This is a genomic window from Buttiauxella agrestis (assembly GCF_900446255.1).
GTDB lineage: Bacteria > Pseudomonadota > Gammaproteobacteria > Enterobacterales > Enterobacteriaceae > Buttiauxella > Buttiauxella agrestis.
Genome location: NZ_UIGI01000001.1, coordinates 3,445,345 through 3,503,015 on the forward strand (window position 1 = coordinate 3,445,345; position 57,671 = coordinate 3,503,015).

At 51.4% G+C, this 57,671-nt stretch carries 51 protein-coding genes and 1 riboswitch (2 of these 52 only partly in view); of the genes, 24 read left to right on the forward strand and 27 right to left on the reverse strand.

Translation table 11 applies throughout. The annotated features are described in order from the left end of the window. A protein-coding gene (clsB, locus tag DY231_RS16360) for a cardiolipin synthase ClsB (RefSeq protein WP_115629994.1) crosses the window boundary here: on the forward strand, window positions 1-1,261 show its 3' portion. Its footprint begins 26 nt before the window's first position; 1,261 of the gene's 1,287 nt are visible here — the last part of the coding sequence; the start codon falls outside the window, past its left edge; the stop codon is at window positions 1,259-1,261. Continuing rightward, window positions 1,261-2,229: a lysylphosphatidylglycerol synthase domain-containing protein gene (locus DY231_RS16365; RefSeq protein WP_115629996.1), complete on the forward strand. Its 969-nt coding sequence runs from the start codon at window positions 1,261-1,263 to the stop codon at window positions 2,227-2,229. Before clsB ends, DY231_RS16365 begins: the two co-directional genes overlap by 1 nt. 33 nt (window positions 2,230-2,262) lie before the next feature. On the opposite strand, the gene DY231_RS16370 is transcribed toward DY231_RS16365, so the two are convergent. The 6 genes from DY231_RS16370 to moaA form a co-directional block, all read right to left on the reverse strand. Beyond that, complete coding sequence (locus DY231_RS16370) at window positions 2,263-2,973, reverse strand: Bax inhibitor-1/YccA family protein (protein WP_115629998.1); 711 nt, start codon at window positions 2,971-2,973, stop codon at window positions 2,263-2,265. An 87-nt stretch (window positions 2,974-3,060) separates the two neighbouring features. After that, the gene (moaE, locus tag DY231_RS16375) at window positions 3,061-3,513 is read right to left on the reverse strand and encodes a molybdopterin synthase catalytic subunit MoaE (protein ID WP_034494155.1); all 453 of its coding nucleotides are present in this window, start codon (window positions 3,511-3,513) and stop codon (window positions 3,061-3,063) included. A gap of 1 nt (window position 3,514) precedes the next feature. Further along, window positions 3,515-3,760: a molybdopterin synthase sulfur carrier subunit gene (gene moaD, locus DY231_RS16380; protein WP_034494153.1), complete on the reverse strand. Its 246-nt coding sequence runs from the start codon at window positions 3,758-3,760 to the stop codon at window positions 3,515-3,517. After that, window positions 3,753-4,262 carry a cyclic pyranopterin monophosphate synthase MoaC gene (moaC, locus tag DY231_RS16385; RefSeq protein WP_115630002.1) on the reverse strand — a complete coding sequence of 170 codons (510 nt, stop codon included), beginning with the start codon at window positions 4,260-4,262 and terminating at the stop codon, window positions 3,753-3,755. Before moaC ends, moaD begins: the two co-directional genes overlap by 8 nt. A 3-nt stretch (window positions 4,263-4,265) precedes the next feature. Further along, window positions 4,266-4,778 carry a molybdenum cofactor biosynthesis protein B gene (moaB, locus tag DY231_RS16390; RefSeq protein ID WP_034494150.1) on the reverse strand — a complete coding sequence of 171 codons (513 nt, stop codon included), beginning with the start codon at window positions 4,776-4,778 and terminating at the stop codon, window positions 4,266-4,268. A gap of 33 nt (window positions 4,779-4,811) precedes the next feature. Continuing rightward, entirely contained in the window at window positions 4,812-5,801 is a 990-nt protein-coding gene (gene moaA, locus DY231_RS16395) for a GTP 3',8-cyclase MoaA (protein ID WP_034494147.1), read from the reverse strand. Continuing rightward, window positions 5,789-5,920, reverse strand: a riboswitch (molybdenum cofactor riboswitch). (Overlaps the previous gene by 13 nt.) Before the next feature lie 325 nt (window positions 5,921-6,245). On the opposite strand from moaA, the gene yvcK reads away from it, so the two are divergent. Then, on the forward strand, window positions 6,246-7,154 hold the full coding sequence (gene yvcK / locus DY231_RS16400) for a uridine diphosphate-N-acetylglucosamine-binding protein YvcK (RefSeq protein ID WP_115630004.1): 909 nt from the start codon (window positions 6,246-6,248) through the stop codon (window positions 7,152-7,154). A gap of 30 nt (window positions 7,155-7,184) precedes the next feature. Here the strand turns inward: yvcK and uvrB are convergent, their stop codons facing one another. Then, window positions 7,185-9,200, reverse strand: a complete 2,016-nt coding sequence (gene uvrB / locus DY231_RS16405) for an excinuclease ABC subunit UvrB (RefSeq protein ID WP_115630006.1) — start codon at window positions 9,198-9,200, stop codon at window positions 7,185-7,187. Window positions 9,201-10,015: 815 nt separating this feature from the next. On the opposite strand from uvrB, the gene DY231_RS16415 reads away from it, so the two are divergent. Beyond that, a complete protein-coding gene (locus tag DY231_RS16415; RefSeq protein ID WP_115630010.1) occupies window positions 10,016-10,726 on the forward strand; it encodes an ABC transporter ATP-binding protein in 711 nt (236 codons plus the stop codon). A 43-nt stretch (window positions 10,727-10,769) separates the two neighbouring features. Here the strand turns inward: DY231_RS16415 and DY231_RS16420 are convergent, their stop codons facing one another. The 6 genes from DY231_RS16420 to bioB form a co-directional block, all read right to left on the reverse strand. Further along, on the reverse strand, window positions 10,770-11,288 hold the full coding sequence (locus DY231_RS16420; RefSeq protein ID WP_115630012.1) for a helix-turn-helix transcriptional regulator: 519 nt from the start codon (window positions 11,286-11,288) through the stop codon (window positions 10,770-10,772). 17 nt (window positions 11,289-11,305) lie between these two features. Beyond that, window positions 11,306-11,569 (reverse strand): hypothetical protein, encoded by a 264-nt coding sequence (locus tag DY231_RS16425; RefSeq protein WP_115630014.1) that lies wholly within the window; start codon window positions 11,567-11,569, stop codon window positions 11,306-11,308. Window positions 11,570-11,740: 171 nt separating this feature from the next. Then, complete coding sequence (gene bioD, locus DY231_RS16430; protein WP_115630016.1) at window positions 11,741-12,424, reverse strand: dethiobiotin synthase; 684 nt, start codon at window positions 12,422-12,424, stop codon at window positions 11,741-11,743. Continuing rightward, window positions 12,417-13,175, reverse strand: a complete 759-nt coding sequence (gene bioC / locus DY231_RS16435; protein ID WP_115630018.1) for a malonyl-ACP O-methyltransferase BioC — start codon at window positions 13,173-13,175, stop codon at window positions 12,417-12,419. The genes bioD and bioC overlap by 8 nt, the downstream gene beginning before the upstream one ends. Further along, window positions 13,159-14,310, reverse strand: coding sequence for an 8-amino-7-oxononanoate synthase (gene bioF, locus DY231_RS16440; protein ID WP_115630020.1), 1,152 nt, complete (start codon window positions 14,308-14,310; stop codon window positions 13,159-13,161). The genes bioC and bioF overlap by 17 nt, the downstream gene beginning before the upstream one ends. Next, window positions 14,307-15,347, reverse strand: coding sequence for a biotin synthase BioB (gene bioB / locus DY231_RS16445; RefSeq protein WP_115630022.1), 1,041 nt, complete (start codon window positions 15,345-15,347; stop codon window positions 14,307-14,309). The genes bioF and bioB overlap by 4 nt, the downstream gene beginning before the upstream one ends. Before the next feature lie 89 nt (window positions 15,348-15,436). Here bioB and bioA point away from each other — a divergent pair, with 89 nt between their 5' ends. The 4 genes from bioA to DY231_RS16465 all read left to right on the forward strand — a co-directional run bounded on the left by bioA (window position 15,437) and on the right by DY231_RS16465 (window position 19,400). Next, window positions 15,437-16,726: an adenosylmethionine--8-amino-7-oxononanoate transaminase gene (gene bioA, locus DY231_RS16450; protein ID WP_115630024.1), complete on the forward strand. Its 1,290-nt coding sequence runs from the start codon at window positions 15,437-15,439 to the stop codon at window positions 16,724-16,726. A 70-nt stretch (window positions 16,727-16,796) separates the two neighbouring features. Next, window positions 16,797-17,477, forward strand: a complete 681-nt coding sequence (locus tag DY231_RS16455; RefSeq protein WP_115630026.1) for a type 1 glutamine amidotransferase domain-containing protein — start codon at window positions 16,797-16,799, stop codon at window positions 17,475-17,477. 15 nt (window positions 17,478-17,492) lie between these two features. Further along, complete coding sequence (locus DY231_RS16460) at window positions 17,493-17,969, forward strand: kinase inhibitor (protein ID WP_115630028.1); 477 nt, start codon at window positions 17,493-17,495, stop codon at window positions 17,967-17,969. A gap of 126 nt (window positions 17,970-18,095) precedes the next feature. Further along, window positions 18,096-19,400, forward strand: coding sequence for a putative acyl-CoA thioester hydrolase (locus DY231_RS16465; RefSeq protein ID WP_115630030.1), 1,305 nt, complete (start codon window positions 18,096-18,098; stop codon window positions 19,398-19,400). Between the two features lie 56 nt (window positions 19,401-19,456). Here DY231_RS16465 and pgl read toward each other — a convergent pair whose 3' ends face one another. Beyond that, window positions 19,457-20,455: a 6-phosphogluconolactonase gene (gene pgl / locus DY231_RS16470; RefSeq protein WP_115630032.1), complete on the reverse strand. Its 999-nt coding sequence runs from the start codon at window positions 20,453-20,455 to the stop codon at window positions 19,457-19,459. Between the two features lie 142 nt (window positions 20,456-20,597). Between pgl and DY231_RS16475 the strand changes: the two genes are divergently transcribed. Next, window positions 20,598-21,416: a pyridoxal phosphatase gene (locus DY231_RS16475; RefSeq protein ID WP_115630034.1), complete on the forward strand. Its 819-nt coding sequence runs from the start codon at window positions 20,598-20,600 to the stop codon at window positions 21,414-21,416. A 50-nt stretch (window positions 21,417-21,466) separates the two neighbouring features. Here the strand turns inward: DY231_RS16475 and modC are convergent, their stop codons facing one another. The 7 genes from modC to ada form a co-directional block, all read right to left on the reverse strand. Next, a complete protein-coding gene (modC, locus tag DY231_RS16480; RefSeq protein WP_115630036.1) occupies window positions 21,467-22,525 on the reverse strand; it encodes a molybdenum ABC transporter ATP-binding protein ModC in 1,059 nt (352 codons plus the stop codon). Next, complete coding sequence (gene modB / locus DY231_RS16485) at window positions 22,525-23,217, reverse strand: molybdate ABC transporter permease subunit (protein ID WP_115630038.1); 693 nt, start codon at window positions 23,215-23,217, stop codon at window positions 22,525-22,527. The genes modC and modB overlap by 1 nt, the downstream gene beginning before the upstream one ends. Beyond that, window positions 23,214-23,990, reverse strand: a complete 777-nt coding sequence (gene modA, locus DY231_RS16490) for a molybdate ABC transporter substrate-binding protein (protein WP_115630040.1) — start codon at window positions 23,988-23,990, stop codon at window positions 23,214-23,216. The genes modB and modA overlap by 4 nt, the downstream gene beginning before the upstream one ends. Before the next feature lie 122 nt (window positions 23,991-24,112). Next, the gene (mgtE, locus tag DY231_RS16495) at window positions 24,113-25,540 is read right to left on the reverse strand and encodes a magnesium transporter (protein WP_115630042.1); all 1,428 of its coding nucleotides are present in this window, start codon (window positions 25,538-25,540) and stop codon (window positions 24,113-24,115) included. A 97-nt stretch (window positions 25,541-25,637) separates the two neighbouring features. Further along, on the reverse strand, window positions 25,638-27,284 hold the full coding sequence (locus tag DY231_RS16500) for a multidrug ABC transporter permease/ATP-binding protein (protein ID WP_115630045.1): 1,647 nt from the start codon (window positions 27,282-27,284) through the stop codon (window positions 25,638-25,640). An 84-nt stretch (window positions 27,285-27,368) separates the two neighbouring features. Next, the gene (alkB, locus tag DY231_RS16505) at window positions 27,369-28,010 is read right to left on the reverse strand and encodes a DNA oxidative demethylase AlkB (protein WP_115630047.1); all 642 of its coding nucleotides are present in this window, start codon (window positions 28,008-28,010) and stop codon (window positions 27,369-27,371) included. Beyond that, window positions 28,010-29,080, reverse strand: coding sequence for a bifunctional DNA-binding transcriptional regulator/O6-methylguanine-DNA methyltransferase Ada (gene ada, locus DY231_RS16510; RefSeq protein WP_115630049.1), 1,071 nt, complete (start codon window positions 29,078-29,080; stop codon window positions 28,010-28,012). The genes alkB and ada overlap by 1 nt, the downstream gene beginning before the upstream one ends. 212 nt (window positions 29,081-29,292) lie before the next feature. Here ada and DY231_RS16515 point away from each other — a divergent pair, with 212 nt between their 5' ends. From DY231_RS16515 to DY231_RS16545, 7 genes are read left to right on the forward strand one after another with little or no spacing between them, the layout of a single operon-like run. Then, the gene (locus DY231_RS16515) at window positions 29,293-30,300 is read left to right on the forward strand and encodes a 3-oxoacyl-[acyl-carrier-protein] synthase III C-terminal domain-containing protein (RefSeq protein ID WP_115630051.1); all 1,008 of its coding nucleotides are present in this window, start codon (window positions 29,293-29,295) and stop codon (window positions 30,298-30,300) included. Further along, a complete protein-coding gene (locus DY231_RS16520) occupies window positions 30,297-31,313 on the forward strand; it encodes an NAD-dependent epimerase/dehydratase family protein (protein WP_115630053.1) in 1,017 nt (338 codons plus the stop codon). The genes DY231_RS16515 and DY231_RS16520 overlap by 4 nt, the downstream gene beginning before the upstream one ends. Then, window positions 31,306-32,112, forward strand: a complete 807-nt coding sequence (locus tag DY231_RS16525; protein WP_115630055.1) for an MBL fold metallo-hydrolase — start codon at window positions 31,306-31,308, stop codon at window positions 32,110-32,112. The genes DY231_RS16520 and DY231_RS16525 overlap by 8 nt, the downstream gene beginning before the upstream one ends. Continuing rightward, window positions 32,109-33,392 (forward strand): F390 synthetase-related protein, encoded by a 1,284-nt coding sequence (locus DY231_RS16530; RefSeq protein ID WP_115630057.1) that lies wholly within the window; start codon window positions 32,109-32,111, stop codon window positions 33,390-33,392. The genes DY231_RS16525 and DY231_RS16530 overlap by 4 nt, the downstream gene beginning before the upstream one ends. After that, window positions 33,389-33,994 (forward strand): phosphatase PAP2 family protein, encoded by a 606-nt coding sequence (locus DY231_RS16535; RefSeq protein ID WP_115630059.1) that lies wholly within the window; start codon window positions 33,389-33,391, stop codon window positions 33,992-33,994. The genes DY231_RS16530 and DY231_RS16535 overlap by 4 nt, the downstream gene beginning before the upstream one ends. After that, the gene (locus DY231_RS16540; RefSeq protein WP_115630061.1) at window positions 33,987-35,093 is read left to right on the forward strand and encodes a sterol desaturase family protein; all 1,107 of its coding nucleotides are present in this window, start codon (window positions 33,987-33,989) and stop codon (window positions 35,091-35,093) included. Before DY231_RS16535 ends, DY231_RS16540 begins: the two co-directional genes overlap by 8 nt. Next, window positions 35,090-36,208 (forward strand): fatty acid desaturase family protein, encoded by a 1,119-nt coding sequence (locus DY231_RS16545; protein WP_115630063.1) that lies wholly within the window; start codon window positions 35,090-35,092, stop codon window positions 36,206-36,208. The genes DY231_RS16540 and DY231_RS16545 overlap by 4 nt, the downstream gene beginning before the upstream one ends. Before the next feature lie 39 nt (window positions 36,209-36,247). Here DY231_RS16545 and apbE read toward each other — a convergent pair whose 3' ends face one another. Together apbE and DY231_RS16555 are read right to left on the reverse strand one after the other, a co-directional pair. Beyond that, window positions 36,248-37,288 (reverse strand): FAD:protein FMN transferase ApbE, encoded by a 1,041-nt coding sequence (apbE, locus tag DY231_RS16550; protein ID WP_115630065.1) that lies wholly within the window; start codon window positions 37,286-37,288, stop codon window positions 36,248-36,250. Window positions 37,289-37,427: 139 nt separating this feature from the next. Then, complete coding sequence (locus DY231_RS16555; RefSeq protein WP_115630067.1) at window positions 37,428-38,537, reverse strand: porin OmpC; 1,110 nt, start codon at window positions 38,535-38,537, stop codon at window positions 37,428-37,430. Between the two features lie 862 nt (window positions 38,538-39,399). Between DY231_RS16555 and rcsD the strand changes: the two genes are divergently transcribed. Both rcsD and rcsB read left to right on the forward strand, forming a co-directional pair. Next, a complete protein-coding gene (gene rcsD, locus DY231_RS16560) occupies window positions 39,400-42,057 on the forward strand; it encodes a phosphotransferase RcsD (RefSeq protein ID WP_115630069.1) in 2,658 nt (885 codons plus the stop codon). Between the two features lie 16 nt (window positions 42,058-42,073). Beyond that, on the forward strand, window positions 42,074-42,724 hold the full coding sequence (gene rcsB / locus DY231_RS16565; protein ID WP_034494092.1) for a response regulator transcription factor RcsB: 651 nt from the start codon (window positions 42,074-42,076) through the stop codon (window positions 42,722-42,724). 151 nt (window positions 42,725-42,875) lie between these two features. Here the strand turns inward: rcsB and rcsC are convergent, their stop codons facing one another. From rcsC to gyrA, 3 genes are all read right to left on the reverse strand, one after another. After that, window positions 42,876-45,728 (reverse strand): two-component system sensor histidine kinase RcsC, encoded by a 2,853-nt coding sequence (rcsC, locus tag DY231_RS16570; RefSeq protein WP_115631871.1) that lies wholly within the window; start codon window positions 45,726-45,728, stop codon window positions 42,876-42,878. A 112-nt stretch (window positions 45,729-45,840) separates the two neighbouring features. Continuing rightward, window positions 45,841-46,227: an ASCH domain-containing protein gene (locus DY231_RS16575; protein ID WP_034494089.1), complete on the reverse strand. Its 387-nt coding sequence runs from the start codon at window positions 46,225-46,227 to the stop codon at window positions 45,841-45,843. A 121-nt stretch (window positions 46,228-46,348) separates the two neighbouring features. After that, the gene (gyrA, locus tag DY231_RS16580; protein WP_115630071.1) at window positions 46,349-48,997 is read right to left on the reverse strand and encodes a DNA topoisomerase (ATP-hydrolyzing) subunit A; all 2,649 of its coding nucleotides are present in this window, start codon (window positions 48,995-48,997) and stop codon (window positions 46,349-46,351) included. A 149-nt stretch (window positions 48,998-49,146) separates the two neighbouring features. Between gyrA and ubiG the strand changes: the two genes are divergently transcribed. The 4 genes from ubiG to yfaE all read left to right on the forward strand — a co-directional run bounded on the left by ubiG (window position 49,147) and on the right by yfaE (window position 53,954). Beyond that, the gene (gene ubiG, locus DY231_RS16585) at window positions 49,147-49,866 is read left to right on the forward strand and encodes a bifunctional 2-polyprenyl-6-hydroxyphenol methylase/3-demethylubiquinol 3-O-methyltransferase UbiG (RefSeq protein WP_115630073.1); all 720 of its coding nucleotides are present in this window, start codon (window positions 49,147-49,149) and stop codon (window positions 49,864-49,866) included. A 354-nt stretch (window positions 49,867-50,220) separates the two neighbouring features. Beyond that, window positions 50,221-52,506, forward strand: a complete 2,286-nt coding sequence (nrdA, locus tag DY231_RS16590) for a class 1a ribonucleoside-diphosphate reductase subunit alpha (protein WP_034494085.1) — start codon at window positions 50,221-50,223, stop codon at window positions 52,504-52,506. Between the two features lie 59 nt (window positions 52,507-52,565). Further along, window positions 52,566-53,696 (forward strand): class Ia ribonucleoside-diphosphate reductase subunit beta, encoded by a 1,131-nt coding sequence (gene nrdB, locus DY231_RS16595; RefSeq protein ID WP_034494083.1) that lies wholly within the window; start codon window positions 52,566-52,568, stop codon window positions 53,694-53,696. A gap of 3 nt (window positions 53,697-53,699) precedes the next feature. Next, complete coding sequence (yfaE, locus tag DY231_RS16600; protein ID WP_115630075.1) at window positions 53,700-53,954, forward strand: class I ribonucleotide reductase maintenance protein YfaE; 255 nt, start codon at window positions 53,700-53,702, stop codon at window positions 53,952-53,954. An 89-nt stretch (window positions 53,955-54,043) separates the two neighbouring features. On the opposite strand, the gene glpT is transcribed toward yfaE, so the two are convergent. Beyond that, window positions 54,044-55,402 (reverse strand): glycerol-3-phosphate transporter, encoded by a 1,359-nt coding sequence (glpT, locus tag DY231_RS16605; protein WP_115630077.1) that lies wholly within the window; start codon window positions 55,400-55,402, stop codon window positions 54,044-54,046. 237 nt (window positions 55,403-55,639) lie between these two features. On the opposite strand from glpT, the gene glpA reads away from it, so the two are divergent. Then, window positions 55,640-57,259, forward strand: a complete 1,620-nt coding sequence (gene glpA, locus DY231_RS16610) for an anaerobic glycerol-3-phosphate dehydrogenase subunit A (RefSeq protein WP_115630079.1) — start codon at window positions 55,640-55,642, stop codon at window positions 57,257-57,259. Continuing rightward, window positions 57,256-57,671, forward strand: the start of a protein-coding gene (glpB, locus tag DY231_RS16615) for a glycerol-3-phosphate dehydrogenase subunit GlpB (RefSeq protein ID WP_115630081.1). 844 nt of this gene lie beyond the right edge of the window; 416 of the gene's 1,260 nt are visible here — the first part of the coding sequence; its start codon is at window positions 57,256-57,258; its stop codon lies off the right edge, out of view. Before glpA ends, glpB begins: the two co-directional genes overlap by 4 nt.

The following is a 57,671-nucleotide window of genomic DNA, read 5'->3' on the forward strand; positions in this document are numbered from 1 at the left end:
CCGGATTTCATTGCTTGAAAACGGTGATCAGTTTTTCCCTGCGGTATTCAAAGCTATTGAACATGCGCGCAGCAAAGTGCTCCTCGAGACATTTATCTGGTTTGAAGACGATGTCGGCAAGCAGTTACATAAAGTCTTACTCGATGCGGCACAGCGCGGCGTTAGCATTGAAGTTCTGCTTGATGGCTACGGTTCACCCGATTTAAGCGACAAATTCGTAGAACAGCTGACAACGGCTGGGGTGCTATTCCGCTATTACGACCCTCGCCCATTGGTGTTTGGGATGCGCACTAATTTATTTCGCCGTATGCACCGAAAAATCGTGGTGGTTGACGGTTCGGTGGCGTTTGTCGGCGGGATTAACTATTCCGCAGAACAGATGAGCGATTACGGCCCGGAAGCCAAGCAGGATTATTCGGTAAAAGTCGAAGGGCCGGTGGTGGACGATATTTATCAGTATGTGATTTCTAACTTGCCGGGGAATGACCACAAGCGCCAGTGGTGGCGACGCCGCCGGAATCCTGCACAAGAAAACCTCACCCCTGGTGAAGCGCAGGCATTGTTTGTATGGCGTGATAACGACCAGCATCGTGATGATATTGAGCGTTATTATTTGAAAATGCTCAGTAAAGCCAAACGCGAAGTGATTATTGCTAACGCGTATTTCTTCCCTGGCTACAGGTTACTACATGCGATGCGTAACGCATCACGGCGCGGTGTTTCGGTGAAGCTCATCGTGCAAGGCGAGCCGGATATGCCGATAGTCAAAGTCGGTGCTCGTCTGCTGTACAACTACCTGGTGCGCTCCGGGGTGAAAATCTACGAATACCACCGCCGCCCGCTGCACGGCAAAGTCGCTATTATGGATGACCACTGGGCCACCGTCGGCTCCAGTAATCTTGACCCGCTGAGTTTGTCGCTAAACCTCGAAGCGAATCTGATTATTTACGACCGCACGTTTAATGACACGCTGCGTGCCAATCTGACCAGTTTGATTGCCAAAGACTGCCATCCGGTCGTTGAATCAATGCTGCCAAAACGAACCTGGTGGAATCTGGGTAAAAGCGTGCTGGCGTTCCACTTTTTGCGCCACTTCCCGGCCATGGTCGGCTGGTTGCCTGCACACACGCCCAAACTTGCGCAAGTCATGCCCCCGGCGCAGCCGCATATGGAAACTCAGGACAGAGTTGATATGGGGAATCCGGTTTCCGCCAGTATTGAGAGCGACGCTGAAACGGAAAACCAGGGAGTGAAATACTGATGTCGCACTCTCATCCTAAATGGCGCAAAGCAAAGAAAATCCTCACCTGGCTATTTTTTATCGCCGTTATCGTATTGCTGGTGGTGTATGCCACAAAGGTTGACTGGCAGGAGGTCTGGGAGGTTATTAGCAACTATAACCGCCTGGCGCTGTTTAGCGCGGTCGGACTGGTTATCCTGAGCTATCTGATTTACGGCTGTTACGACCTGCTGGCGCGCTCGTATTGTGGGCACAAACTCGCAAAACGACAGGTGATGCTAGTGTCGTTTATCTGCTATGCATTCAACCTTACGCTCAGTACCTGGGTGGGTGGCATTGGCATGCGCTATCGGCTTTATTCACGGCTTGGGCTACCCAGCGCCACAATCACGCGCATTTTCTCACTGAGTATTTCAACAAACTGGCTGGGTTACATTCTGCTGGCCGGGGTGATTTTTACCGTGGGTGTGGTGCAGTTACCGGATCACTGGTACATCGACGAAACCACGCTGCGGATTTTAGGTGCCGTATTGCTGGCAATTATTGCGGTTTATCTGTGGTTCTGCGCGTTTGCCAAACACCGTCATATGACGATTAGAGGCCAGCGCCTGGTGTTGCCATCGTTCAAATTTGCGCTGATGCAGCTCGTCATTTCCAGTAGTAACTGGATGGTGATGGGCGCAATTATTTGGCTGTTATTGGGTCAGCAGGTGAATTATTTCTTCGTGCTGGGCGTGCTGCTAGTGAGCAGTATCGCCGGAGTGATTGTGCATATCCCTGCCGGGATTGGCGTGCTGGAAGCCGTGTTTATCGCACTGCTTGCCGGGGAGCATGTCAGCAACGGCACCATTATTGCGGCACTGATTGCCTACCGAATGCTTTATTTTATCGCCCCGCTGCTGCTGGCGATTGTGTGCTATTTAGGGCTTGAGAGTCGGGCGAAGAAGATACGAGTGAAGAACGAGAAGAAGCAGGGAGAGAATGCGTAAGGCGGAGAGATATCCGCCTTACGTTATACGCAGTTAACGGCGGTTGCCGAAAATACGCAGCAACATCAAGAACAAGTTGATGAAGTCGAGATACAGCGTCAATGCGCCAAGAATCGAATACTTGCGCATGGTTTGTGTATCGCGGGTATCAATTTGCTCGCCGATGTTTTTCAGCTTCTGCGTGTCGTAGGCCGTCAGACCGACAAACACGATGACGCCGATGTACGTCACCGCCCACATCAGCGCGGTGCTTTTCAGCCACATATTGACCAGTGAAGCTAAAACAATACCGATAAGCGCCATAAACAGCATATTGCCAAAGCCGCTCAGGTCGCGTTTGGTGGTGTAGCCGTACAGGCTCATCGCGCCAAACATCCCGCCTGCAACCACGAACGTGCTGGCGATAGACGAATAGGTGTAGACGATAAAAATACTGGAAAGCGTCAGACCCGTCAGTGCCGAATAGAGCATGAACAGGCTGGTTGCCATACCCGCACTGAGCTTATGCACCATGCCAGAGAGCACAAACACCAGCCCCAATTGCACGATGATCAGCCCAAAGAAGGTGATTTTGCTGGAAAAGACAAATTCCATCACCGCTGGCGTATTTGCGGCGTACCAGGCGATAAATGCCGTCAGTAACAGGCCGCAGGTCATCCAGCCATAAACTTGTGCCATATATGCCTGCAAACCGGTACGGGATTGCTGCACGATGGTGTCATTGGAACGTGGGAATCGATCCATGATGCTTCCTTAAGTGAATTACGTTGACCGAATATCAGGCTCAAAGGCCTGTACCTTAAGATTAACACAACTACATGAAGGTGCCTGTTACCAGCGTTTCGCAGCTTGCTTATCGGTTTCGCGGGCTTCGACCCAGCGATCCCCGTCAGCCGTGGCTTCACGCTTCCAGAATGGCGCACGCGTTTTCAGATAATCCATGATGAATTGTGCGGATTCAAACGCAGAACTGCGATGCGCGCCGGTCACGCCGACAAAAACGATTTCGTCACCAGGCCACAACTCGCCGATACGATGAATCACGCTAACGCGTTGCAGCGGCCAGCGCTGGCGAGCTTCTTCGATAATTTCCGCCAGTGCTTTTTCCGTCATCCCCGGATAGTGCTCAAGCGTTAAGGCGCTGACACTGTCGCCAAGGTTGTGATTACGCACTTTGCCCGTAAATGTCACTACCGCACCGTCTTCATCGCACTGCGCAAGCCACTGGTATTCTTCGCCAACATTGAAGTTTTCGTGGCTAACACGAATTCGGGTATTTTCCATCTTAGCCTCCGGTAACAGGCGGGAAGAAAGCGACTTCGTCACCGTCAGTCAGTGGGCTATCAAAACTCACCAGCGTCTGGTTGACCGCAGCCAGCAATTTGCCAGACTCCAGCGCCAACGCCCAGCGCTCGCTTCTGTTTGCCAGTTCAGCACGCAACTCTTCGACATCACTAAAAGTGGCGTCCAGTTGCAGACGGTCACAATCGACCAGCTCACGCACCTGAGCAAAAAACAGAACATTAATCATGCTCAACCACCTCGCTCTGCGCCTTACTTTCCACCTTAAAGTCGCCAGACTTACCGCCGCTTTTCGCCAGCAAACGCACCGGGCCAATCACCATATCTTTCTGCACCGCTTTGCACATGTCGTAAATGGTTAATGCTGCGACCGATGCGGCAGTCAGCGCTTCCATTTCCACGCCGGTTTTACCGGTCAGACGGCAGACAGATTCGATACGCACGCGGTTGTGCTCGGGTTCGGCGGCTAAATTGACTTCGACTTTACTGAGCATCAGCGGGTGGCAAAGGGGAATCAAATCCCAGGTGCGTTTTGCCGCCTGAATACCTGCAATACGCGCCGTGGCGAACACATCACCTTTGTGGTGGCTGCCTTCAATAATCATGGCAAGCGTAGCGGCTTCCATGGTGATAAACGCTTCTGCTCGCGCCTCGCGTACCGTTTCTGCTTTGGCAGAAACATCCACCATGTGCGCTTCGCCAGCGGCATTAATATGAGTGAGTTGCGACATAGTTTATTTCTTGAGATGAGGGTGAAAATTGCAAGGGCGCACGCGGGCATCCAGTTGCGGCGCAATGATGTTGTCCCACGCGGTATGACATGCTTTGGTGGAACCGGGCATGGCAAAAATCAGTGTCTTGTTTGCCATTCCCGCAAGCGCACGTGATTGCAACGTAGAAGTGCCGATCTCTTCAAACGAGAGCATCCGAAACACTTCACCGAAACCTTCGATTTCCCGGTCAAACAATGGGAGTAACGCTTCGGGAGTCTGGTCGCCTTCAGTGAAGCCCGTGCCACCGTTAATCAACACCACCTGCACTTCATCATCAGCAATCCATTGGGAAACCTGGGCGCGAATGGCGTAGCGATTTTCTTTGACGATAGCTTTGGCTACCACATGGTGGCCCGCTTCAGTGGCGGCTTCGCGCAGATAATGCCCTGAAGTGTCGTCCTCTTCACCGCGACGGCTTGAAACGGTCAGAATAGCAATATGTACCGGGATAAATTCACTGCTTACCTGGCTCATGAAATTCTTCCTTTTGGTCTGATTTTATCTGGTTTACCCGCCAATATAAGACAGGTTTTGAGTGATTCCGGTATCACCGTCATGCAGGAAATGGGTCTGTTTTTTATGCGTTAACGCTTCGGCTATGCGCGCTTCAAGTTCGTCAATTTGCTCGTCGCTTGCCAGCAAATCACGCAGGGAAATGCCCTGTTCGCCAAATAAACATAGATGCAGATTTCCAACCGATGAGACACGCAGGCGGTTGCAGCTGGCGCAGAAGTCTTTTTCATACGGCATGATAAGGCCGATTTCACCCGCGTAATCGGGGTGACAGAAGACCTGCGCCGGGCCATCGCTGCGGCTGCGTAGCTGGTGAACCCAACCACGCGCCAGTAACTGGTCGCGGATGGTTTTGCCGGAGATATGATGTTTGCGGAATAGCTCGCCGCCGTCGCCGGTTTCCATCAGTTCAATGAAACGCAGCTGAATCGGGCGCGGTTTGATCCACGCAAGGAAGGTATCGAGTTCGTGGTGGTTTACGCCACGCATCAGGACGGTGTTCACTTTTACACGCTCGAAACCCGCGGCAAAAGCAGCGTCGATGCCATCCATTACCTGGCGGAATTTATCCTGCCCGGTAATAGCGTGGAACTGGCGAGCATCAAGGCTATCGACGCTGACATTCACCGCGGTCAGCCCGGCGTCACGCCATTGCTGGATATCACGCGCCAGACGATAGCCGTTAGTCGTCACCGCAATCTGGCGAATACTGGCGTTTTCATGTACGGCGGCAATGATGTCGGTGAAATCTTTACGCAAAGAGGGTTCGCCACCGGTCAGACGGACTTTTTCAGTACCCAGGGCGGCAAATGCGCGCGTGACGCGGCGAATTTCATCAACGTTGAGGAAACTTTTGTTCGCCACACCGTGAGGCTTGTAGCCATCCGGCAGGCAATAGTTGCAACGGAAATTGCAAACGTCGGTAACAGACAAACGCAGGTAAAAAAACTTACGCGCGAATGCATCGGTAAGTTGGGTAGCCATGTACACCTTCCAAATACGGGAGATGCAGTCATTTCTTACTGCACCCTGGTGACTCAAGGTCACGGCCAAAGCACCGTATCTTTCGACTTAGGTCCAGAGGCTTAGTGTGTTTTATATCCGTCATCATTCAAGCTGCAGGGGTGTTGGCTTCGCTCGTTCACCCCGGTCACTTACTTTAGTAAGCTCCAGGGGATTCACTCCCTTGCCGCCTACCTGCCACTTGAATGCTAACGACTACGGCGATAGTAGCGCGTGATGGTATTATTCGCCATAACAGCTTTCGCTATATAAGTATATACATAACGAACTAATCGTTCAATTTCGCCACAGACTACGCGAAAAGTGAACTTTTGCTTTGATATACATCATTAACAACCGGAGCTGAATCGTATTTTGACTGCATTTGCGCTACCTTATTTCGATAGTTCGTCATAAGGAATAGCTATGCGCAATCGCACGTTTGCGGATTTGGACCGGGTGGTCGCCCTTGGCGGTGGGCACGGTCTGGGCAGGGTCATGTCATCCCTCTCCTCTTTGGGTTCCCGTTTAACCGGTATTGTTACCACCACCGATAACGGCGGTTCTACAGGGCGCATTCGACGCTCTGAAGGAGGCATCGCCTGGGGTGACATGCGCAACTGTTTAAATCAATTAATTACCGAACAAAGCGTTGCTTCAGCAATGTTTGAGTATCGTTTTGGCGGTAATGGTGAACTTTCAGGTCATAACCTCGGAAATTTGATGTTAAAGGCGCTGGATCACCTGAGCGTGCGGCCTTTAGAAGCCATCAATCTTATTCGCAACCTGCTTAAAGTGGACGCATTTCTGATTCCAATGTCCGAGCAGCCGGTAGATTTGATGGCAACGGATGCAGATGGCCATTTTATTTATGGTGAAGTGAATATTGACCAGCTTTCTTCGCCACCGCAGGAGCTGTCGTTATACCCGAAAGCCCACGCCACGCGTGAAGCAGTACAAGCGATTGCAGAAGCTGACCTGATTTTGATTGGCCCCGGCAGTTTCTACACCAGCCTAATGCCGATACTTTTGCTTGAGGATATGGACCAGGCGCTACGCCGCACCCCGGCCCCGGTCGTTTTCATTGGCAATCTGGGCAAGGAATTGAGCACCGCCGCAGCCAGCCTGTCACTTGCACAGACGCTGGACGTCATGGAACAGCGAATCGGTAAACGTATTGTTGATGCGGTGGTGGTTGGCCCGCAGACAGATGTCTCTGAGATTACAGACCGCGTGGTGATTCAGGAACCACTGGAGGCGAGTGACGTTCGGTATCGCCACGACAGGCATCTGCTTCGCCAGGCACTTGAAAAAGCTATTCAGCAACTCGGATAAAAAAACGCCTTCTTAACGAAGGCGCTTACATTATGAGGTTGCAATAAACAATTGCCGTAACTGATGAAGCTGGTCACGAATTTGCGCGGCTTCTTCAAATTCCAGATTTTGCGCGTGCTCCAGCATCTTCCCTTCGAGTTGATGGATTTTCTGCTGCAACGCTTTTGGCGTCAGGATGATTTCATCATCTTCAATCACGCTACGCGCTTTGCTCTTCATCCGGCCTTTGGTTTTCGCCATGCCTTCGCCAAGCTGGAGGACATCCACCACTTTCTTATTTAGCCCTTGCGGCGTAATCCCGTTTTCTTCGTTGTAACGCTGCTGTTTCTCACGGCGGCGCTCCGTTTCGCTAATCGCTTTCGCCATCGACGGGGTGATTTTGTCACCATACAGAATCGCTTTACCATTGATGTTACGCGCCGCGCGGCCAATGGTCTGAATCAACGAACGCTCGGAGCGCAGGAAGCCCTCTTTATCGGCGTCCAGAATCGCCACCAGCGACACTTCAGGCATATCCAGGCCTTCACGTAGCAAGTTGATACCCACCAGCACGTCAAACTCGCCAAGGCGCAAATCACGAATGATTTCCATACGCTCGACGGTATCAATGTCCGAGTGCAGATAGCGCACCCTTTCGCCATGCTCTTCGAGATATTCCGTCAAATCTTCGGCCATTCGTTTGGTTAACGTCGTCACTAAAACGCGTTCGTTAATTTCGACACGTTTACGAATTTCAGAAAGCAGATCATCGACCTGTGTCCCCACCGGGCGAACTTCGATGATTGGGTCGAGCAAACCGGTTGGCCTGACGACCTGATCGACAACATCGCCACCCGATTTTTCTAGTTCGTAATGACTGGGCGTTGCCGAAACATAAATAGTTTGCGGGGCGAGTGCTTCAAACTCTTCAAATCTCAATGGGCGGTTATCAAGCGCTGAAGGCAGACGGAAGCCATATTCCACCAGCGTTTCTTTACGCGAACGGTCCCCTTTATACATCCCGCCGATTTGCGGAATAGTGACGTGAGATTCATCAACAATCAGCAAGCCGTCGGCTGGCAGATAATCGAAAAGCGTTGGCGGCGGCTCGCCAGGCCCACGGCCAGAAAGGAAGCGCGAGTAGTTTTCAACGCCAGAGCAGTAACCCAATTCGTTCATCATCTCCAAATCAAACTGAGTTCGCTGCGTGAGGCGCTGCTCTTCAAGCAGTTTGTTGTTGGCGAGCAGCACTTTTCTGCGGTCAGCCAGTTCAACTTTGATCTCTTCCATCGCTTGCAGAATACGTTCGCGCGGTGTGACGTAGTGCGATTTAGGGTAGACAGTGAAACGCTGGATAGCCTGGTCAACTTGCCCTGTCAGCGGGTCAAACAGCGAGAGCCGTTCCACTTCTTCATCGAAAAGCTCAACGCGTAATGCGAGGTCGTCCGACTCGGCCGGGAAGATATCAACCACTTCACCGCGCACGCGGAAAGTACCGCGCTGGAATGCCTGGTCGTTGCGGGTATATTGCAGCTCCGTCAGGCGCCGTATTATGGAACGCTGATCGATGATCATCCCCTTGGTCAGGTGAAGCATCATCTTCAGATATAAATCCGGGTCGCCCAGACCGTAAATCGCAGACACCGACGCCACCACAATGACATCACGCCGCTCAAGCAAAGCCTTGGTTGCTGACAGGCGCATTTGCTCGATGTGCTCGTTCACTGAGGAATCTTTTTCGATAAAAGTATCAGAGCTTGGAACATAGGCTTCGGGTTGGTAGTAGTCGTAATAAGAAACGAAGAACTCCACCGCGTTATCCGGGAAGAACTCTTTCATCTCGCCATACAACTGCGCCGCCAGCGTTTTGTTTGGAGCCAGCACCATAGTGGGGCGTTGTAAATCAGCAATCACATTTGCCACAGTGAAGGTTTTACCGGACCCGGTTACACCTAATAAAGTCTGGTGCGCAAGTCCGTCTTCCAGCCCCTCTTTCAGGCGACGAATGGCATCAGGCTGATCGCCTGAAGGTTTGAATGCTGAATTTAATTTGAACGCTTTACTCATGAAGAGGCTACCTGATGAAGAAACGAGCGGGCCGGAGGATAATTTTACTCGGCACAGGAAATTTTGCCAGAAAAAGATACTGGATGAAAAACCAGTTCCTTGCCGTCACGTTTATGATACCGACACGATTTACCGCCAGGTTTGCATGTAAAACACACAACTCTTAGCGGTTTACGCTGACCAAAATGGTTATCCCCAGATTTTTTTGCCTTTTAACATTTGTCAAGCAGTGTCATAAAAGCGTAAGGAACATCTGTGGCACTTTTATTGCAGCAATTGATTTTATTCAACTCGTTAATTTTTAAAGATTATTTTAGAAAGTCTGGTTTCGCGCCAATTCATGCGCAACCCGCGTCCGCTCTCGCTTACCGTAAGTTTTCTAACTCTAATGCACATGGTTATCCACAGGAATAGTGGATAACTGCTCTCAGGCCTTTTGCAGCGCAGACCGCAAAAAACCCTAAAATCTCTGTGCGGGAGGCTAAAAATATTTTTCCATATTATTTTTGGCTTTTTTTTACCCGTTCTGAGGTGGATATTTCTTTTGATCCTGCTCACGAATTGCGCATTTGAGAAAAGAGTGTCACAGACTTGCACCAAACACGTTAACAGCCAGGCACCGACAAAGTGCACGCTCTTTTTAAAGTCGTAGCAGCAGAAGCGTTATTCACCCTTTTTTATGAGTCTTTTCTCAAAGTTGCATTGTTCTGGCTTCAACATCGGTTCATGGCAGGAGAATTGCACAGATGATAAACGCCATGCTTCAAATCGCTGAAGTAGCCTACGTTGTTCAGCTTGCCAGAAGGAGAGTATCGATGTTGAGTCTTCGTGCTGTTAACCAGTTTTATGGCGAAAGCCATGTGCTGTGGAATCTGGATCTCGAACTGACGCCCGGCGAGTGCACGTGCGTTCTGGGCGCACCAGGAATGGGTAAAACGACACTGGTCAACTGCATCACGGGTTATCTGCCGGTGCAAAGTGGCAGTATGACCTGGCTTGAAGCAGGCCATCCTCCGCAAGATTTACTGACCCAGCCCATTGAAGGCCGGGCTGCGCTGGGGATGAGCTACGTTGCGCAGGACAGACGCATATTTTCCCAATTAAGCGTTGAGGAAAATCTTCAAATTGCACTATTGGCTGCTCGTATACCGTCACGCGCCATACCCAATATGATCTACGAGCTTTTCCCTGAACTTTACAGCTTGCGCCACATGCGTGGCGGAGAGCTTTCTGACTACCTTCAGCAGCAGTTAGCCCTGGCACGGGCGCTAGTGACTGAACCGAAACTGTTGATTCTTGATGAACCGACTTTTGGCAGCGGCCAGCGTTTTATCAACGATCTGGGAAATATCATCCGTAGGCTAAGCCGTGACTTTGGGCTGACTATCCTGCTGGTAGAACAACGGTTATCGTTTATTCGCCGTGTCGCAGACCGCTTCTGCTTGCTGCATCGTGGGCGAAATGTGGCCCAGGGGAACGTGGCTTTACTGGATGACAAACTGGTTTCCAGTTGGATAGATCCATGATGGTGTGCCATTCGACGGCAAGAGCAAAACAGAAGTTCTGCCGTCACAACTGGCCCAGTTGTTTCTGTATGTTTGCATCAACATCAGCCAGTTCCCTCTGCAAATTACATTGGCGGGTGATGGCTGATAATTCCACCAGCGGCAAAGGGACTTTCGATACACCCGCTTCACGCATCCAACGCAGCACAGGCTCAAGGTGCCAGATGGCTGTTTTACCGTCATGCACAGGCTGAGGGAATGCATCCCGGCTTACCATCACTTTGCGCATATACTGGCGTGAAAAGCCCAGCAGTTCAGCGATATCAGTAAGCCCCACCAGGTCGGGCATCACTTCGACCAATGCTGCCCCTGGAATAATACGCTTGACGTCTTTAATTGCTGAAACCACTGCCTGCTTTGCATCTTGCGCTTCGCGAGTAAAATTCAATGCAATGCGGCCGGTCACTCCCACGCCAACAAGCGCGTCATCACAACCCTGAGCACCTAAGGCTTCAACCCATTGCTCCGGATTCTGGCTCTTTTCTGGCAGTGTAAAAATCACTGTAAAACTAAACTCTGACATGTTCTGCTCCTTGCAACTCAATGCCTGATGATAGGTGGTGTGCCCTGTTGACTACAGTTATCGACAACACGGCGGATTTGCCGCGCGTGGTTATACGCGCTGCGCGGTGTGCTCCAGATGCAGCTAATACAAAACTCACCGCAACGGCAGGCTTTATCATTCCATGGGCAATACATCTTTCCCCAACAGTGCGAACCACCAGGCCGCACTTGCCAGCCCTGACATTCGGCATAGGTCAATGCTGCCTCGATATCTTTATTCGGGTGTAACCGTCGCGTCATAGAACCTCCAGTCGATACTCTCAGAAAAGTTGTCATGTGACAACATAAATTGAGAGGCAATTTACTCCTGCCCTGGTTTTCTACAACAAGAAATTCATACGATTAATTGAGTCAGGAAGAGCGCCCGAAAGATTTATCGGGCGTTGCAGAAATATGCGAGTGAAATGCGGGCTATGCCGAAAGAAGAGAAATATTCAGGTGAGCACCCAGTACCGTTTGATCATTGATTTCCGGGCAGAAAGGAATTTCACCCAGCATCGGGGCTTTTAAAACATCACACAGCGTCGCGATGTATTCTTGATGGCGTTTGCCCGTTGGCTGAACGTCGTTGGCAATCCAGCCTGCGAACTTTAAGCCGGAGTTGTGAATTGCCAGTGCCGTCAACATGGCGTGGTTGATACAGCCCAGTTTCACCCCGACCACCAGAATTACCGGCAGTTGTTCTTGTATCACCCAGTCAGCAAAAGTTGTGGTTGTTGAAAGGGGTGTGAACCACCCTCCTGCGCCCTCGACCTGCAACCAGTCTGCCTTCGTTGAAAGTGCCTCAAGCCCCGCCGATATTTGCGAAAAATCGATAGGCCGTTGTTCCTGCGCGCTCACAATATGCGGCGACGTGGGTTCCAGAAACGCAAACGGATTGACTTGTTCATAGCCTAATTTAACGCTGCTATTGCGCTGAAGTGCCAGCGCATCGCTATTACGGATGCCCTGCGCCGTCATCTCGCTTCCCGACGCGACCGGCTTATATCCCACGGTACGGAAACCCGCCGCTGTAGCCGCTTGTAGCAATGCACAACTGGCGACGGTTTTGCCTACTTCTGTATCGGTTCCGGTGACAAACCATTTTTTAATCACGTTCAATAACTCCACAAACGAGTTGCCAGGTCAGGGGGAATTGCCCCTCTTTTTGCGGCCAGGCGAGACTTAATTTTTGCAATTGTTGACGGGTCATCAACGAGGTTTTTCGCCCGTCATGAAGATGCGTAGCGCCAATGCCCTTCAGCGATTGCATGGCACTTATCACGCTGTCGTAATACTGGGTAATCTCATGAATTTGCAGAGAACACCGCCAGCCATGACACGCTTCCTGAATCTGCGTAAAAGGCAGGAAATGGTTGGCATGAGATTGTTCATCCACCGCCTGCCAGGCAGTGTGCAATTCACTTAATGAACCGGCTGCAAGGGTGGTAAATGCCACACACCCGCCCGCACGCGTGACGCGGTAAAGCTCGCTCAAACCACTTCGTAAGTCGCTACACCACTGCACAGCAAGGTTGCTCCAGGCGAGGGAAACCTGATTTTCCGAAAGCGCTATGGCTTCGATATCTCCTTCGAGATAGCAATCAGCACAACCATTGAGTGCGGCATGTTTCAACATTGCAGGCGAGAGATCCAGAGCCGTGACATGGCAGCCTTTTTCACGCCATACGCGGCTGTACCAACCGGTACCGCAACCGGCGTCCAGCACGGTTGAGATTTCCCGCCCTTCGATCATTTTTGCGAGCAGTGTTCCACTCTCACGCTGTAATTGCGCGTGGCTGTCGTAGGTGGTCGCTGCACGGCCAAATGCAGAAGCGATAGCCGCTTTGTTAACAAGTCGCGTCATGCAAAGCCTCCAGCAGCCTGTCGATGTCCTCAAAGGTGTGGCTGGCGGAGAGCGTAATACGCAGCCGCGCAGTCCCCTGCGGCACGGTGGGAGGGCGAATCGCAGTCAGCCAGAATCCCTGCTCGCGCAAAGTGGCGGCAAGCTGAATCGCCGCCTGATTTTCGCCCACAATCAGCGGTTGAATGGCGGTTTGCGAGACCCTTAATTCCAGCGGCAAGCGTGCTGCCCCCGCACGAAACCGGGCGATGTTGGCGTGTAATTGCGAACGCCTGGAATCATCCTCGCGAATGACATTTAATGCCGCCGATAACGCATATGCCTGTGCGGGCGGCATGGCGGTGCTGTAAATAAGATGGCGAGCGAATTGCAGCAAATAATCTGCCATCGATTCACTACACAACACAGCGGCTCCGCTGGCACCGAACGCCTTACCAAATGTCACCACTAGCAAATCGGGCTTAACGTTTTGCTGGTCACAGCTGCCCCGCCCTTCATCGCCGATTACGCCGACGCCATGAGCATCGTCAACCATCAACAAGCCTCCGGCGTGCCGGGTAGCTTGTGCAATTTCAGCCAAAGGTGCTTCATCACCATCCATGCTGAACACGCCTTCCGTCACCACCAATTGCTGCCCTTCCGTTGGCTGCGCAAGCAGTTTTTGCAGAGAAGCGACATCGTTATGGGCAAAGCGCCGTAGTTGCGCCGGGCTATGCATCGCGGCTTCCAGAAGCGACGCATGGCTGAGTTTATCCGCAAGAATGCGGTCTGGTTTTTCACTCAGCGCCGCAATCACCGCCTGATTAGCCGCAAACCCTGAAATAAACAGCAGCGCACGCGGATAACCGAGCCAATCCGCCAGTTGTTCTTCAAATTGCTTATGGGCTTCGTTATAGCCAGTAACATGCCCGGAACCGCCGCTGCCAACGCCGTAAATTTCGGCCCCATGCTGCCAGGCGGTTATGACTCTGGCATGTTGGCTTATTCCCAGATAATCATTACTGGAAAAATTCAGATAGCGCCTGGCGTCTTGCACCAGATAACGGCCACTACCTTGCTGATTAGCCTGACGGGTTCGTAAGCTGCCGCTGGCGCGCCGTTGTTCAAGCGCGCTGTCGATGCGTTGCTGCCAGGTCATACAGCCGCCGCGTTGTAGTAAGTCTCCGTGTCCGCGTTGAGCAGTTGATCGGTGAGTTGCTGCTGCTGTTCGTTATCGCCCGCATGAGTGGTGGTTTGCTGCGGATTAAGCCCCAGTTTGCGGAACAATTGCAGGTCTTTGTCTTCTTCCGGATTTGGCGTGGTCAGCAGTTTGCAGCCGTAGAAAATGGAGTTCGCCCCCGCCATGAAACACATGGCCTGAGTTTGCTCACTCATCTGCTCACGCCCGGCGGAAAGACGCACAAAAGAGGTGGGCATCATGATGCGCGCAACTGCGATTGTGCGAATAAAATCAAATGCATCGACATCTTCGTTTTCAGCCATCGGGGTGCCTTTTACCTTCACCAGCATGTTGATGGGCACGCTTTCTGGTGGGGTCGGCAAGTTAGCCAGTTGCAGCAATAATCCGGCGCGATCTGTCACCGTTTCGCCCAAACCGACAATGCCGCCAGAGCAGACTTTAATGCCCGCGCCGCGCACTTTGTCGAGCGTATCAAGGCGTTCCTGATAGGTGCGGGTGGTAATAATATTGCCGTAGAATTCTGGCGAGGTATCAAGGTTGTGATTGTAATAATCAAGCCCCGCCGCCGCTAAACGTTCGGCTTGCGCACCGGTTAATGTGCCGAGCGTCATGCAGGTTTCCAGCCCCATTTCGCGCACGCCCTGCACCATTTGCTCGAGGTAAGGCATATCGCGATCGTTAGGGTTTTTCCAGGCAGCACCCATGCAAAAACGGGTCGAACCGGCATTCAACGCTTTACGCGCCGAGTCGAGAACCTGCTCCACTTCCATCAGGCGTTCAGACGTCAAACCGGTTTTATAGCGCGCACTTTGCGGGCAATATTTGCAGTCTTCCGGGCAAGCGCCGGTTTTAATCGACAGCAGCGTGCTGACCTGAACATGGCGAGGATCGAAGTGCTGGCGATGCACCTGTTGGGCCTCAAACATCAGCTCGAGGAAAGGTTTTTCAAATAAAGCAGTAACCTGCGACATTGACCAGCGTGCGTGGTGAGCCATTGGGCGTCTCCAAAAAGGGTGTTGTTAGGCATTGATTGACGTTATACTTGTAAACCTAAATCTTTTTTAAATGGTTTACAAGTCACCCTATGACCCCTGCTGATTTAGCGTTCGACCAACAACATATCTGGCACCCGTACACTTCCATGACCCAACCGTTACCGGTTTATCCGGTGGTTTCGGCGTCGGGCTGCGAACTACAACTTGCTGATGGTAAAGCCCTTGTTGACGGGATGTCGTCCTGGTGGGCAGCAATTCATGGCTACAATCACCCGCGCTTAAATCAGGCGATGAAAGACCAGATTGACCAGATGTCGCACGTGATGTTTGGCGGTATCACGCACCCGCCTGCGGTGGCGCTGTGCCGTAAATTAGTTGCCATGACGCCAGAAAACCTTGAGTGCGTGTTCCTCGCCGACTCCGGTTCCGTTGCCGTCGAAGTGGCAATGAAAATGGCGTTGCAGTACTGGCACGCAAAAGGCGAGCTGCGCCAGCGTTTCCTCACCTTCCGTCATGGGTATCACGGCGATACCTTCGGCGCGATGTCGGTCTGCGACCCGGATAATTCCATGCACAGTTTGTGGCAGGGGTATCTTCCGGAACATCTGTTCGCGCCCGCACCAAATTGCCGTTTCGACGATGAATGGGACGAGATGGATATCGTGCCATTTGCCCGTTTAATGGCCGCGCATCGCCACGAAATTGCCGCAATTATTCTTGAGCCGATTGTTCAGGGCGCTGGCGGAATGCGTTTTTATCATCCTGAATGGCTTAAGCGCATTCGCCGCATGTGTGACCGCGAAGGTATTTTGCTGATTGCTGATGAAATCGCGACCGGCTTTGGGCGCACCGGGAAACTCTTTGCCTGCGAACACGCGGGGATTTCACCCGATATTTTGTGTCTCGGCAAAGCACTGACCGGCGGCACGATGACGCTTTCCGCCACGCTGACCACACGTCTGGTCGCCGAAACCATCAGCGATGGCGAAGCCGGTTGTTTTATGCACGGCCCGACGTTTATGGGGAATCCGCTGGCTTGCGCCGTCGCAACAGAAAGCCTCGCTTTGCTGGAAGAAGGTCACTGGCATCAGCAAGTTAGTGCCCTGGAACAGCAGTTGTCTGCGGGGCTGAAACCGTTGCTGGGCAGTGAGCAAGTGGCGGATGTGCGCGTGCTGGGGGCGATTGGTGTTGTCGAAACTCACCAACCAGTGGATATGGCCGCCCTTCAGGCATTTTTTGTCGAGCAAGGCGTGTGGATTCGTCCGTTCGGCCGCCTGATTTACCTGATGCCGCCATACGTTATCAGCCATGAGCAACTGGCAAAATTGATCAACGCCGTAGCACTTGCGGTAGAAAACCCGGCGTTTTTCAAGAGCTGAGCACCAGCAAGCCGCGCGAGTTTGCACTACACTTCGAGGATCTTTTCATGCGCCCAACAGGGAGATTTAGATGAAAATTCTCATGGTTTTAACTTCGCACGATAAACTCGGCAACACTGGCAAACCCACAGGCTTCTGGCTTGAGGAGTTTGCCGCGCCTTATTATGTTTTCCATGACGCCGGTCTGGACGTGACACTCGCTTCGCCAAAAGGCGGCCAACCGCCGCTTGATCCCAAAAGTGATGAGCCGGATGCACAAACTGACGACACCCGCCGTTTCCGTGGCGATTCCGCCGCCCAGAAATTATTAGCAAATACCCAAAAACTTGAGAGCATCAACGCTGATGATTTTGACGCTGTGTTTTATCCCGGCGGCCACGGGCCATTGTGGGATCTGGCCGAAGATCAAAACTCCATCAAACTGATTGAGCAATTCTGGGCTGCGGGTAAACCTGTCGGCGCGGTCTGCCATGCGCCGGGCGTTTTGCGCAAAGTTTTAAAACCCGACGGCACGCCGCTGGCCAAAGGTAAGCGGGTGACGGGTTTTACCAATAGCGAAGAAGATGGCGTGGGTTTAAGCGCTGTCGTGCCTTTCCTGGTGGAAGATGAGCTGAAAAATGCCGGTGGGTTATTTGAGCGCACCGACGACTGGGGCGAATATGCGGTGGTTGACGGGCATTTAGTCACCGGGCAAAACCCAGCGTCTTCGGCTATTGCTGCCCAGGAATTGCTAAAACTACTCGATCTATAGTTAAAGGGAGCGGTCATGAAACTCATTAGTCAGGATATTAAAGAAGGTGACAAACTCCCCGCCCGCCACGTGTTTAATGGCATGGGTTACGAAGGCGATAACCTTTCGCCGCATCTGGCCTGGGATGATGTTCCTGCGGGAACCAAAAGTTTTGTCGTGACCTGTTATGACCCGGACGCACCGACGGGTTCCGGCTGGTGGCACTGGGTGGTGGCGAATTTGCCTGCCGATACGCGCGTATTGCCGCAAGGTGCGGGTTCGGGGTTAGCCGACCTGCCAGAACCCGCCGTTCAGACGCGAACCGATTTCGGACAAGCGGGCTATGGCGGTGCCGCACCACCAAAAGGTGAAACTCATCGCTATATCTTTACCGTTCACGCCATCGATGTTGAAACCCTTGAAGTTGATGAGAATGCATCAGGGGCGATGGTCGGTTTTAACGTTCACTTCCACTCGTTAGGCAGTGCATCAATTACCGCGATGTTCAGTTAATCCACTTTTTATGAAGCCGATTTGCACAATCGGCTTCCCGTTTCGCTCAACTTAGTATAAAAAAGCAGGCTTTCAGATCCCTTTTAAAATTGCATTCTTTTTAATTTGCACTGCAAGGAGCAAGCCTTGAACACAATTTCGGTTACTCGTCGGGCAGCCATGCTCGCTTTTGCTGTGGCTTTGTCTGCCTGTAGCTCAACGCCTCCGGAAGACCGCCCTTCAACACAAGTGGCACCTGGTACCCAATCCCGCCCGGTTCTTTCAGGCGATGAAGCGCAGAACTTTGTTCAGGCGCGCTACTTCTCGTCTAAAAATAAAGATGAAGCCCCGTGGACACCGTCTTCTATTCGCATTCCTGCGCAACCTGACTTTGTTGTAGGTGCCGCTGGTGGCGAAGGTGTGACGCATACTTCGATTCAGGCCGCCGTCGATGCAGCCATGATTAAGCACAGCAACGCGCGCCAGTACATTGCTATTCAGCCGGGCGAATATGCCGGTACCGTTTATGTGCCAGCAGGCTCCGGTAGCGTCACGCTGTACGGCACCACCGATAACGCAAGTGATGTCAAAATCACGATGCCGCTGGACTCTGAAATTGACGTGAATACCTGGCGTCGTGCGGTCAACCCATCAGGCAAATATATGCCGGGTAAACCCGCCTGGTACATGTTCGATAATTGCCAGAGCAAGCGTAGCGCGACCGTTGGCATCATGTGTTCTGCGGTAGTGTGGTCACAGAACAATGGCTTGCAGATGCAAAACCTGACTATCGCCAACACCCTGGGTGACAGCGTTGATGCGTCTAATCATCAGGCAGTGGCGCTGCGTACCGATGGCGATAAAGTTCAGTTGAACAATGTTCACCTGCTGGGCCGTCAGAATACTTTCTTCGTGACCAACAGCGATGTGCAAAACCGCCTGTTGACCGATCGCCAGCCGCGTACTCTGGTGACGAACAGCTATATCGAGGGTGATGTGGATGTGGTGGCTGGCCGTGGCGCGGTGGTGTTTGATAACACTGATTTCCGCCTGGTCAATAGCCGTACTCCAGAAGGTTCCGTGTTCGCGCCTGCCACTCTGCCGAATATTTATTACGGTTTCCTGGCCATCAACAGCCGCTTTAGCGCTGCTGGCGATAACACCGCACAGTTGGGTCGCGCCTGGGATGTTGAAGCGAGCGAAAACGGTTACAGCGCAGGCCAGACGTCTAACGGCCAGGTTGTTATCCGTGACAGCGTGATTAACGAAGGCTTCAATAACGCGAAACCGTGGGGCGATGCCGCAGGTTCTAAGCGTCCGTTTACCGGCAATATCGGTACCAAAGGCGAGAAAGGCGAAATTCAGCGCGACCTGAATGATGCCAACGCGAACCGCATGTGGGAATTCAACAACCGCGGTGTAGGTAGTTCGGTGGTTGAAGAAGCGAAATAACCCAACGCTTTAAAACAAAAAACCTCGCCCACGCGAGGTTTTTTTATGCTTCAAAATCAATGGGCGTTAACAACCACCCACATCGGTCCTTGCCCTACGGCATAACGGCCTTTCTCTTCGAGTAAACCTTGCTCACCGGTGATTTGATAAACCGCGATATGGTGCGATTTCTGCCCTGCGGCAATCAGATATTTACCACTATGGTCTACGTTAAAGCCGCGTGGTTGAGTTTCCGTTGGCTGGTAGCCTTCCACCGCAAGCACGCTGCCGTCTTCCGAAACGCTAAATACGGTGATGATGCTAGCGGTACGGTCGCAGGTATATAAATGGCGGCCATCCGGTGTGATGTGAATATCAGCCGCCCAGCGGGTGTCTGAGAAGCCTGGAGGCATGATATCCAGCGTTTGCACGCATTCAATTTTGCCGTAAGCATTTTTCAGCTCCCAGACATCCACAGAGCCGTTCAGTTCGTTAACGCAGTAACCGTATTGTTGGTTCGGGTGGAACGCCATATGTCGTGGGCCAGCCCCTTCAACGGTGGTCACTTCCGCTGGGGTTTGAGCGACCAGATGACCGTCGTCAGACAATGTGAACTGGCAGATGCGGTCTTGCTTGAGCGCAGGCACCCACAGCGTGCGGTTATCAGGCGAAATGTTAGCGGAATGGCAACCTTCCAGACCTTCAACCACATCCACAACCTCACCCGGCAGGCCGTCGTTAGCCAGACTCACCACACTGACACTTCCGGCATTGTAAGACGCGCTGAACAGGAAACGGCCCTGATGGTCGGTAGAGATATGCGTTGGGCTTCCCGGTATTGCCGTCACACCCGCTTCCGTTAGCGTGCCGTCATCCGGCGTAATGCGGTATGCAATAACGCGAAACTCAGGGCGCACGCCCACATACAGGTAACGTTTGTCCGGACTAATTACCATTGGCTGAACCTGGCCTGGGGCGTCAACAACCTGCACCAGGGTCAGTTCACCATTTTGGTTAAGTTGCCAGACGTGAATTTGCTGGCTTTCCGGGCTGGCGGTATAGACTGTTTGTTTCATGAAATCTCTCTCCTCCCAACGTCTTGAGTAATAGTCACAAGGGTAGTGCGTTTTACCGACTCGTGTTGTCATTTTGAACAACGCCGCAAGCGGTGTAACATCGGCACAGGCCTTATGATTCTGAATTTGACTGGAACCCTAAATGACTTATCGCGTAATCGCCCTTGATCTCGACGGCACGTTACTCACGCCGCAAAAAACTATTCTTCCTGAATCACTGACAGCTTTACAACGCGCACGTGACGCTGGCGTGAAAGTTGTCATTGTGACGGGACGTCATCACGTTGCCATCCATCCTTTTTATCAGGCACTGGCTTTAGAAACACCTGCAATTTGCTGTAATGGGACTTATTTGTATGATTATCATGCGAAAAAGGTACTTGAGTCCGATCCGTTGCAGCCCGCGCAAGCAAACCAGCTGCTTGATTTGCTGGATGCCCACAATGTTCATGGGTTGATGTATGTCGATGAAGCGATGCTGTATCAGGAAACCACCGGGCACGTTTTGCGTACCGAAAACTGGGCAAAATCGCTGCCAGAATCCCAGCGTCCGGTGTTCCGCCATGTGAACTCACTGCGTGAAGCGGCGCATGATGTTGAGTCTATCTGGAAGTTTGCGCTGACGGATGAAGACACCGTGAAGCTAAAAAACTTCACCCGGGTGGTTGAACATGAATTGGGGCTGGCGTGCGAATGGTCGTGGCACGATCAGGTTGATGTCGCGCAAAGCGGTAACAGCAAAGGCATGCGCCTGGCACGTTGGGTTGAATCACAAGGCTTATCCATGAGCGATGTGATGGCTTTCGGCGATAACTTTAACGATTTAAGTATGCTGGAAAGTGCCGGACTTGGCGTAGCGATGGGTAATGCCGATGACGCCATTAAAGCGCGTGCCGACTTGGTGATTGGCACCAATCTGGAAACCGGTATCGCTGAGACGATTTATAAGCATTTGATTTAAAACGGTGAAAATGGTGGATAACGCTGTGCTTATCCACCCTACCGATCCCGCTATGCCGTTATCGACACGCTTTTGATTTGCGCGTACAACCACTGGCCAGGTTTTATCATTAGCTCATCTCTTGCCCACGGGCTAATCCGCGCCCACAGCGTTCGCGAACCCACTTCCAACTGCACTTCCACCTGCCCTTCATCGTCATAACACTGAGCCACTTTGGCACGCAGCACGTTACGAATACTGCTGTTGACCGGTGGCTGGAGAATCAACGAAACATCTGATGCCTGAATGCGAATACGCAACGACGCCTGTAACGGTTTATCGAGTTTGTTGACCCATAAATGCTGATCGCCGAGCGCAAGTGCCGTCATGGCGTAATGCGGATGATGCTCCAGCACCGTCACTTTCAGCACGCTACTTTGCTGCTCTTTAGGCAACCACGGGTGCATCACACTGCTGCCCCAAACTTCTTCCAGATTGCCAAAAGCTTTGACTTCGCCGCCATCGAGCACCAGCACTTTATCCGCCAGATGCAGAATTTCTTCCAGCGAGTGGCTGACATAAAGCATCGGGATATTAATTTCCCGCGCCAGACGTTGCAGATACGGCAGCAGTTCACGCTTGCGGGGGATATCCAGCGAGGCGAGCGGTTCATCCAATAGCAGCAGTTCAGGTGAAGTTAACAAAGCGCGACCGATCGCCACGCGCTGTTTTTCCCCACCGGACAAACTCCACGGGAAACGTTCTAACAGCGGCTCAATACCTAACAGCGCCACCAGTTTATCGAACTGCCCGGCGGCCGATCGCGGCATACCGTATTTCAGATTGCCGCGCACGCGGTAGTGTGGGAACAGGCGCGCATCCTGAAACACATAACCAATCCGGCGTTTTTCAGGGGCCAGGAAACGCTTATTCTCGGCATCACTCAATACGCGATCGTTCAGGACAATTCGCCCTTGTTGCGGGTGAGTCAGGCCGCTAATGGCATTAATCAGCGAGGTTTTACCCGCGCCAGAAACACCAAATACCGCAGTAATCCCCTGCCCCGGCAACGTTTCATTTATGGCTAAACGATGATCCCCCAGCGTCTGAACGAAATTTAACTCCAGCATCAGAGTGCCCCTATCCGTTTACGGCTCTGTCGGGCCAGCCATTCCGCCACCAGCAAAGACGCCAACGCCAGCACAATGGAAATCACGCACAAACGCGCTGCCGCACTTTCGCCGCCAGGGGTTTGAATCAGGGTATACATCGCTGAAGGAATAGTACGAGTTTCGCCAGGAATATTGGAAACGAAGGTAATTGTGGCGCCGAATTCACCGAGCGAGCGGGCAAATGCCAACACGGTTCCGGCAATAATTCCTGGCAATGTGAGCGGTAAGGTGATGGTGCAGAACACTCGCCAGCGCCCGGCACCGAGCGTGCGAGCGGCCTGTTCGAGTTTCATATCCACACCTTCCAACGCCAGGCGAATGGCTCGCACCATCAGCGGGAACGACATCACCGCCGCCGCCAATACTGCGCCGCGCCAGCTAAACGCAAAGGTGATTCCAAAAACGTCGTAGATCCAGGCACCAATTACGCCGCGCCGCCCCATCGCAATCAGCAGTAAATACCCCACGACCACGGGCGGGAGCACTAACGGGAGGTGGATGATGCTGTCGAGCAGGGCTTTGCCGGGGAACCGGCAACGCACCAGTACCCAGGCAAATAAGATCCCAAAAGGAAGGCTAAATAGCACCGCAAGGGTTGAGACTTTCAGGCTCAGCAGTACCGCCTGCCATTCGGGATCGGTCAATATCATTTGATTGTCGTAAATCCGTAACGTTGGAAGATAGCTCCCGCTTCCGGTCCTTTCAGATAAGTGTAAAACGCGCTCACGGTTGGGTTGTCGTGGCCTTTGACAATCGCAATCGGATATTCCACTTTCTTGTGGGAATCTTCCGGGAATGTACCAACCACTTTCACGCCTTTACTCGCCACCGCATCAGAACCGTAAACGATACCCATCGGCGCTTCATCGCGTTCAACCAAAGCCAGTGCGCCACGAACATCTTCTGCCGGAGCTAATTTTGGTGATAGCGTATCCCACGCGCCTAATTTTTGCAGCGCTTCTTTGGCATAAATGCCTGCTGGAACATGGTCCGGGTCACCAACGGCCAGACGGCCACCGTTGAGCAATGAAGCCCAGTCAGTTTTAGCGTCAATGGCGACATCGCCAATTTTGCTGGTTTTCGGTGCGACCACAACCAGGCTGTTGCCGAGCAGCGTTTCGCGAGAATCGGTTTTAATCGCGTCTTTGCTGACGGCGTAATCCATCCATTTCTGGTCGGCAGAAATGAATAAATCCGCAGGAGCACCAGCTTCAATCTGGCGTGCAAGCGTTGAAGATGAAGCAAAAGAAGACGCGATCTGAACCGTGGTGCCTTTCTGATATTGCGTGGCAATATCTTGCATTGCGTTAGTTAATGACGCTGCTGCAAAGACGGTAATTTTGCTGTTATCGGCAAATGCCTGCCCGACCAACGTGACGCTCAATGCCGCGCCTAATGCGAGACGTACCCACTGCTTAGCCATGTTTTACTCCACTGAGTTTCGTTATGTAGTGTGTAATATAACGATGCAAGCAAAGAAATTACAGAACTTATCGGCACAATGAGCGGAAAGTTTATTCACGAACTGCATGCAAGTCGCTCTCGCTAAAGCAAAAATATCGTCGCGAGGCCGAGGAAAATAAAGAAACCGCCGGTGTCGGTAATCGCAGTAATCATCACGCTGGAACCGACTGCCGGGTCTTTGCCCATCCGAATCATGAAAATAGGGATCAACACGCCCATCAGAGATGCCACCAGCAGGTTGAGCACCATCGCCAGCGTCATTACCCCGCCCAATGCGAGGTCGTCATAGAGAAGCCACGTTACGCCGCCCATCACGCCGCCCCAGATAATGCCGTTAATCAGGGCGACGCCCAGTTCGCGCAACACCAAAAACGAGAAGTTGCCCGGCTGAATGTGTTGCAGCGCAAGCGCACGCACAATCATGGTGATGGTCTGGTTGCCCGTGTTACCGCCAATTCCCGCAACAATCGGCATCAACGACGCTAACGCCACCAGTTGCGAAATAGTATGTTCAAACAGGCCGATAACGCGCGAGGCGACAAAGGCGGTACACAAATTTAACGCCAGCCACGCCCAACGTGCTTTAACCGCTTTGCTGACGGGGGCAAACACATCTTCTTCGGCGCTCAAACCACCCATACGGCGCAAATCGTTATCGGTTTCTTCGTAAACCACATCAACGATTTCGTCGATGGTCAGGCGACCAATCAGTTTGCCGCTGCTGTCGATAACCGCCGCACTGACTAAGTCATCACGCTCAAACGTTCGCGCCGCCACTTCATCATTATCTTCCGGAGCAAAACAGGTCGGGTTGTCGTCCATAACGTTTATCACCGGCGTTTGCGGCGCATGCAGCAAAATGGTGGTAAGACCGAGTTCGCCCAACAAGGTTTTATCCCGCGTGGTGACGAAAACTTTATCGGTGTTTTGCGGCACTTTGCCACGCAAACGCAGAAAACGTTGCACCACTGCCAGCGTGACATCGGCCCGCACGGTAATCACTTCGAAATCCATAATGGCGCCGACGCTGTGCTTTTCGTAATGCAGCACTTGTCTGACGCGAGTGCGCTGTTCTTGCGGCAATGTCGCCAGCAAGCGGCCCATCAGGTCACGGGGAAGATATTGCGCGAGGTAAATTTGGTCGTCGATATCCAGCGGGCGAATGATATTGAGCAACGCTTTGTCGCTCATATCTTCAATCAGGTCATCCCAGACGGTTTCCGAGGCTTCAATCAGCACTTTGCCGCGCTTCTCTTCCTTCACCAGACTCCACAGTGCGTGGCGCTCTTCCGTCGGTAACGCTTCGAGCACATCGGCCAGATCGGCGGCGGGCAATCGCGCCACCAGGGTCACGATTTCGGCAATATCCTGCTCGGGGGTATGAGCGTCCGGCTGTGGGATTTTATCGAGAATGCCGGTAGCGACAGCTTTATTGGTTAACAGAATCTGGAGGATTCTGGCTCGGTCTTGCGCACGCTGTTTTGTGCTGTACTTTGGAGTGACAGACATCTGGCAGTTTTCCCTGTGAACGACGAGCTAAGTTATAGCCTGTTGCAGCACAGAAAACAAAAAACCAGCCGATTAAGACTGGTTTACATGAAAGGTATTAGTGTCTGGTTCGCGCAACAGCATCCCTTGACGCATTATCACGTTCGTGACCGGTTAATTCGCTCAACTGGCCCTGGCGCATCTCGAGCAAGCGATCGGCATGAATAAAGTAGTGATCGTCATGGCTGATGGCAAAAATGGTTTTACCCATTTGCTGCATGAGTGGCAGCAGCGTCTGGTAGAACTCGCGGCGGAAATGAGGATCCTGATCGGCGGCCCATTCATCGAGCAGAATGATGTCACGCTCTTCTGCTAACGCCAGCAGTAACGCCACGCGTTTTTTCTGCCCTTTCGAGAGTTTCAGATTAAGGATTGTGCCGTTATCCAACTCCAGCTTGTGGCTCATTTGCAGGCGCTCAAGCCAGGTCGCCACCAGTTCAGGATTCGCCTGTTCGCCCTGTGGGCCAAGCAGGCGGTCAAACAGCCACACATCCGTAAATACCGCAGAAAAGAGTTTGCGATAATCATCCTGATTACTGGCATCAATCTTTTGCCCATCCAGATAGATCGCGCCAGACACCGGCTGGTATAGCCCGGTCAGCAGCATCGCCATGGTGGATTTACCGCTACCATTGCCACCAATCAGGAACAGCAGCTCACCGCGTTCAATTTTAAGGTTCAGTGGACCGACGGAGAATGTGTTGTCGCCGTACTGGAACACCACATCGCGCATTTCCAGGGTTTGCCAGCGAACCGGCTCTTTGCTGCGCGGGAATGCCGCATCGTAAGGCGCCAGGTGGAATTTGTTGAGTTTGTTGAACGCGACTTGTGCCGTTAATAATGTTGGCAATGCGCCAACCGCCGAAAGCATAGGCGTGCGTAAGAAAAGCAGCGTCAGGGAGAATGTTGCCGCCACGTTGGTATCAGACCAGCCGAGGCTGTTTGCCATCCAGAACACCAGGCCTATCACGCCGAGCATCATAATATTCGACCAGTTCACCGCGCTCAGATGGTAGGTATCAGCGCGAATAATATGGCTACGGTAATCGTTGGCATGAGGAATATAGGTGTCTTCATAGACGCGTTCCGCACGCTCGCGGTTTAACGCCAGTTCTTTGCGCCCTTCAATCACGGTCTGATAATCGTTATAAAGCTGGTCTTCAATTTCACGCAGTTGCGCCAGGTGTTTGTAAACCCGCGCGACCAGCACATAGCCGCCATAGATGGTCACTGCGACCCAAATCGCCGTGACGCCGAGCATTTTTGGCGACAGCCATACCAGATAAGCCGCTGAACCGAAAGTCAGAATAATGCCCTGAACCAGTTCCGGCAGACGCACAAAAGCAATGGTAATGTTGCGTACATCGCTGGTTAAACCTGCGAGCAGCGCCGCATTGCCGAGTTGTTCAACGCGTTCAACGTGAGTGTCCATCAGGCGCTTGATAAATTCGCTGCGCAGACGGAAAACGAAATGGTGGCCGAGTGTGGTCAGCGCTAATTGCGAGCCTAACGTCACCGCCATTAATAGCAGTAACAGACCCAGAAACTCAGGCAAAACCGAAAGGGAAATATCAGGCGTTTCAATCAAGCGCTGGTTGATAAAGGCAATTAAGCCGATACCGAGCGCCGCACTGAGCAAACTCAGCGCCATGACTATCAAGAAAGGCCAGCGGTACTGCCGGAAAACCACACGTAAAAGTTCCATTACTCACAACCCGTAAAACGAAAACAGCGAGCAGTTTAAACGGCTGGCATCCAACAGCAAGAATAATTCTTATTAATATTCGTGTTAACGGGTATGGCGGAAAGTAATGTTGTAACGAAACTCGCCAGTGGCGCTGTGTTGGCCTGCTTTAAGCGGCAAAATACCGTGGTAAAAAAGGCGGGAAGCGCCGCCCCACACCACCACATCGCCGTGTTCGAGCATCACACGCTTAAGCGGGTCATTGCGTTTAAGGCCACCAAACTGAAACACAGCCGGGAGGCCAAGCGAGACGGAAACTATCGGCTTTTGCAAGTTCAACTCGTCTTTATCCTGATGCAGCGACAGTTTAGCCCCCACGGCGTAGCGGTTAATCAGGCAGGCATCAGGCTCAAAACCAGGATATCCAGCCGCTTTTGATGCGGCATCCGATAGCTCACGAAAAATCGTCGGCATTGCGGGCCAGGGCTGCGAAGTGAGCGGGTCGATGGGCGAATAGAGATAACCGTGGCTGTCTGTTGTCCAGCCAACATCACCGCAGTTGGTCATCGCCACGGACATGGTGTATCCACCGGGCGTGACCATCTGGCGAAACGGGGAACGGTCAGCCACCAGAGAAATTTGCCCGAGAATCTGCCGCGCATCGGCACAGGCAAAGCGGCGCAAAATCACCGCCCCATCCGCCAGCGGCTCCTGCCACGGCGCTTCATCGGCAAATAAATCAAGCATCACTCCTCCCGCTGTTTGGCTTCAATCTCAAGTAACTGACGCTTACGATCCACCCCCCAACGGTACCCGGAAAGCGCTCCGTCGTTACGCACTATACGATGGCAAGGAATAACAACCGCCAGTTTGTTGGCCGCGCACGCTCCCGCGACGGCTCGAACGGCCTGCGGTTTACCGATGCGCCGGGCGATATCGCTATAGCTCGCTGTTTGCCCCGCCGGGATTTGACGCAACGCTTGCCAGACTTGTTGCTGGAATGCGGTTCCCTGAATATCCAACGGTAAAGCAACCTGCTGGCCCGGATGTTCAAGCACGCTCACCACCTGCGCCACTCGTCGGGCAAATGATTCATCGCCCACATCAAGTGAAGAATTCGGGAACAACGTTTCCAGCTCGTGAATCAAACTTTGCGCATCGTTACCTAACAGTATGGCGCAAATCCCGCGCTCACTCTGAGCAACCAGGAATTCGCCCAGTCGGCAAGAACCAACCACAAATTGAATGGTAGCGCGCACTCCCCCCCGACGATATTGCTTTGCCGTCATCCCCAGAACCTCATTCGCCTGCTGATAAAAATTGCTCCCGGACTGATAGCCCGCCTCGAAAACAGCGCGAGTCACTGGTTCACCATCATTGAGTTGCTCGCGCAGGCGTTTGGCACGAAGCGCTTGTTGCCAGGCTTGGGGCGTTAAGCCCGTGACCTGTTTGAAAAGGCGGTGAAAGTGAAATGGGCTCATTGCCACTCGTGCCGCAAGTTCAGCCAGCGCAATCGGTTCGCTGCTGGCTTCGAGAATTCGGCAGGCCTGGGTGATACGGTCAATCCGCTGCTGCTCTGGCGCTGGTTTATCTGGCTGGCAGCGTTTGCATGGCCGAAAACCGGCATCGACTGCGGCGGCAACATTTTCAAAGAACAGGACGTTTTTGCGTAATGGGTGGCGTGCGCTGCAAGAGGGGCGGCAGCAAATTCCTGTCGTTTTCACGGCAAAAACAAACTGCTCATCAGCGCGAGTATCACGGGTTTCCACGGCCTGCCAGCGGCTTTCATCGCTGACTTCGTCAAAAAGTTGTTTCATGACTGGCTCCTGTTTTTTGCTGTCATGGTATGACTTTGACAGCATAGGTGTGCTGAGAAACCCGCAATCTTGCTTTTATATAAAACACGCTCTGCCTACAAGATTAATCCCAAAAGGCCGGTTTAAGACTAGGTTATTTATGCTGCAAAGTTATACTTCCGCCCGAGTAAAATCACTCAATAGCCATACGTAGTAAAGGGAAACAGTTACACATGCCCACCTCACCTTATTCCTGCCCTCTTGGTGCGTTAAGGATTATAGCCACTGGAGTTGCGTTGCCGCCTGATAAGGTGGAATCTTCAACCCTGGATCGAAAGCTCGGTAAAACTGTGGGATATGTCGAACAGCGCTCGGGCATAAAATATCGTTTCCATGCCAGTGAGAATGCCAGCCAGGCAGTTCTGGCCGCGGCGGCATTGAATGATGCTCTTGACCGCCAAAACATTGATCCTCTTTCCATTGATCTCTTAATTTCAGCTTCTGCCATTGCCTACCAGGCGTTGCCTTGCACTGCGGTACATATCCTGAAAGCCGCCAGACTGGCACCCGGAACAGCGGGTTTTGACATCAACAGTAGTTGTGTGAGCTTTATTTCAGCCCTGCAAGTCGCCTCTGGTTTACTGAATACTGGCAGCTATAAACGCATTGCTATCGTCAGCGCCGATATTGCTTCGCGCGGTATCGACTGGAACCATGAAGAGTCCTCGTTAATTTTCGGTGACGGCGCGGCCTGCGCCATCGTTGAACGTGGAGATGGTCAAAGTCGTATTCTTGGTAGTCTGGTGGAAATGTATCCTTCCGGAAGCGAACTGTGTGAAATACGCGCTGGCGGAACGCGATGCAACCCACGAGCTGGCATGGAAGATGCCGATTTCCTTTTCCAGATGCAGGGAAAAAAACTGTTTCGTCACGCCTCATCTATTATCGAAGATTTTTTCCAACGCCTTCTGGATGAAAGCAAACTGACCCTGAATGACATTGCCACCGTAGTTCCCCATCAGGCCAGCCATTTATCTCTGGAACATATGCGCAAGCGTCTGCATGTTTCGAATGACGTTCTGATTGATATCTATCGCTATCATGGTAATCAGGTCGCGGCATCTATTCCTACCGCACTACATGAAGCGATGATTACCGGCCGTTTTAATGCCGGTGAGCCCGTAATGCTGATTGGCACAGCCGCGGGATTGACACTGGCTGGAATGATTATTCAGCCATGAGAATTCTTGTCACCGGTGCAACCAGCGGGCTGGGGCGAAATGCAGCACAATGGTTACTTGAGGAAGGACATCGGGTAATTGCCATTGGCCGTAATCGGCAGGTGGGAGCAGAATTACAGGCTCTCGGAGCGATGTTTATTGCCCAGGATTTAACCCTGAGCACGGATGAAATGTTTTCTCATCTGGTACAGGGGTGTGATGCCGTCTGGCATTGTGCAGCAAAATCATCCCCTTGGGGCAAGGCGCAAGAGTTCTTCAATACTAATGTGGTTGTCACCGAAAAACTGGCATTCGCTGCAGGGCGAGAAGGAGTAGAACGCTTTGTGCATATCTCATCACCAGCGGTGTATTTCGATTTTCGCCATCATCACAATCTGGTGGAAACCTGCCGGGCCAGCCGTTTTTCAAGCCAATACGCCACCAGCAAATATGCTGCTGAACAAGTACTGAAAAAGTCGGTCGATCGTTTCCCTGACACCATCTACGTGATCCTTCGTCCCCGTGGGTTGTTTGGCCCACACGACCGAGTGATTGTGCCCCGTTTAATGCAACAACTCAGTGCAAAACGCAATGTCCTGCATTTGCCTGGCGGGGGCGAGGCACTGCTTGATCTCACTTTTGTACTCAATGTTGTGCATGCAATGGACTTAGCTACCCGTAATCAAAGCCTGCATTCCGGCTCAGTTTATAACATCACAAACCATCAACCAGAAAAATTGGCAGATATAGTAGATTCACTTCTAAATCAGAAGCTTAATTATAATTGTACCTTGCGAGCGCTTCCCTATAGCTTGCTGCATATGGCTGCATCAATTATGGAACTGATCGCTAAAGTAACCGGCAAAGAGCCGTTGCTCACGCGTTACAGCGTTGGCGCGGTATATTTTGATATGACACTGAGTTCTCAACGGGCCATTAATGAGCTAGGTTATCACCCGCTCTACTCACTCGAAAAAGGTATTGAGTTGACTGGCGAATGGTTGCGGGTACAAGGAAAAGGTCGCCATGGCTAATATCACAACCTTCGAAGTAGGCTACTGCACCCATATTGGTTGCATGGCATTGAAAGGGGCTGGTTTTCGGGTTTGTAAATTTCCGGCTCGCGCTTATTTAATTAAAGCGGGAGATAAATGCTGGCTGTGGGATACAGGCTACGCAACCTGGTTTGAGCATTATACGCGTTCGGGTATTTTCCAACTGTATCGAAAAATCACGCCAGTCTATTTTGACCCACGAGAATCACTGGCAGCCCAGTTGCGTGAGCAAGGCTACGCCCGCAGGGATATTCAAGGGGTGATCCTTTCCCATTTTCATGCTGACCACGTTGCCGGACTGCGTGATTTTGCCGAATCCAATTTTATATGCTCCGGTGAAGGCTGGCAGAAAACCCGTGATTTACGCGGGCTGGCGGCATTGCGACAGGCATTTATTCCGGGACTTGTCCCGGAGTCATTCGAAGATTCAGTACAGTTTTTTGAAAGTTTCACCCGCGTTGCACTGCCCGCAGAGTTGACTCCTTTTGCCCGAGGCTATGAATTACCTGGTAGCCAGGGGCAAGTGATTCTGGTGCCACTACCCGGTCATGCGGCCGGACACACCGGGGCATTTGTGCAAACGGATGATGGCTGGGTATTGCTTGCCAGCGATGCAGCCTGGTCGCCAGTAAGTTATCAGATGTTGCGTGGCCCGTCCCGTATAGCCAATATAGTGATAGATAATTCATATGCGTTTTACCAGACCCTGGAACAACTCAACCAGCTCTGGCGGGGCGGAAAGTGTGAAATTCGGTTATGTCATGAGGGAGATTTATGATCCCGTTTCGTACCCTCTGGCATTATTTTCGTATTCGTTACCGCCGCTTTGCCAATCGCGAGGCGTTGGAAAAATACCAACAGGTACAACTCAGACACTTCACTCGCCGAATCCTGACCAAAAGCCCTTGGTTTAACCGCTTTATTTCTCAACCCATCAGCAATTGGCCTTTAATGGATAAGTCACTGATGATGGAAAACTTTGACGAAATGAACACCCAAGGATTACGGCGTAACAAACTGCTTGCTTGCGCGCTGAAATGCGAAAAGGATCGCGATTTTTCCCGGAAGAGCGGCAGGTTCAGCGTCGGGCTTTCGTCAGGGACTTCAGGTCAACGGGGTGTATTCGTCGTCAACCCTGAGGAGCAACAACTTTGGGCTGCGGGGATGCTGGCGAAAATGCTACCAGACGGTTTGTTTGCTGGAGAGAGGGTTGCCCTGTTTCTGCGCGCCAATAACAACCTGTATCAGAGCGTGAATAATCGCTGGTTGAGTCTGGCTTTTTACGACCTTTTTCAGCCGATGTGTTCTCATTACTCCCCGCTTGAACAACAGTCTCCCACGATTATTGTCGCGCCCGCGCAGGTGTTGCGCGAACTGGCGTTACGCGTAAAACGTGGTGAACTGACGCTGCCAGTGAAAAAGGTTATTTCGGTGGCGGAAGTGCTGGAGCAACAAGACCGCCAGCTTCTGAACGAGGTCTTTGGTAACGTGGGGGAAGTCTACCAGGCAACAGAGGGTTTTTTGGCTGCCACCTGTTCACATGGAACCTTGCATCTGAATGAAGAATGCCTGCACATAGAACCACTGTGGATTGATGAGCAGCGCTTCACACCGGTTATCACAGATTTCACCCGCCAGACTCAACCTATCGTCCGTTATCGGTTGGATGATGTATTGGTTGCCAGTAACAAAATTTGCCCCTGTGGTAATCCCGCCCGAGCGATAAGCCACATTGAAGGCCGTTGGGATGATCAACTCAAGTTGGTTAATTGTCAGGGGGATTCACAAATCGTATTCGCCGATCTTTGTAGCCGAGCTCTGGCGATTTCCCTACCTCTGACGGTGGATTATCGACTCATTCAACACGGTGCAACCACTCTGCATTTGCTAGCTGATTGTTCAATGACTGAGCTTGAACATTGTAAAGCTGCATTGCAGGCGATGCTGCAACAGCAAGGCATTGATACGCAAAAACTCAGTTGGAAGCTGGAAAGCACAACGCTAATCCCGCAGTTCGACAGCAAAAGGCGGCGTATCACCCGCAAGGACGTTGCATGAAAAACCAGTTTTATCGCGCCAATCAGTTGCTGCTGGGGTGGGGATTTGTCGGCGTGATTTATCATCTGACCGACCATCTACAGGGTACCGGACGGGTTATCACGCCGTCATGGATTGACGAGTTCATCCCTTTTTCGGCAAACGCTATCTGGCCGTATCTCTCCTTTTTCTTGATTATCCCTCTGGGCTATTTCCTGGCACCGCTTAATGCCGTGCGCTGGCTAGCCCGAGCGATGCAGATTGCCGCGCTGGGCGCAGGTACTGTGTATTTGCTGTGGCCGACCACGTTACAGGCACCCGTCGATACTGGGCATGGCCTAACCTCAAAATTGCTAAAAGGCTTGATTGCGGCAGATTCGACACAAAACTGTCTACCGTCGTTACATGTCACTCTGACCCTGCTTGCTGTGTGGGCGGTAGCTAAATCCCGACAGAGTTTCACGACTTGGGTCCTTATGCTCTGGGGCTTCGTCATAGCCTTTTCTATTTTGCAGCTAAAGCGCCATTTATTTATCGACCTGATAGGTGGCGTGGTTCTGGCATGGATCGCCGGTGCACTGGCACAGCGATTGACACACAAAAAGGAGTTGTCTGGTGAATGAATTAACCTTGCCCTTCATATTTATGTTGGTGTTTGTTGTCGCAGAAGCAGTGCTGCTAAACCTGAACGGTCAACATCAGATTGACTGGCACGACGTGATTTTCAACCTCAACTCAGGGCATATTATGCTTTGGCTGTTTCGTGGCCTGGAAGTGATCTGCTTTAGCGCGGTATTAAACTCCTTTAGCCTGGGATTATTTGCTGATACTGCGCCAGTCTGGGTCTGGTGTTTTACACTATTTGCATGGGATTTCGCTTTCTACTGGCTCCACCGGTTACATCATCAGTTGCGTTTACTTTGGGCGGTGCACGTCGTGCATCATCAGGGAGAGCATTACAATTTGTCGCTGGGAGTGCGGAATTCTTGGTACTCGTCGCTCACCTCGATCCCGTTTTTCATTACGCTGGCCTGGCTGGGTGTACCGCTGAGCGTATATCTGAGCATGTCAATTTTTCACTACACCATCCAATTCTTTAACCACAATGCGTTGACACCAAAACTCGGTTTTCTGGAAAAGATTTTTGTCACTCCCACCCACCACAGAGTGCATCACATAAATGAACGCACCTACGCGGACAGCAATTACGGTGGTACATTTATTTTCTGGGATAAGCTTTTTGGCACGTTTAAAACTTTGCCGCAGGAGCTTCATTGCTATGGTGTTAAAGGCAATCCACCGACAAACAATCCGTTTATCGAAAGTAATCGTCCTTTCTGGCGCTTTTTGAACCGCCAGTCGTCGCCACGCCAGTTCAAGATTTCTTCATGGATGCTTTTTTGTGGAACTATCCCGCTGTTTGCGCTGGTGCTGGGCTATATCCATCTATACGGCTACGGCTACGACAATGTCTCTGTACCACAAATCGCACTGTTTGTGCTTCTGGCAATCGGCCCGGTCGCACTGGGTGCTATCTCCCAGGGGCAGTATTGGGGCGTTGTGATGTGGTTTGCTCTGACGCTTGCGTTACTGCTGCTGTTTGTCGTAGCACTAGGCTGGACGCAGATTTTCTGGGTTGGAACGATGTCGGTGCTAACGCTGCATGGTATTGGCATGTTATGCGGCTGGGGCCGACAGGCTGTAGCCAGGAGCGATATATGAAGCACAAGACAGCATTAAGGCCTCTGGCCTACCAACCCAATGATTTAGAATTACATAAAGCGCTGAAACAGGCGGTACATCAGTATCTCCGCCACAAAAACGATCATCGTTTCGCCGATGGACTTACCATTGCCAAAATGGGGTTTCTGGTGCTGATATGCTTGGGTTGCTACTGGATGAGCCTGCGACAATCTACAAGTATGGCTTTTTTTGGTTGGTACTTTGGCTTCATATTTAGCGGTATGCTACTGATCGTTAATGTAATGCATGATGCCTCTCATAATGCCTTTTTCCGCGCCAGTTGGGCAAACGTACTGATTAACCGCTTGGTTTCTATTCCTCTTGGGCTTGATCCAGAGAGTTGGCGAGTGCGTCATGCCATTTTTCATCATACTCATACCAATATTTCCGGTTACGACCCTGACATTGATGAGAATGGCGTATTGCGTCAAACACCTTTTCAACAATGGAAACCTTTCATGCGTCTCCAGCACTGGTACTGGCCTGTCGTTGCCGCGCTAACTTTTCCTTGGTATATCTGGCTGGTAGATTGGTTAGATCGCGCCGGACAAACCCGAGTAACCGAAAGACTGGCGCGCAAAGGGATCACAGGATGGACTATTTTTTTGGGCAGCAAGGGCAGCCATTTTATGCTGGCATTGGCTATTCCGACTCTGGTACTACCTAAAAGTATCAGCCTGCCCGTCATTGTGATGATCTACTTTTTTTGCCAGATGATTGCGTCGTTGCTGTTTGTGATCATTCTCGTCGGAACCCACTGGGCTAAAGCGAAATTTTTCGAAGCACCCGAGCAAGGCAATATGCCGCATAACCGGTATCAGCATATTTTCGCTACCACATTTGACTGGCACACACGACCTACCTGGGTAGGTTACTGGCTCGGTGGGGCTAATCTGCATCTGACTCATCATCTTTTCCCTCACTGGAATCACCGCCACTATCCTGAGTTAAGTCAGTTAATCGCTGATGTAGCAGCACAATTCGATCTGGATTACCAAAATCTGAGCGTGAGTGAGTTGCTGCATTTTCAGTACCGTTACCTCAAAGAGATGGGGGTTACCCCCCAGAATTCGCCAGGTGACAACGATCAATGACATCAGTAAGTCATTGGGTTGGCAGGGGTAGTACCAGGGTTACTCGCTGAGTAAGAAGGTTTTAAACTGCGGCGACATCCACGTGGTAAAACTATCGCCCTCTTTGGTGATCAAATAGACTGCCAGCCCCTCTTTTTCTGCGACCTGCTTCGCTTTTTCCGTACCGAGCACCATCAGGCCGGTGTCCCATCCATCAGCCTCCATGGCGGTCGGGGAAATCACTGTTGCCGAAACGAGTTTGTGCTGAATTGGCTGGCCGGTTTTGGGATCAATCACGTGCGACAGGCGCTTGCCGTCGAGTTCGTAATAATTGCGATAGCTTCCGGAGGTACTGATTCCATGGCCATTGAGATCAACCACCGCCTGTACCGCGTTTTCACGGTCGGTAGGTTTCTGGATAGCGACTCGCCAGGCTTTGCCATCAGCGTTAGTGCCACGAGTTACCACGGCACCACCGACGGAAACAAGGTAACGGCTAATACCGTTTTGTTCCATTAAACGCGCCAGATGATCGGCCGCGTAACCTTCGCCCATCGTCGAAAGATCCACATACAAGCCAGACAGATCTTTTTGCAGGAACTGTTTCCCGGCCTGGTTAATCACCGTCAGATGATGCAAACCGGTTAGCGCTCTGGCGGTGTCAATTTGTGCCTGATCCGGCGTTTTGACGGGTTGTTTATCCGGGCCAAATCCCCACAGATTTACCAGCGGCCCAACGGTGATGTCCATCGCGCCGTCTGTTTTCGCCCCGATTCGCAAGGCCATGGTTACAATATCGCTCATCGCTTCGGCAACCGGATAGGGTTGGGTTGATACCGACTGATTGAAAAGCGAGAGCGCTGAATCTTTTTTATAGGTCGACAATAAGCGGTCATCACCGTCTAACTGCGCCTGGATTTTTTCGCGCAGTTCCGTCTGACGGGCATTGTCCATGCCCGCAACACTGGCACGCCAGTAGGTGCCCATGGTTTTGCCTTCCAGCACCATGCCGGAATTGCCTTTGGCCGTTGGGTTATCACAGCCTGCTAAAGCGCCCAGAACTATGGCAAACAGGCCATAGCGTAGTAATCGTAAGTCCATTGTTTCTCTCTCCTGTTTGAGCGCAAAAGGGTACACCAACTGGCAAAAAAATTGGCTTAAAAGTAAAGGTTGTTGAGGCTTCAGACGTAAAAAAGGCGCCCGAAGGCGCCTTTTACAACTCATACTGCGTAAGCAGGAATTAGAACTGGTAAACCAGACCAACACCTACGATGTCATCGGTGTTAACTCCGGCATCACGAGTGAAGTTGTTGTCATCCATTAGGTTGATTTTGTAATCAACGTAGGTAGACATGTTTTTGTTGAAGTAGTAAGTCGCGCCAACATCAACATATTTAACCAGATCCTGGTCGCCGTAACCTTCGATGTCTTTGCCTTTAGACTGCAGGTAAGCAACGGAAGGACGCAGACCGAAGTCGAACTGGTACTGAGCTACAACTTCAAAGTTCTGTGCTTTGTTAGCAAAGCCAGAAACCAGGGAGTCACCGCCACCGAAGCGAGTCGCGTTGTAAGTCTGGGTGTACTGCGCTGCCAGATAGATGTTGTTAGCGTCATATTTCATGCCGCCGCTGTAAGTTTCAGCGCGATCGCCGTCACCCAGGTATGCAGCACTGTTCTGGTCGGTAGTACGCTTGGAGCTAGAGATTGCTGAACCGATGCTGAAGCCTTCGCCCAGATCATAAGTCAGGGAACCGCCAACGCCGTCACCGTTCTGTTTCAGAGCACCACGGCCGTTAGCTGTAGAACCTTCACCAGAAACGCTGCCGTTTTTACCCTGGTATTGCAGAGCAAAGTTCAGGCCGTCAACCAGACCGAAGAAGTCGGTATTACGGTAAGTTGCAACGCCGTTTGCACGAGATTGCATGAAGTTATCAGAACCATAAGTGTCGCCGCCAAATTCTGGCAGAACGTCGGTCCATGAAGTTACGTCGTATACAACGCCGTAGTTACGACCGTAGTCGAATGAACCGTAGTCAGCAAAACGCACACCTGCAAAGCCCAGACGAGTCCACGCCTGATCGCTGCTGCCTTCGGTGTTGTTTGCTTGAACGTTGTATTCCCACTGGCCGTAACCGGTCAGTTGGTCATTAATCTGAGTTTCGCCTTTGAAACCGATACGGATATAAGACTGGTCACCGTCTTGACCATCGTTGTCAGAAAAGTAATGTAAGCCATCTACTTTACCGTACAGATCTAATTTGTTGCCGTCTTTGTTATAAATTTCGGCCGCATGAGCGGTGCCTGCTACCAGCAATGCTGGAACCAGGAGGGACAGTGCTTTAACTTTCATGTTATTAACCCTCTGTTATATGCCTTTTTATATGCCACTGCTTACTGATTGTTTTTCCAATCAGTCGGCGAACCCATTGTCCAAAACAAATACAGATTAATCCAATCCGAATATGATACTAAAACCATAGAGATGTTTCATTTATCCATATAGGTGTTTCAAAATGTAAATATGATGGAACTTTTTTCAGCACGAAAAGACAATTATATAAGCACTAAAAGTTAAAACAAATAAAACCAAAAGAAAAATCAAATACTTACTGCAAAATAAAATCAGTAGCACTGAATGATAAAACATACTGCTGATTTATATATAAAATAACTCCCGCTATCATCATTAACTTTATTTATTACCGTCATTCATCTCTGAATGTCTGTTTACCCCTATTTTGGACCGGATGCTTGCATCCGGTTTTTTTTACGCTTCTTTACGTAACTTTAATCATTCTGTGCTACTCCCTTCAAAAATGTAATGACTATTAAGAAATCCACCCTCGATACGATTAATGCCGCTTCGCTTAGCAGGAACTTTCTCTAAGAAGAAAAGCAAAATAAAAAATCATTTCAAATATAATAATTGTACAGACGTGATTATTTTGTACAAAAACACCCCACCTCAATCGTACAAAATACGCGCCGTTTACCGTTCCCATTCTGGCTAATTTTCAGTAACCTGGAAATGTACCCATTTGGAATTATACTCGTTGGGTTTCAAAGAGAGTCGATGACGCCAGTGCCTGATAAAGGTATTCTTAGCGCTGGTTTTTTGGTGACAGTTCTACCGTCTGTCAGGCTTATCTGCGGGTAGAACAGAACAGTGGTTTTATTAAAGTGGCGAATGCTCGCCGGGTTGCGCGCTAACAATGAGTCAGTCAGACAGTATGATCCCTAATAAATTTTCGCTTATCCCCGGCAATATCACGCGCTTCTTTCTGCTATTGATCGTGATATTGCTCGTTGCCATGGGCGTCATGGTGCAAAGCGCCGTCAACACCTGGCTGAAAGATAAGAGCTATCAGATTGTAGATATCACGCACGCGCTGCATAAGCGCATCGATACCTACCGTTACGCCACCTGGCAAATCTATGACAACATTGCCGTGTCGACATCTCCGGCAAGTGAAGGTCTGCAAGAAACCCGTCTGCGCCAGGATGTTTATTATTTAGAGAAACCTCGCCGCAAAACCGAAGCCCTGATTTTTGGCTCTCACGACAGCTCAACCCTGGACATGACCCAACGTATTTCGACCTATCTCGATACGCTGTGGGGTGCCGAAAATAGCCCATGGTCGATGTATTATTTAAACGGCCAGGACAACAGCATGATCCTGGTTTCTACCCTGCCGCTTAAAGATCTCTCATCCGGCCTTAAGGAGAGTGGCGTAGGTTCCATTGTCGATTCACGTCGTGCCGAGATGTTGCAACAGGCCAACGCGCTTGATGAACGTGAGAGTTTCTCTTCATTACGCCATCTGGCCTGGCAAAACGGCCATTACTTCACCCTGCGCACGACCTTTAACCAGCCGGGGCATCTGGCAACCGTCGTCGCGTTTGATTTGCCGATTAACGATTTAATTCCGCCAACGATGTCACTGGATAGTTTCCGTCTGGAAAATAATGATGCCCAGCTTCCGGGCAAGAGTGCCGATAAAGAGGGACCGGATAGCATCACCATTAACTTTAACGGCGCGAAAATCGAAATTGCTTCGCCGCTTGCCACTACCGATTTGCGTCTGGTGTGGCAGGTTCCACTTGGCACGTTGTTGATGGACACCTTGCAGAATATTTTGCTGCCACTGCTGCTTAATATCGGCCTGCTGGCACTCGCGTTGTTTGGCTTTACGACTTTCCGCCAGCAGGCTGCGCGCCCTGTCGAAACCCAAAGCGGCAACGCCGAGTTACAAATCCTGCGAGCCTTAAATGAAGAGATTGTCACGCAACTGCCACTTGGCCTGCTGGTGCATGATCTGGACTCTAACCGTACGGTCATTAGTAATAAAATTGCCGACCATCTGCTGCCGCATCTGAATCTGCAAAACATTATTGCGATGGCCGATCAGCATCAGGGTGTGATTCAAGCCACGATCAATAACGAACTGTACGAAATCCGGCAGTTCCGTAGTCAGATTGCTCCACGCACGCAGATTTTTGTGATTCGCGATCAGGACCGCGAAATTCTGGTGAATAAAAAGCTCAAACAAGCGCAACGTTTATACGAGAAAAATCAGCAAGGACGCATCGCGTTCATGCGGCATATCGGAGAGGCGTTACAGCTTCCGGTGAAGAGTATTGCAGAGCATGCCAGCGCGTTAAACACTCCAGAGGCGCGTGTCGTCGCTAATGAAGCGCAAAGTATTGCGCGTCTGGTGGATGAAATTCAGTTGCTGAATATGCTCGAAACCGACGCATGGAAAACCAATGCCACAAAGTTTGCCATCCAACCTTTGATTGATGAAGTCGCCCTGGAAATGCTGCCAATTATCAAACGCAAAGGTTTGCAGCTGCTGATAAATAATCACCTGACAACGGATGAAGAACGTCATGGCGACCGCGAAGCCTTGCGCAAAGCCTTGCAATTACTGCTCAATTACTCGGTGACGACCACTCAGATTGGTAAAATCACTCTGGATATCACCGAAGAAGAATCCGGTCCTGACCGTTTACTGTTCCGTATTCTGGACACCGGCGAAGGCATTAGTCATGGCGAAGTCGATAATCTTCACTTCCCTTTCCTTAACGAAACCAGCGAGGATCGTTACGGGCAAGCCAACGGCTTAACGTTCTATTTGTGCAACCAGCTGTCACGCAAATTAGGCGGGCATCTGAATATTAAAACCCGTGAGGGGATTGGTACGCGCTATAACCTGCACATCAAAATGACGGCAGAGCCGCAGCACGAAGAACAGGAAGAGAAATTGCTTGATGATGTCGTGGCAATGATTGATATCACCTCGAATGAAGTGCGGAATATCGTCACTCGTCTGCTGGAGAATTGGGGAGCACAATGCATCACCCCGGATGAAAGACTGGCAAGTCAAGAGTTTGATATCTTCCTGACAGATAATCCGTCTAATCTTACATCTTCTGGTTTGCTTTTAAGCGATGATGAGAACGGAATGCGGAAAATTGGCCCAGGCCAATTCCGCGTTAACTTTAATATCAGCAATGCCATGCAGGATGCGGTGCTACAACTGATAGAGGAGCAACTGGCGCAAGAAGGTGCATCCGAATCCCCGTTAGGTGGTGACGAAAATGCGCAACTTCATGCCAGCGGCTATTACGCGCTGTTTGTTGACACAGTACCGGAAGATGTTAGGAGATTGTATACTGAATCTGCGGCGCACGATTTCGCAGCGTTAGCGCAGACAGCTCACCGCTTAAAGGGGGTGTTTGCAATGCTCAATCTGGTACCCGGCAAGCAGTTATGTGAAACGTTAGAGCATCACATTCGTGAAAGTGATGCTACCAACATACAAAAATATACCAGCGATATTGACGCTTACGTCAAGAGTTTGCTGTAGCAAGGTAGCCTATTACATGAACAGTATGAACGTAATTATTGCCGACGACCATCCGATTGTCCTGTTCGGCATTCGTAAATCTCTCGAGCAGATCGAGTGGGTGAATGTTGTCGGTGAATTTGAAGATTCCACAGCGCTTATCAATAATCTGCCAAAACTTGATGCTCATGTTTTGATAACCGATCTCTCAATGCCTGGCGACAAATACGGCGATGGCATTACGCTTATCAAATACATTAAGCGCCATTTCCCGAATATCTCCATCATCGTTCTGACGATGAATAACAACCCGGCGATTTTGAGTGCGGTATTAGAACTTGATATCGAAGGGATTGTATTGAAGCAAGGCGCGCCAACCGACTTACCAAAAGCTCTGGCCGCATTGCAGAAAGGCAAAAAATTCACCCCGGAAAGCGTTTCACGCCTGCTGGAAAAAATCAGCGCGGGCGGTTACGGCGACAAACGTTTGTCTCCAAAAGAGAGCGAAGTATTGCGCCTGTTCGCGGAAGGTTTCCTGGTGACTGAAATTGCCCGTAAGCTGAACCGCAGCATCAAAACCATCAGTAGCCAGAAGAAATCAGCCATGATGAAACTGGGTGTGGAAAATGACATTGCGTTGCTGAACTATCTTTCGTCAGTGAGCCTGTCCCCGGCTGACAAAGAATAATTTCTACCCGTCATACTTCAAGTTGCAGCTGTGTTGGCTGCTCTCACTCACCCCAGTCACTTACTTTAGTAAGCTCCTGGGGATGAGTTCTCTTGCCGCCTGGCTGTAACTCGAATTATTCGGGCATAAACCCTAATCCTGCTTTGCAGAACTACAACTCCCTACTGCTACGCACCCTTGCGGCATAGAGATCGACAGTCTTTTTAAGAATATCCAGCGTCACTGGCTTCGACAGGCAACTATCCATTCCCGACTCAATACAACGCTGCTTCTCTTCAGCCAGTGCATTCGCCGTGACCCCCACGACAGGCAGCGTCAAACCTAACTGTCGAATACGTTGCGTCAGACGATATCCATCCATATTCGGCATGTTGACGTCGCTCAGCACGATATCAATATGATTTTTACTCAGCACATTGAGTGCATCCACGCCGTCATTCGCCGTTTTGCATTGATACCCGAGAGATCCCAACTGATCGGCCAGCAAACGTCGGTTGATAGGATGATCGTCAACCACCAGGATCATCATGTCGTCATTTCGTTCATTGGTGCCAGTGAGCGCCGGGAGTTCCGCATCTGTACCCGGTAGCGTCACGGTAACGCTGTAAATACGGCCCAGCAGCAGCAATAAATCATGCGGGGCGGCAAGGCTGTGCAACCAACACCCCGGTGACATCTCAATTGGAATACCGATATGACGACGGCAGAAAATAATCGCGGCACGCCCTTGCCACTCGTTTTCCAGCTCATCGTCAGTAATCAAAATATCGTCGATGTCGGGTATTTCACCTTGATACTGCCGAACGTCGATATGGTTTTTGGCAAGCATTGATTCCAGATACTGGCTCAGTGATGCATTGCGCACCGCCAGCCAGCAGCGCTTGTTCAGCAACCCTTCCACCCCGGATTGCCCGGCATAATTGGCACTGTATAAAGGAATGCGAATCGTAAACTGGCTGCCCATGCCGACTTCGGTATCAACCGAAATATCGCCATCCATCATGCTGATTAACTTCTCGCAGATGGCCAGACCCAGCCCGGTGCCCTGGAAGTTATGCTGCACGCCGGTCCCCACCTGGAAGAACGGGTCAAACAGGCGCGTGACCTCTTTCGCAGGGATCCCCACGCCCGTGTCACGCACTCGCAACGAGAGATAATCCCCTTCCACGCTGACATGCAAAACGATACAGCCCACGTCGGTAAATTTAATCGCGTTGCTAAGCAAGTTGGAAATCACCTGCTGCAAACGCATCGGGTCGCCTTGCAGCGTTAGCGGCACATCAGGTTCGATGAAACAGTACAGCCCGAGCTGTTTACGCACCACCAGCGGTAAATAGTTGGCGGTGATGTGGCTCATAACTTCACGCGGAGAGAACTCACGCGGCTCGATTTTGAGCTGTTCAGATTCAATTTTTGAGAAGTCGAGAATATCGCTAATAATTTTCAGCAGCAGGTTGGAAGAGTTATTCATCGCCGTCACCAGGCGATCAACGCCTTTCGGCAACTCTTTGGTTTGCAATAAATCCAGGTTGCCGATAATGCCGTACAGCGGCGTACGCAGTTCATGGCTGACGGTGGCAAGGAACATGGATTTTGACTGGCTCGCCTGCTCAGACGCCTGCGCCATTTCCTGGAGTGACTCTTCCATTTTCACACGCGCACTCACATCCACCAGCACGCAAATCGCCACGTTTTCATTGCGATAGCGCGAATGGACAAAGCTTATCTGCAAGTTGGTATGGCTGCTGGTCAGCACATCGACGAAGTTAACCTGCTGCCCGCAAATGATTTGCGTCAGCCGCTGCCGGTCTTCGTGCGTCAGCATGTTGAGATAATTGTGCGCCAGTTCGTTGCTCAGAATATTTGTGCCGTCCTGAGTACGCAGAATACAAATCCCTACCGGGGCCGAAGCCACAATTTTACGGTTGAACTGTTCGTGTTCTTCCAGACGCTGGGCATCGTTTTCCGCCGGGATAAATATCCGTTTCTCGTACATCCGCGCCAGCGTAAACAGCACGACGCCCACGAGGATATTCAACAGCACCGAGTTGAGGATCAGCATCCGGATCCGCTCCAGCACCATATCCACCGGGACGGAGTACACCACGCTCATTGACGATGGCGGCAAGTTTTTCTTGAGAATGAATTGTTTGAAACCTGAGGTGTAACCAAACCACGAACGTTCCTGCACCCATTTACTTTCAGGATCGATGTGTGTTTCCGGCCCGGTCAGTGAAATCAACGGTCGGCTATTTTCATCCAGAATGGTCACGCCAATGGGCATAGAACCCGGTGACAGGAAATTTTCCATGCGGATGGTTTGTTCGACACCCAGCAGCGCCTGCAAGCGGTTCGCAAGATACACCGGCGTCAGCGTATAAAAGTAACCGACACCCGGACGCGACCCCTGCCCAATCCAGTAAATACTGTTGCTGCGCTCATCTTGCGGGGCATTACGATATTTCATGATGCGTTCGTGCAACGTTTTCAGCGCTTTTTCGCGCTCAAGCGGCATTTCACGCAGGCCGAAATCGGCCATGCACAGATTGTCGCCGCCAATCAAAAAGACGCGGTTGAGATCGTAAGCTGCAGAAAAATTATCGCGCCAGTAGCGCAAGAACCACGCCAGCGATTGCAACGAAGAACGCCAGGAGGCACTGACGGCGGAGCAGTCAGAGTCAGGGAATAACGGCATGAAATTCGGTGGATCAACTTTGTTGTCATCGTTTTCCACGACCGGCAACACGCCATTCGACGCAGTCAGGCGATTCTCGGCGATGTACTTGAGTTCTTTCACCACATCAGAAGTGCGCTGAATGTAACGCTGCGCCTGATCGAAGCTGATATTAAATTCCTGACGAATTTCTGACTCTTTTTCGTGTAATGCATTAACGATGTAGAACACCGAAAAGAGCGCAATCAGCAGCCAGAGCAATAAAGCCAGCGCCCGAAACATGTAGCGGGAGACTTTGAGTGTGGTACGAAAGGAGACAAGATATTTCAAATTGAGCCTGGTCGTGGAAATTGCAAAACTTTGGATGCCGTTAAGGTAGTCGCAAAAATGATAGCCCGCAACGGCAAACAGCGTGGATGACACTGACCACAAAGGATTACTGTCAGAACTTCTCGATAACTTTGAAATGCATCAGCACCAGGGTCATATCCGGTGAGAATAAGTCATATTCTTCAAAGAAGCGTTTATGCTCTTTACGCCAGTAAGCCAGCGATTTGTCGCCTTCGCCTTCAGCCAGAGCATGAGCTTCATTGACCTGCTCATAAGTGGTCATCTCAACGGTCGTCAGTTCAATCGCACAAACCGGCTCATTCTTGCCATCTACCACCACGAAGATATCACCAGGTTGAGCAATGCCCTCGCCGTCCAGGTTAGAACAGGTAGCCGTTTTCACGCCATCCAGCACCAGCCTGGCAAGTTCATCCGCCTGCTTTTCGGTATCACCGAATGCCCAACGTTCTATGTCTTCATACTTTTCAGGAATAGCCATTGCTTCACCTTATTAATTGAGCCATCAATTCATTAGAATAATACATGGTATTAAAATACAAAACGCCCGATGCAAAGAATGCATCAGGCGTTTTAAGTCATATCAAACGACAAATTTCGGATTATTCGTCCGCGTCGTCGGATACTTCATCATCAGCAGCTTCATCAGTGTCTGCTTCTGGTGCGATTTCGTCATCACCTTCCGCAACTGAGCCGTCGATAGCATCCAGCTCTTCTTCGTCTACCGGTTCTGCAACACGTTGCAGGCCCACTACGTGTTCATCGTCCGCGGTACGGATGAGGATAACGCCCTGGGTGTTACGGCCAACGACACTCACTTCAGAAACGCGAGTACGAACCAGAGTACCGGCATCGGTGATCATCATAATCTGGTCGGTATCTTCCACCTGCACCGCGCCCACAACGCTGCCGTTGCGCTCGGTCACTTTGATGGAGATAACGCCCTGAGTCGCACGCGACTTGGTCGGATATTCTTCAGCCGCAGTACGTTTACCGTAACCATTCTGCGTCACGGTCAGGATTGAACCTTCGCCGCGCGGAATAATCAGGGAAACGACTTTGTCTTCACCCGCCAGTTTAATACCGCGAACACCTGTTGCAGTACGGCCCATGGTACGAACGGCGTCTTCTTTGAAGCGTACCACTTTACCCGCAGCCGAGAACAACATGGCTTCGTTGCTGCCGTCGGTCAAATCAACACCAATCAGCTCGTCACCCTCGTTGAGGTTAACGGCAATGATGCCTGCTGAACGTGGACGGCTGAAGTCGGTCAACGCAGTTTTCTTCACGGTGCCGCTTGCGGTCGCCATGAATACGTTAATGCCTTCGGCATATTCACGAACCGGCAGAATCGCGGTGATACGTTCGTTTGCTTCCAGTGGCAACAGGTTAACAATTGGACGGCCACGCGCACCACGGCTCGCTTCCGGCAACTGATAAACCTTCATCCAGTACAGACGACCACGGCTGGAGAACAGCAGAATGGTATCGTGGGTATTGGCAACCAACAGGCGGTCGATGAAGTCTTCTTCTTTAATACGTGCTGCGGATTTACCTTTACCACCACGACGTTGTGCTTCGTAGTCGGTCAGCGGCTGATATTTCACATAGCCCTGATGGGACAGCGTCACAACCACATCTTCGCGGTTGATCAAATCTTCAATGTTGATATCAGAGGTATTCGCAGTGATCTCTGTACGACGCTTGTCGCCAAACTGATCGCGCATCGCAACCAGCTCTTCAGTGATCACTTCCATCAGACGTTCAGCGCTGCCCAGAATGTGCAGCAACTCAGCGATCTGCTCCAGCAACTCTTTGTATTCGTCGAGCAGTTTTTCGTGCTCAAGGCCAGTCAGTTTCTGCAAACGCAGATCCAGAATCGCCTGTGCTTGTTGCTCGGTCAGGAAATATTGACCATCACGAATACCGAATTCTGGTTCCAGCCATTCAGGGCGCGCAGCGTCATCACCTGCACGTTCCAGCATCGCGGAAACATTGCCCAGATCCCATGAACGGGCGATCAGGCCTGCTTTCGCTTCTGCCGCATTTGGAGAATGACGGATCAGTTCGATGATTGGGTCGATGTTCGCCAGAGCGATCGCCAGACCTTCAAGGATGTGCGCACGATCGCGCGCTTTACGCAGTTCGAAGATAGTACGACGCGTAACAACTTCACGACGGTGACGCACGAACGCAGAAAGAATGTCTTTCAGGTTCATGATCTTCGGTTGGCCCTGGTGCAACGCAACCATGTTGATACCGAAGGAAGTCTGAAGCTGAGTCTGAGAATAAAGATTATTCAGAACCACTTCGCCCACTGCATCGCGTTTGATTTCGATGACAATGCGCATGCCGTCTTTATCAGACTCGTCACGCAGAGCGCTAATGCCCTCAACGCGTTTGTCTTTCACCAGTTCAGCGATTTTCTCAATCAGGCGTGCTTTGTTAACCTGGTACGGAATTTCATGAACGATGATGGTTTCGCGACCGGTTTTAGCATCAGCTTCTACTTCTGCGCGAGCGCGGATGTAAATCTTGCCACGGCCAGTACGATACGCTTCTTCAATGCCACGACGGCCATTGATGATTGCAGCAGTTGGGAAGTCCGGGCCTGGGATGTGTTCCATCAGCCCTTCAACGGTAATGTCTTCGTCTTCAATAAACGCAAGGCAACCGTTGATCACTTCCGTAATGTTATGAGGCGGGATGTTAGTTGCCATACCGACTGCGATACCGGATGAACCGTTTACCAGCAGGTTAGGTATTTTGGTTGGCATAACATCAGGAATTCGCTCGGTGCCGTCGTAGTTATCGACGAAGTCTACCGTGTCTTTTTCGAGATCGGCCATCAGCTCGTGGGCGATTTTCGACATACGGATTTCCGTATAACGCATCGCCGCGGCGGAGTCACCATCTACAGAGCCGAAGTTACCCTGGCCATCTACCAGCATGTAACGCAATGAGAATGGCTGCGCCATACGCACGATAGTGTCATAGACAGCGGTATCACCATGAGGGTGATACTTACCGATTACGTCACCAACAACACGGGCGGATTTTTTGTACGCTTTATTCCAGTCATTGCCCAATACGTTCATGGCGTAAAGTACGCGACGGTGTACCGGCTTGAGTCCATCGCGGACATCTGGCAGTGCGCGGCCGACAATAACCGACATCGCGTAATCCAGATATGAGCTCTTAAGCTCTTCCTCAATGTTGACCGGTGTAATTTCTCTGGCAAGGTCGCTCATGTATCCGCTATCCCTCTACTGTGTCCCGGATTCAAAGGTCGCAAATTATAACACAATCGCCCTACTGTGGGGAAACCAGAAGAACTACACATCTACCCTAAATAATTCGTATACTTCCGCCACGAAACAAGCAAGGAGTAAGCAGCCCCATGAATGCCGAAAACCAACCGGTAATCCAGAACGTCGACCATGATGAAATCGCTAAATTCGAAGCCGTTGCCTCACGCTGGTGGGATTTAGAAGGCGAATTTAAACCGCTTCACCGTATTAATCCGCTGCGTTTGGGCTATATCAGCCAGCGTGCGGGTGGGTTATTCGGTAAAACGGTGCTTGATGTTGGCTGCGGCGGCGGAATTCTGGCAGAAAGCATGGCGCGCGAAGGGGCGAATGTGACTGGCCTGGATATGGGATTCGAACCGTTACAAGTGGCTAAACTTCATGCCCTGGAAAGCGGTATTCAGGTGGATTACGTTCAGGAAACCGTTGAACAGCACGCCGAAAAATTTGCTGGAAAGTACGACGTTGTGACCTGCATGGAAATGCTGGAACATGTGCCCGATCCGAAATCGGTCGTTGCGGCCTGTGCAAAACTGGTCAAACCAGGTGGCCACGTCTTTTTCTCCACCCTCAACCGTAATGGCAAATCCTGGCTGATGGCGGTCGTTGGCGCGGAATACATTCTGCGCATGGTGCCAAAAGGCACGCATGATATTAAAAAGTTTATCAAACCTGCGGAATTGCTGTCCTGGGTGGATGAGACTCCACTGCGCGAGCGTCACATGACCGGGTTACATTTCAACCCGCTGACCAACACCTTCAAACTTGCGCCAGGCGTTGATGTTAACTACATGCTGCATACCGAAGCATAAACCTGCTTTCTCATAGGTGAATCTTATGGTTTTTGCGCAACATCAAGTTGCGCAATTATCCATTAAGTTTAAGAAATCAGCACTCGATCAAAAATATCATTTTTTTTGCATCCCATTGACAATTGTCACAGGCCTTATGTGACGTGGACTTAGCGAAATTCTGCTTGTCACAACCTTAAATTCATCTCGAAATCAATACTTGTTCTCAGCCGATTAGTTACTAGAATACTCACCATATAGTGATCAAGTAATCCATAACCCCCTACATATAGTATTTATCCACAAGGTTAGCCACAAGTCGCTAACTGTGGATAACCGGGGTATTTTTCATTTCACGGACAGGTACACACTCACATGAATCAGAGTCTGCTGGTTACAAAACGTGACGGTCGCACTGAGCGCATCGATCTGGATAAAATCCACCGAGTTCTGGATTGGGCCGCCGAAGGCTTAAACAACGTATCCGTATCGCAAGTTGAACTGCGCTCGCACATTCAGTTTTATGACGGCATCAAAACTTCTGATATTCATGAAACGATCATCAAAGCTGCGGCAGATTTAATCTCTCGTGAAGCGCCTGATTACCAGTACCTGGCTGCACGCCTGGCGGTTTTCCATCTGCGTAAAAAAGCTTACGGTGAGTTTGAGCCGCCAAAACTGTACAGCCATGTTGTGAAAATGGTTGAGATGGGCAAATACGATAGACATCTGCTGGAAGACTACACGGAAGAAGAGTTCAAGCAGATGGACGATTACCTCGACCACGATCGCGACATGAGCTTCTCATACGCCGCGGTGAAACAGCTTGAAGGTAAATACCTGGTTCAAAACCGTGTCACCGGCGAAATCTACGAAAGCGCACAGTTTCTCTACATTCTGGTTGCCGCGTGCCTGTTCTCTGGTTATCCGCGTGAAACGCGTCTGAGCTATGTGAAACGTTTTTACGATGCGGTTTCCCTGTTCAAAATCTCTCTGCCAACGCCGATTATGTCTGGCGTGCGCACCCCAACTCGCCAGTTCAGCTCTTGTGTCCTGATCGAGTGCGGTGACAGCCTGGATTCCATCAACGCCACTTCCAGCGCGATTGTGAAATACGTTTCCCAACGTGCAGGCATCGGTATCAACGCCGGTCGCATTCGTGCGCTGGGTAGCCCGATTCGCGGCGGTGAAGCATTCCACACTGGCTGTATCCCGTTCTACAAACACTTCCAGACTGCGGTGAAATCCTGCTCTCAGGGCGGCGTGCGTGGCGGTGCTGCGACACTGTTCTACCCAATGTGGCATCTGGAAGTTGAAAGCCTGCTGGTACTGAAAAACAACCGTGGTGTTGAAGGCAACCGCGTACGCCACATGGATTACGGCGTGCAAATCAACAAACTGATGTACACCCGTTTGTTGAAAGGCGAAGACATCACCCTGTTCAGCCCGTCTGACGTCCCAGGTCTGTACGACGCATTCTTTGCCGACCAGGAAAAATTCGAGCAGCTGTACACCAAATACGAGAAAGACAACAGCATCCGCAAACAGCGCGTGAAAGCCGTTGAGCTGTTCTCGCTGATGATGCAAGAACGTGCGTCAACGGGCCGTATCTATATTCAGAACGTTGACCACTGCAACACCCACAGCCCGTTTGATCCGGCTATCGCGCCAGTTCGCCAGTCTAACCTGTGCCTGGAAATCGCGCTGCCGACCAAACCAATGAATGACATCAACGACGAAGACGGTGAAATTGCACTGTGTACGCTGTCGGCATTCAACCTTGGTGCAATCGAAAGCCTCGATGAACTCGAAGAGCTGGCGATTCTGGCAGTACGCGCTCTGGATGCGCTGCTTGATTACCAGGATTACCCAATTGTTGCCGCGAAACGTGGTGCCATGGGCCGCCGTACTCTGGGCGTAGGCGTGATTAACTTCGCCTACTACCTGGCGAAAAATGGCGTTCGTTACTCCGACGGTAGCGCCAACAACCTGACGCACAAAACCTTCGAAGCCATTCAGTATTACCTGCTGAAAGCGTCGAACGAGCTGGCGAAAGAGCAAGGCCCTTGCCTGTGGTTCAACGAAACCACCTATGCACAAGGCATTCTGCCAATCGACACATATAAGAAAGACCTGGATGTGATCAGCAACGAGCCGCTGCATCTGGATTGGGAAGCACTGCGTGAGTCAATCAAAACCCACGGCCTGCGTAACTCAACGCTTTCTGCATTGATGCCGTCAGAAACCTCATCGCAAATTTCCAACGCGACTAACGGTATCGAGCCACCACGCGGCCATATCAGCATTAAAGCGTCGAAGGACGGTATTCTGCGTCAGGTCGTTCCGGATTATGAAAAACTGAAAGATAATTATGAGCTGCTGTGGGACCTGCCAAACAACGACGGCTACCTGCAATTAGTGGGTTTGATGCAGAAATTTATCGACCAGTCGATCTCTGCTAACACCAACTATGACCCATCGCGCTTCCCATCAGGCAAAGTGCCGATGCAGCAATTGCTTAAAGATTTGCTCACCGCCTATAAATTCGGTGTCAAAACGCTTTACTATCAGAACACCCGAGACGGCGCAGAAGATGCGCAAGACGACCTGGCACCTTCTATCCAGGACGATGGCTGCGAAAGCGGCGCATGTAAAATCTAACTTAAAATCCCCTCACCTAGTTGAGGGGATTTTTTCGACGCATTACAGGATTTGATTTCATGGCATACACCACTTTCTCACAGACGAAAAACGATCAACTCGCTGAGCCAATGTTCTTTGGCCAGCCAGTGAACGTGGCACGCTACGATCAGCAAAAATATGACATCTTCGAAAAGCTGATCGAAAAGCAACTTTCCTTCTTCTGGCGTCCGGAAGAAGTTGACGTTTCACGCGATCGTATCGACTACCAGGCGCTACCGGATCATGAAAAACACATCTTCATCAGCAACCTGAAGTACCAGACGCTGCTGGACTCCATTCAGGGTCGTAGTCCGAACGTGGCGCTGTTGCCGCTGATTTCCATCCCTGAACTGGAAACCTGGGTTGAAACGTGGGCGTTCTCCGAAACGATCCACTCGCGTTCTTATACGCACATCATCCGCAACATCGTTAACGATCCGGCGATTGTGTTTGACGATATCGTGACCAACCAGGAAATCTTAAAGCGTGCGAAAGATATCTCCGGTTACTACGACACCTTGATTGAAATGACCAGCTACTGGCATCTGCTGGGTGAAGGCACGCACAACGTCAACGGAAAAACCGTGACCGTGAATCTGCGCGCCCTGAAACGCCAACTTTATCTGTGCCTGATGAGCGTGAACGCGCTGGAAGCGATTCGCTTCTATGTCAGCTTCGCCTGCTCCTTCGCTTTCGCCGAGCGCGAACTGATGGAAGGCAACGCGAAAATCATCAAACTGATCGCCCGTGACGAAGCGCTGCATTTGACCGGGACTCAGCATATGCTGAACCTGATGCGTTCCGGCGAAGACGACCCGGAAATGGCAGAAATCGCCGTGGAATGCCGCCAGGAATGTTACGACCTGTTCGTGTTAGCTGCTGAACAAGAAAAAGAGTGGGCAAGCTATCTGTTCCGCGACGGTTCAATGATCGGCCTGAACAAAGACATTCTGTGCCAGTATGTTGATTACATTACCAACATCCGTATGCAGGCTGTCGGTCTGGATCTGCCATTTAAAACACGTTCAAACCCAATCCCATGGATCAACGCGTGGCTGGTGTCGGATAACGTGCAGGTTGCACCGCAGGAAGTGGAAGTCAGCTCTTATCTTGTTGGCCAGATTGACTCTAATGTCGATGCTGACGACCTGAGCAATTTCCAGCTTTAAGCCATGAGCCGCATTACATTACGCAAATCCGGCGCACAACTGTTATGCGGGGAAGAACACCCTTCCCTGCTGGCGACGCTTGAATCACATCAGGTCACCGTCGAGTATCAGTGTCGGGAAGGTTATTGCGGCTCCTGCCGGACTCGCTTAATTGCGGGTCAGGTTAAGTGGCTTACCGAACCGCTGGCGTTTATCCAGCCCGGTGAAATACTTCCCTGTTGCTGCCAGGCGCACGGCGATATTGAAATAGAGATGTAAAGGGTGGATGACGCTTGCGCGTATCCACCCTACAACGGCTTTTCGTAGGTCGGATTAGCGTAGCGACATCCGACATTCATTTGACCTGGCTACTGGCTATTTTCTCTGGCTTTCATTTCCTGATGATGTTTGTTCTCACCCACCATCACCACCAGCAGCAGAATCACGGCCATAATACTGCCGCCGATCATCACCATAAAGCCGCCATCCCAGCCGAAGAAATCAACGGTATAACCCACAATGGCGCTCGCGGCGACCGACCCACCGAGATAACCAAACAAGCCAGTGAAGCCCGCTGCCGTTCCCGCGGCTTTTTTCGGTGCCAGTTCCAGCGCATGTAGACCAATCAGCATCACCGGGCCGTAGATCAGGAAGCCAATCACAATCATACACGCCATATCCACACCCGGATTACCCGGCGGGTTCAGCCAGTAAACAATGGTCGCAATCGTCACCAGAATCATAAAGAACACACCGGTTGCGCCACGGTTGCCGCGGAACACTTTATCCGACATCCAGCCACACAGCAGCGTCCCTGGGATCCCTGCGTATTCATAAAGGAAATAAGCCCAGGAGGATTTATCCAGCGCAAAGTGCTTCACTTCTTTCAGATACGTTGGCGACCAGTCGAGAATGCCGTAACGCAGCAAGTAGACGAAAACGTTAGCAATGGCGATGTACCACAGCAGGCGGTTAGGGAACACGTACTGCATAAAAATCTGTTTAGCCGTCAGCTCCTCTTCCGTTTTGTCGTTATAGTCGTCCGGGTAATCGTTTTTGTACTCTTCGATGGGTGGCAAGCCGCAGGATTGCGGGGTGTCGCGCATTAATGCAAAGGCAATCAGCGCCACCAGAATCGCCGCAAAGGCTGGCATATAAAGTGCCGCGTGCCAGTCGTTAAACCATGCCATCCCGAGTAAGAACAGCAGCGGCGGCAAACCACCGCCCACGTTATGTGCGCAGTTCCATACAGATACAATTCCGCCACGCTCTTTCTTGGACCACCAATGCACCATGGTGCGCCCACACGGCGGCCAGCCCATTCCCTGGAACCAACCACACAGGAACAGCAGCACGAACATCACCGCGATGCTGGATGTCGCCCATGGCACAAACCCCATAAATAGCATCACGGCTGCCGCCAGAATCAAACCGGCGGGTAAGAAAACGCGTGGATTCGAGCGGTCAGAGACTGACCCCATGATGAATTTTGAAAAGCCGTAGGCGATAGAAATACCGGAAAGCGCGAATCCTAAATCCCCCCGCGAGAAACCTTGCTCAATCAAGTACGGCATCGCCAGCGTGAAGTTTTTACGCACCAGGTAATAGGCCGCGTAACCGAAGAAAATCCCCATAAAAATTTGCCAGCGCAGGCGTTTATAAGTTGGGTCAATGTGCTCGTTCTTTAGCCGGGGCTGGTGCGCGCTGGGTTTGAAAATGCTTAGCATAAATGCCTCCGTGGCAGGGTTTATAAGCCATGTTCATTTGCGAGCGCATGTTAAGGATTATCGGGGTGAGTTAGTGTGAAACACCCCACAACATATTACATTTTTATTACAAACTATCGAAAAGGTGCATAACATCACACTTTACTTTCGATTTATGCTCGAATTTGCTCGATATCAAACATTTTAAAATTGATTTGTGGCTCAATTGTGTTCAAGAGAATTCTTCAGGAGCAGAGCATGGCGACGGGACGCAAAGAGAGGGATGTCATTATTATCGGCGGTGGCGCAACCGGTGCGGGAATTGCTCGCGACTGCGCCCGTCGCGGGTTGCAAACGCTGCTGCTCGAAAGACACGATATCGCCACCGGGGCGACGGGGCGAAACCACGGCTTACTCCACAGCGGCGCGCGGTACGCCATGACGGACAGCGAATCGGCCAGAGAATGCATTGAAGAAAACCGCATCCTCAAACGTATCGCTCGCCATTGCATCGAACGCACCGACGGCTTGTTTATCACCCTTCCCGAAGACGATTTATCTCTCCAGACTATTTTTATCGCCTCCTGCCAGGACGCAGGAATAGACGCTCAACGCATCGAACCCAAAGAAGCATTACACCTGGAACCCGCCGCAAACCCTGAATTGATTGGCGCGGTGCGCGTGCCTGATGGCACCGTCGACCCCTTCCGCCTGACCGCCGCCAATATGCTGGATGCCAGAGAACACGGCGCTGAAATTCTCACCGGCCAGGAAGTTACCGGTCTGATTCGCAACAGCGATCGGGTTTGTGGGGTGCGCGTCTATAACCACCAAACCCAACAACAGCACGATTTATACGCAAGCGTAGTGGTGAATGCGGCCGGGATTTGGGGCCAGCACATCGCGGAATATGCTGATTTGCGCGTGCGGATGCTGCCCGCAAAAGGCTCGCTGCTCATTCTTGGCCATCGCATCAATAACATGGTGATCAACCGCTGCCGCAAACCTGCTGACGCCGATATTCTGGTGCCCGGCGATACGATTTCACTGATTGGCACCACTTCCACGCCCATTGAATATGACCAAATCGACAATATGCGCGTCACGCCGCAAGAGGTCGATATCCTGATTCGTGAAGGCTCGAAACTTGCGCCAAAACTCGCGGAGACTCGTATTCTGCGCGCTTACGCAGGGGTACGCCCGCTGGTGGCAAGCGACAACGATCCGACCGGACGCAACGCCAGCCGAGGAATCGTGCTGCTTGATCACGCAAAGCGCGACGGGATGGAAGGGTTTATCACCATCACCGGCGGCAAACTGATGACATATCGCCTGATGGCCGAATGGGCGACGAACGCGGTTTGTGAAAAGCTCGGTAATACCCAGGCTTGCACCACCGCAACGGAGCCGCTTCCAGGCTCAGGAAGCTCTCCGGAAGAAACCCTGAGCAAAGTCATTTCTTTACCCCTCACCATCCGGCGCTCGGCGGTCTGGCGTCATGGCGACCGCGCCGGGCAGCTATTGGCCGGGGATCGTCTAAGCAACAGCCTGGTTTGCGAGTGTGAAGCCGTCACCGCAGGCGAAGTCCGTTACGCGGTTAACAATTTGGCCGTCAGTAATCTTGGCGATTTACGCCGCCGCACCCGCGTGGGAATGGGGACTTGCCAGGGGGAACTTTGCGCCTGTCGCGCCGCCGGTTTATTACAACGTTTTGGCACCTCAACACCTGCGCAATCGCTCGAGCAGCTTTCCATTTTTCTCAATGAACGCTGGAAAGGTATTCGCCCGATCGCCTGGGATGATGCGCTGAGGGAAAGCGAGTTCACCGCCTGGGTTTACCAGGGATTGTGCGGACTAAAAAAAGGATCACCACAATGAAATTCGACAGTCTGATTATTGGCGGTGGTTTAGCCGGACTGGTATGCGGGGTTCGTCTGGCGGAGGCGGGTCTTCATTGCGCCATCGTCAGTCGTGGGCAAAGCGCCCTGCATTTTTCGTCAGGTTCGTTGGATTTGCTGGCGCAATTGCCCGACGGCAGCCCGGTAAACTCTCCTTTAAACGCACTCGAAGCCCTGAAACAACAAGCCCCTGAACACCCTTATAGCCTGATGGGTGCAGACAACGTCTGCCGTTATGCGGCCGAAAGCGAGGCGCTGCTGGCCCGGTGCAATATCACGCTCACAGGAAGTTATCAGCAAAACCATCAGCGCATCACACCGCTGGGAACACAACGGGCAACGTGGTTAAGCCCGGAAGAAATTCCCTTGGCTCCCCTCGCGTGGCAGCGCAT

What these genes read in the sequence shown, in the direction of transcription:
- bioA (WP_115630024.1), top strand. Translation starts at nt 15,437, where the DNA reads ATGACCCCTGCTGATTTAGCGTTCGACCAACAACATATCTGGCACCCG.
- DY231_RS16500 (WP_115630045.1), bottom strand. Translation starts at nt 27,284, where the DNA reads ATGGAACTTTTACGTGTGGTTTTCCGGCAGTACCGCTGGCCTTTCTTG.
- rcsD (WP_115630069.1), top strand. Translation starts at nt 39,400, where the DNA reads ATGAGTCAGTCAGACAGTATGATCCCTAATAAATTTTCGCTTATCCCC.
- DY231_RS16365 (WP_115629996.1), top strand. Translation starts at nt 1,261, where the DNA reads ATGTCGCACTCTCATCCTAAATGGCGCAAAGCAAAGAAAATCCTCACC.
- modC (WP_115630036.1), bottom strand. Translation starts at nt 22,525, where the DNA reads ATGCTGGAGTTAAATTTCGTTCAGACGCTGGGGGATCATCGTTTAGCC.
- DY231_RS16530 (WP_115630057.1), top strand. Translation starts at nt 32,109, where the DNA reads ATGATCCCGTTTCGTACCCTCTGGCATTATTTTCGTATTCGTTACCGC.
- bioC (WP_115630018.1), bottom strand. Translation starts at nt 13,175, where the DNA reads ATGACGCGACTTGTTAACAAAGCGGCTATCGCTTCTGCATTTGGCCGT.
- DY231_RS16460 (WP_115630028.1), top strand. Translation starts at nt 17,493, where the DNA reads ATGAAACTCATTAGTCAGGATATTAAAGAAGGTGACAAACTCCCCGCC.
- glpA (WP_115630079.1), top strand. Translation starts at nt 55,640, where the DNA reads ATGGCGACGGGACGCAAAGAGAGGGATGTCATTATTATCGGCGGTGGC.
- bioB (WP_115630022.1), bottom strand. Translation starts at nt 15,347, where the DNA reads ATGGCTCACCACGCACGCTGGTCAATGTCGCAGGTTACTGCTTTATTT.
- DY231_RS16520 (WP_115630053.1), top strand. Translation starts at nt 30,297, where the DNA reads ATGAGAATTCTTGTCACCGGTGCAACCAGCGGGCTGGGGCGAAATGCA.
- DY231_RS16515 (WP_115630051.1), top strand. Translation starts at nt 29,293, where the DNA reads ATGCCCACCTCACCTTATTCCTGCCCTCTTGGTGCGTTAAGGATTATA.
- rcsB (WP_034494092.1), top strand. Translation starts at nt 42,074, where the DNA reads ATGAACAGTATGAACGTAATTATTGCCGACGACCATCCGATTGTCCTG.
- yfaE (WP_115630075.1), top strand. Translation starts at nt 53,700, where the DNA reads ATGAGCCGCATTACATTACGCAAATCCGGCGCACAACTGTTATGCGGG.
- DY231_RS16555 (WP_115630067.1), bottom strand. Translation starts at nt 38,537, where the DNA reads ATGAAAGTTAAAGCACTGTCCCTCCTGGTTCCAGCATTGCTGGTAGCA.
- uvrB (WP_115630006.1), bottom strand. Translation starts at nt 9,200, where the DNA reads ATGAGTAAAGCGTTCAAATTAAATTCAGCATTCAAACCTTCAGGCGAT.
- ada (WP_115630049.1), bottom strand. Translation starts at nt 29,080, where the DNA reads ATGAAACAACTTTTTGACGAAGTCAGCGATGAAAGCCGCTGGCAGGCC.
- bioF (WP_115630020.1), bottom strand. Translation starts at nt 14,310, where the DNA reads ATGACCTGGCAGCAACGCATCGACAGCGCGCTTGAACAACGGCGCGCC.
- moaE (WP_034494155.1), bottom strand. Translation starts at nt 3,513, where the DNA reads ATGGAAAATACCCGAATTCGTGTTAGCCACGAAAACTTCAATGTTGGC.
- pgl (WP_115630032.1), bottom strand. Translation starts at nt 20,455, where the DNA reads ATGAAACAAACAGTCTATACCGCCAGCCCGGAAAGCCAGCAAATTCAC.
- yvcK (WP_115630004.1), top strand. Translation starts at nt 6,246, where the DNA reads ATGCGCAATCGCACGTTTGCGGATTTGGACCGGGTGGTCGCCCTTGGC.
- mgtE (WP_115630042.1), bottom strand. Translation starts at nt 25,540, where the DNA reads ATGTCTGTCACTCCAAAGTACAGCACAAAACAGCGTGCGCAAGACCGA.
- modB (WP_115630038.1), bottom strand. Translation starts at nt 23,217, where the DNA reads ATGATATTGACCGATCCCGAATGGCAGGCGGTACTGCTGAGCCTGAAA.
- apbE (WP_115630065.1), bottom strand. Translation starts at nt 37,288, where the DNA reads ATGGACTTACGATTACTACGCTATGGCCTGTTTGCCATAGTTCTGGGC.
- DY231_RS16415 (WP_115630010.1), top strand. Translation starts at nt 10,016, where the DNA reads ATGTTGAGTCTTCGTGCTGTTAACCAGTTTTATGGCGAAAGCCATGTG.
- DY231_RS16425 (WP_115630014.1), bottom strand. Translation starts at nt 11,569, where the DNA reads ATGACGCGACGGTTACACCCGAATAAAGATATCGAGGCAGCATTGACC.
- DY231_RS16575 (WP_034494089.1), bottom strand. Translation starts at nt 46,227, where the DNA reads ATGGCTATTCCTGAAAAGTATGAAGACATAGAACGTTGGGCATTCGGT.
- moaA (WP_034494147.1), bottom strand. Translation starts at nt 5,801, where the DNA reads ATGGCTACCCAACTTACCGATGCATTCGCGCGTAAGTTTTTTTACCTG.
- DY231_RS16455 (WP_115630026.1), top strand. Translation starts at nt 16,797, where the DNA reads ATGAAAATTCTCATGGTTTTAACTTCGCACGATAAACTCGGCAACACT.
- moaD (WP_034494153.1), bottom strand. Translation starts at nt 3,760, where the DNA reads ATGATTAATGTTCTGTTTTTTGCTCAGGTGCGTGAGCTGGTCGATTGT.
- glpT (WP_115630077.1), bottom strand. Translation starts at nt 55,402, where the DNA reads ATGCTAAGCATTTTCAAACCCAGCGCGCACCAGCCCCGGCTAAAGAAC.
- moaB (WP_034494150.1), bottom strand. Translation starts at nt 4,778, where the DNA reads ATGAGCCAGGTAAGCAGTGAATTTATCCCGGTACATATTGCTATTCTG.
- DY231_RS16545 (WP_115630063.1), top strand. Translation starts at nt 35,090, where the DNA reads ATGAAGCACAAGACAGCATTAAGGCCTCTGGCCTACCAACCCAATGAT.
- DY231_RS16370 (WP_115629998.1), bottom strand. Translation starts at nt 2,973, where the DNA reads ATGGATCGATTCCCACGTTCCAATGACACCATCGTGCAGCAATCCCGT.
- ubiG (WP_115630073.1), top strand. Translation starts at nt 49,147, where the DNA reads ATGAATGCCGAAAACCAACCGGTAATCCAGAACGTCGACCATGATGAA.
- nrdB (WP_034494083.1), top strand. Translation starts at nt 52,566, where the DNA reads ATGGCATACACCACTTTCTCACAGACGAAAAACGATCAACTCGCTGAG.
- gyrA (WP_115630071.1), bottom strand. Translation starts at nt 48,997, where the DNA reads ATGAGCGACCTTGCCAGAGAAATTACACCGGTCAACATTGAGGAAGAG.
- DY231_RS16535 (WP_115630059.1), top strand. Translation starts at nt 33,389, where the DNA reads ATGAAAAACCAGTTTTATCGCGCCAATCAGTTGCTGCTGGGGTGGGGA.
- alkB (WP_115630047.1), bottom strand. Translation starts at nt 28,010, where the DNA reads ATGCTTGATTTATTTGCCGATGAAGCGCCGTGGCAGGAGCCGCTGGCG.
- DY231_RS16475 (WP_115630034.1), top strand. Translation starts at nt 20,598, where the DNA reads ATGACTTATCGCGTAATCGCCCTTGATCTCGACGGCACGTTACTCACG.
- moaC (WP_115630002.1), bottom strand. Translation starts at nt 4,262, where the DNA reads ATGTCGCAACTCACTCATATTAATGCCGCTGGCGAAGCGCACATGGTG.
- modA (WP_115630040.1), bottom strand. Translation starts at nt 23,990, where the DNA reads ATGGCTAAGCAGTGGGTACGTCTCGCATTAGGCGCGGCATTGAGCGTC.
- nrdA (WP_034494085.1), top strand. Translation starts at nt 50,221, where the DNA reads ATGAATCAGAGTCTGCTGGTTACAAAACGTGACGGTCGCACTGAGCGC.
- DY231_RS16525 (WP_115630055.1), top strand. Translation starts at nt 31,306, where the DNA reads ATGGCTAATATCACAACCTTCGAAGTAGGCTACTGCACCCATATTGGT.
- DY231_RS16420 (WP_115630012.1), bottom strand. Translation starts at nt 11,288, where the DNA reads ATGTCAGAGTTTAGTTTTACAGTGATTTTTACACTGCCAGAAAAGAGC.